The sequence below is a fragment of the Wolbachia endosymbiont (group B) of Melanostoma mellinum genome (genome assembly GCF_947251465.1).
GTDB lineage: Bacteria > Pseudomonadota > Alphaproteobacteria > Rickettsiales > Anaplasmataceae > Wolbachia.
Map to the genome: position 1 here is coordinate 749,338 of NZ_OX366366.1, position 57,671 is coordinate 807,008.

The 57,671-nt window shown below is 34.0% G+C and carries 54 protein-coding genes, 2 tRNA genes and 7 pseudogenes (2 of these 63 only partly in view); 38 read left to right on the plus strand and 25 right to left on the minus strand.

From position 1 onward, the window contains the following. Window positions 1-230: the 5' end (the start) of a pyruvate dehydrogenase complex dihydrolipoamide acetyltransferase gene (locus tag OPR42_RS03395; protein ID WP_265041818.1), read on the minus strand. The gene continues 1,033 nt to the left of window position 1, outside the view; 230 of the gene's 1,263 nt are visible here — the first part of the coding sequence; it begins with the start codon at window positions 228-230; its stop codon lies beyond the left edge, outside the window. A gap of 284 nt (window positions 231-514) precedes the next feature. Further along, window positions 515-1,009, minus strand: a complete 495-nt coding sequence (locus tag OPR42_RS03400; protein WP_010403296.1) for a WBM0748 family T4SS-associated protein — start codon at window positions 1,007-1,009, stop codon at window positions 515-517. A 236-nt stretch (window positions 1,010-1,245) separates the two neighbouring features. Here OPR42_RS03400 and OPR42_RS03405 point away from each other — a divergent pair, with 236 nt between their 5' ends. After that, window positions 1,246-2,115, plus strand: coding sequence for a hypothetical protein (locus OPR42_RS03405; protein WP_265041820.1), 870 nt, complete (start codon window positions 1,246-1,248; stop codon window positions 2,113-2,115). A gap of 151 nt (window positions 2,116-2,266) precedes the next feature. Here OPR42_RS03405 and ftsH read toward each other — a convergent pair. The 5 genes and pseudogenes from ftsH to OPR42_RS03430 form a co-directional block, all read right to left on the minus strand. After that, window positions 2,267-4,069: pseudogene (ftsH, locus tag OPR42_RS03410) on the minus strand (ATP-dependent zinc metalloprotease FtsH); the annotation flags it as partial. 12 nt (window positions 4,070-4,081) lie between these two features. Continuing rightward, window positions 4,082-4,231: pseudogene (locus tag OPR42_RS03415) on the minus strand (tRNA lysidine(34) synthetase TilS); the annotation flags it as partial. Window positions 4,232-4,288: 57 nt separating this feature from the next. Beyond that, window positions 4,289-5,302, minus strand: a complete 1,014-nt coding sequence (locus OPR42_RS03420) for an ATP-binding protein (RefSeq protein WP_265041823.1) — start codon at window positions 5,300-5,302, stop codon at window positions 4,289-4,291. Window positions 5,303-5,430: 128 nt separating this feature from the next. Further along, a complete protein-coding gene (gene tilS / locus OPR42_RS03425; protein ID WP_265041825.1) occupies window positions 5,431-6,723 on the minus strand; it encodes a tRNA lysidine(34) synthetase TilS in 1,293 nt (430 codons plus the stop codon). A gap of 142 nt (window positions 6,724-6,865) precedes the next feature. Then, window positions 6,866-7,345, minus strand: a complete 480-nt coding sequence (locus OPR42_RS03430; protein WP_007302208.1) for an OmpA family protein — start codon at window positions 7,343-7,345, stop codon at window positions 6,866-6,868. 274 nt (window positions 7,346-7,619) lie between these two features. On the opposite strand from OPR42_RS03430, the gene OPR42_RS03435 reads away from it, so the two are divergent. From OPR42_RS03435 to OPR42_RS03485, 11 genes and pseudogenes are all read left to right on the plus strand, one after another. Beyond that, window positions 7,620-9,038: a gluzincin family metallopeptidase gene (locus OPR42_RS03435; RefSeq protein WP_010403317.1), complete on the plus strand. Its 1,419-nt coding sequence runs from the start codon at window positions 7,620-7,622 to the stop codon at window positions 9,036-9,038. A 20-nt stretch (window positions 9,039-9,058) separates the two neighbouring features. Further along, window positions 9,059-10,126, plus strand: coding sequence for a rod shape-determining protein (locus OPR42_RS03440; protein ID WP_064085834.1), 1,068 nt, complete (start codon window positions 9,059-9,061; stop codon window positions 10,124-10,126). Between the two features lie 227 nt (window positions 10,127-10,353). Next, complete coding sequence (gene mnmA / locus OPR42_RS03445) at window positions 10,354-11,466, plus strand: tRNA 2-thiouridine(34) synthase MnmA (protein WP_265042363.1); 1,113 nt, start codon at window positions 10,354-10,356, stop codon at window positions 11,464-11,466. Window positions 11,467-11,578: 112 nt separating this feature from the next. Continuing rightward, on the plus strand, window positions 11,579-12,469 hold the full coding sequence (locus OPR42_RS03450) for a WD1261 family protein (RefSeq protein ID WP_265041828.1): 891 nt from the start codon (window positions 11,579-11,581) through the stop codon (window positions 12,467-12,469). Window positions 12,470-12,633: 164 nt separating this feature from the next. Next, window positions 12,634-12,873 carry a hypothetical protein gene (locus OPR42_RS03455; RefSeq protein ID WP_265041830.1) on the plus strand — a complete coding sequence of 80 codons (240 nt, stop codon included), beginning with the start codon at window positions 12,634-12,636 and terminating at the stop codon, window positions 12,871-12,873. A gap of 75 nt (window positions 12,874-12,948) precedes the next feature. Next, window positions 12,949-13,455 carry an inorganic diphosphatase gene (gene ppa / locus OPR42_RS03460; protein ID WP_265041832.1) on the plus strand — a complete coding sequence of 169 codons (507 nt, stop codon included), beginning with the start codon at window positions 12,949-12,951 and terminating at the stop codon, window positions 13,453-13,455. A gap of 108 nt (window positions 13,456-13,563) precedes the next feature. Further along, a tRNA-Ser gene (locus tag OPR42_RS03465) sits at window positions 13,564-13,654 on the plus strand. Between the two features lie 111 nt (window positions 13,655-13,765). Continuing rightward, window positions 13,766-14,893, plus strand: a complete 1,128-nt coding sequence (locus OPR42_RS03470; RefSeq protein WP_264377203.1) for a SurA N-terminal domain-containing protein — start codon at window positions 13,766-13,768, stop codon at window positions 14,891-14,893. A 33-nt stretch (window positions 14,894-14,926) separates the two neighbouring features. Continuing rightward, complete coding sequence (locus tag OPR42_RS03475) at window positions 14,927-15,556, plus strand: ferredoxin reductase domain-containing protein (RefSeq protein WP_265041835.1); 630 nt, start codon at window positions 14,927-14,929, stop codon at window positions 15,554-15,556. Then, complete coding sequence (locus tag OPR42_RS03480; protein WP_010403418.1) at window positions 15,540-16,091, plus strand: 5-formyltetrahydrofolate cyclo-ligase; 552 nt, start codon at window positions 15,540-15,542, stop codon at window positions 16,089-16,091. The genes OPR42_RS03475 and OPR42_RS03480 overlap by 17 nt, the downstream gene beginning before the upstream one ends. Before the next feature lie 87 nt (window positions 16,092-16,178). Next, window positions 16,179-16,779, plus strand: a pseudogene (locus OPR42_RS03485) (IS630 transposase-related protein); the annotation flags it as partial. A gap of 35 nt (window positions 16,780-16,814) precedes the next feature. Here the strand turns inward: OPR42_RS03485 and OPR42_RS03490 are convergent. Beyond that, window positions 16,815-17,932: pseudogene (locus OPR42_RS03490) on the minus strand (IS256 family transposase). A 231-nt stretch (window positions 17,933-18,163) separates the two neighbouring features. Here OPR42_RS03490 and OPR42_RS03495 point away from each other — a divergent pair. The 6 genes and pseudogenes from OPR42_RS03495 to OPR42_RS03520 all read left to right on the plus strand — a co-directional run. After that, window positions 18,164-19,048 (plus strand): annotated as a pseudogene (locus OPR42_RS03495) (IS110 family RNA-guided transposase); the annotation flags it as partial. Window positions 19,049-19,153: 105 nt separating this feature from the next. Next, window positions 19,154-20,431, plus strand: coding sequence for an IS4 family transposase (locus tag OPR42_RS03500; RefSeq protein WP_265041416.1), 1,278 nt, complete (start codon window positions 19,154-19,156; stop codon window positions 20,429-20,431). A gap of 197 nt (window positions 20,432-20,628) precedes the next feature. Further along, a pseudogene (gene terL / locus OPR42_RS03505) lies at window positions 20,629-21,267 on the plus strand (phage terminase large subunit); the annotation flags it as partial. A 100-nt stretch (window positions 21,268-21,367) separates the two neighbouring features. Beyond that, the gene (locus OPR42_RS03510) at window positions 21,368-21,778 is read left to right on the plus strand and encodes an ankyrin repeat domain-containing protein (RefSeq protein ID WP_265041837.1); all 411 of its coding nucleotides are present in this window, start codon (window positions 21,368-21,370) and stop codon (window positions 21,776-21,778) included. Beyond that, on the plus strand, window positions 21,760-22,257 hold the full coding sequence (locus OPR42_RS03515; RefSeq protein WP_265041839.1) for a hypothetical protein: 498 nt from the start codon (window positions 21,760-21,762) through the stop codon (window positions 22,255-22,257). The genes OPR42_RS03510 and OPR42_RS03515 overlap by 19 nt, the downstream gene beginning before the upstream one ends. 172 nt (window positions 22,258-22,429) lie before the next feature. Continuing rightward, the gene (locus OPR42_RS03520; protein ID WP_265041841.1) at window positions 22,430-23,677 is read left to right on the plus strand and encodes an IscS subfamily cysteine desulfurase; all 1,248 of its coding nucleotides are present in this window, start codon (window positions 22,430-22,432) and stop codon (window positions 23,675-23,677) included. 48 nt (window positions 23,678-23,725) lie between these two features. On the opposite strand, the gene rodA is transcribed toward OPR42_RS03520, so the two are convergent. Both rodA and OPR42_RS03530 read right to left on the minus strand, forming a co-directional pair. Then, window positions 23,726-24,829: a rod shape-determining protein RodA gene (rodA, locus tag OPR42_RS03525; RefSeq protein WP_265041842.1), complete on the minus strand. Its 1,104-nt coding sequence runs from the start codon at window positions 24,827-24,829 to the stop codon at window positions 23,726-23,728. Between the two features lie 45 nt (window positions 24,830-24,874). Next, the gene (locus tag OPR42_RS03530; protein ID WP_265041844.1) at window positions 24,875-26,323 is read right to left on the minus strand and encodes a proton-conducting transporter transmembrane domain-containing protein; all 1,449 of its coding nucleotides are present in this window, start codon (window positions 26,321-26,323) and stop codon (window positions 24,875-24,877) included. A 64-nt stretch (window positions 26,324-26,387) separates the two neighbouring features. Here OPR42_RS03530 and OPR42_RS03535 point away from each other — a divergent pair, with 64 nt between their 5' ends. The 3 genes from OPR42_RS03535 (at window position 26,388) to OPR42_RS03545 (ending at window position 27,519) form a co-directional block, all read left to right on the plus strand. Next, a complete protein-coding gene (locus OPR42_RS03535) occupies window positions 26,388-26,693 on the plus strand; it encodes an NADH-ubiquinone oxidoreductase subunit NDUFA12 family protein (RefSeq protein ID WP_265041846.1) in 306 nt (101 codons plus the stop codon). Window positions 26,694-26,695: 2 nt separating this feature from the next. Then, window positions 26,696-27,151 carry an outer membrane lipid asymmetry maintenance protein MlaD gene (gene mlaD, locus OPR42_RS03540; protein WP_010404199.1) on the plus strand — a complete coding sequence of 152 codons (456 nt, stop codon included), beginning with the start codon at window positions 26,696-26,698 and terminating at the stop codon, window positions 27,149-27,151. Between the two features lie 239 nt (window positions 27,152-27,390). Continuing rightward, window positions 27,391-27,519: a hypothetical protein gene (locus OPR42_RS03545; protein WP_265041847.1), complete on the plus strand. Its 129-nt coding sequence runs from the start codon at window positions 27,391-27,393 to the stop codon at window positions 27,517-27,519. Between the two features lie 123 nt (window positions 27,520-27,642). On the opposite strand, the gene OPR42_RS03550 is transcribed toward OPR42_RS03545, so the two are convergent. Together OPR42_RS03550 and OPR42_RS03555 are read right to left on the minus strand one after the other, a co-directional pair. Further along, window positions 27,643-28,665, minus strand: a complete 1,023-nt coding sequence (locus OPR42_RS03550) for an IS110 family RNA-guided transposase (RefSeq protein ID WP_264375440.1) — start codon at window positions 28,663-28,665, stop codon at window positions 27,643-27,645. A gap of 210 nt (window positions 28,666-28,875) precedes the next feature. Next, window positions 28,876-29,646, minus strand: a complete 771-nt coding sequence (locus OPR42_RS03555) for a glycine zipper family protein (protein WP_265041848.1) — start codon at window positions 29,644-29,646, stop codon at window positions 28,876-28,878. A 141-nt stretch (window positions 29,647-29,787) separates the two neighbouring features. On the opposite strand from OPR42_RS03555, the gene elbB reads away from it, so the two are divergent. The 9 genes from elbB to dapA all read left to right on the plus strand — a co-directional run bounded on the left by elbB (window position 29,788) and on the right by dapA (window position 36,559). Then, on the plus strand, window positions 29,788-30,486 hold the full coding sequence (gene elbB / locus OPR42_RS03560; protein WP_265041849.1) for an isoprenoid biosynthesis glyoxalase ElbB: 699 nt from the start codon (window positions 29,788-29,790) through the stop codon (window positions 30,484-30,486). A 137-nt stretch (window positions 30,487-30,623) separates the two neighbouring features. Beyond that, a complete protein-coding gene (locus OPR42_RS08805) occupies window positions 30,624-30,932 on the plus strand; it encodes a hypothetical protein (protein WP_406848677.1) in 309 nt (102 codons plus the stop codon). A gap of 58 nt (window positions 30,933-30,990) precedes the next feature. Continuing rightward, entirely contained in the window at window positions 30,991-31,917 is a 927-nt protein-coding gene (ispH, locus tag OPR42_RS03570) for a 4-hydroxy-3-methylbut-2-enyl diphosphate reductase (protein WP_139686676.1), read from the plus strand. A gap of 249 nt (window positions 31,918-32,166) precedes the next feature. Further along, window positions 32,167-33,627, plus strand: a complete 1,461-nt coding sequence (locus OPR42_RS03575) for a hypothetical protein (RefSeq protein ID WP_265041851.1) — start codon at window positions 32,167-32,169, stop codon at window positions 33,625-33,627. A gap of 4 nt (window positions 33,628-33,631) precedes the next feature. Further along, on the plus strand, window positions 33,632-34,240 hold the full coding sequence (locus OPR42_RS03580) for a hypothetical protein (protein ID WP_010406999.1): 609 nt from the start codon (window positions 33,632-33,634) through the stop codon (window positions 34,238-34,240). Further along, a complete protein-coding gene (locus OPR42_RS03585) occupies window positions 34,237-35,025 on the plus strand; it encodes a hypothetical protein (RefSeq protein ID WP_010407002.1) in 789 nt (262 codons plus the stop codon). The genes OPR42_RS03580 and OPR42_RS03585 overlap by 4 nt, the downstream gene beginning before the upstream one ends. Before the next feature lie 12 nt (window positions 35,026-35,037). Next, window positions 35,038-35,111: transfer RNA gene (locus OPR42_RS03590), tRNA-Arg, on the plus strand. A gap of 68 nt (window positions 35,112-35,179) precedes the next feature. Further along, a complete protein-coding gene (gene ssb / locus OPR42_RS03595; protein ID WP_265041852.1) occupies window positions 35,180-35,662 on the plus strand; it encodes a single-stranded DNA-binding protein in 483 nt (160 codons plus the stop codon). 9 nt (window positions 35,663-35,671) lie between these two features. Beyond that, the gene (gene dapA / locus OPR42_RS03600) at window positions 35,672-36,559 is read left to right on the plus strand and encodes a 4-hydroxy-tetrahydrodipicolinate synthase (RefSeq protein ID WP_026092622.1); all 888 of its coding nucleotides are present in this window, start codon (window positions 35,672-35,674) and stop codon (window positions 36,557-36,559) included. Window positions 36,560-36,638: 79 nt separating this feature from the next. On the opposite strand, the gene OPR42_RS03605 is transcribed toward dapA, so the two are convergent. Then, entirely contained in the window at window positions 36,639-37,286 is a 648-nt protein-coding gene (locus OPR42_RS03605; RefSeq protein WP_230608965.1) for a hypothetical protein, read from the minus strand. A 404-nt stretch (window positions 37,287-37,690) separates the two neighbouring features. Between OPR42_RS03605 and tnpC the strand changes: the two genes are divergently transcribed. After that, window positions 37,691-39,043, plus strand: a complete 1,353-nt coding sequence (tnpC, locus tag OPR42_RS03610) for an IS66 family transposase (protein WP_264330462.1) — start codon at window positions 37,691-37,693, stop codon at window positions 39,041-39,043. Between the two features lie 330 nt (window positions 39,044-39,373). On the opposite strand, the gene OPR42_RS03615 is transcribed toward tnpC, so the two are convergent. Continuing rightward, window positions 39,374-40,351 carry a quinone oxidoreductase family protein gene (locus OPR42_RS03615; protein ID WP_265041853.1) on the minus strand — a complete coding sequence of 326 codons (978 nt, stop codon included), beginning with the start codon at window positions 40,349-40,351 and terminating at the stop codon, window positions 39,374-39,376. Window positions 40,352-40,632: 281 nt separating this feature from the next. On the opposite strand from OPR42_RS03615, the gene OPR42_RS03620 reads away from it, so the two are divergent. After that, a complete protein-coding gene (locus tag OPR42_RS03620) occupies window positions 40,633-41,163 on the plus strand; it encodes an ankyrin repeat domain-containing protein (protein ID WP_010407015.1) in 531 nt (176 codons plus the stop codon). A gap of 44 nt (window positions 41,164-41,207) precedes the next feature. On the opposite strand, the gene OPR42_RS03625 is transcribed toward OPR42_RS03620, so the two are convergent. The 3 genes from OPR42_RS03625 to OPR42_RS03635 all read right to left on the minus strand — a co-directional run bounded on the left by OPR42_RS03625 (window position 41,208) and on the right by OPR42_RS03635 (window position 43,856). Then, window positions 41,208-41,744, minus strand: a complete 537-nt coding sequence (locus OPR42_RS03625) for a cytochrome c oxidase assembly protein (RefSeq protein WP_010407017.1) — start codon at window positions 41,742-41,744, stop codon at window positions 41,208-41,210. Beyond that, entirely contained in the window at window positions 41,745-42,467 is a 723-nt protein-coding gene (locus tag OPR42_RS03630; protein WP_007302228.1) for a Bax inhibitor-1/YccA family protein, read from the minus strand. It abuts the gene before it with no gap. 201 nt (window positions 42,468-42,668) lie between these two features. Continuing rightward, window positions 42,669-43,856, minus strand: coding sequence for a cysteine desulfurase family protein (locus OPR42_RS03635; RefSeq protein WP_265041854.1), 1,188 nt, complete (start codon window positions 43,854-43,856; stop codon window positions 42,669-42,671). A gap of 134 nt (window positions 43,857-43,990) precedes the next feature. On the opposite strand from OPR42_RS03635, the gene OPR42_RS03640 reads away from it, so the two are divergent. Continuing rightward, window positions 43,991-44,689 carry an alpha/beta hydrolase gene (locus OPR42_RS03640; protein ID WP_010407025.1) on the plus strand — a complete coding sequence of 233 codons (699 nt, stop codon included), beginning with the start codon at window positions 43,991-43,993 and terminating at the stop codon, window positions 44,687-44,689. A 246-nt stretch (window positions 44,690-44,935) separates the two neighbouring features. Here the strand turns inward: OPR42_RS03640 and OPR42_RS03645 are convergent, their stop codons facing one another. Further along, window positions 44,936-45,610 (minus strand): ABC transporter ATP-binding protein, encoded by a 675-nt coding sequence (locus OPR42_RS03645; RefSeq protein ID WP_010407030.1) that lies wholly within the window; start codon window positions 45,608-45,610, stop codon window positions 44,936-44,938. 26 nt (window positions 45,611-45,636) lie between these two features. Further along, entirely contained in the window at window positions 45,637-46,083 is a 447-nt protein-coding gene (locus OPR42_RS03650) for a HesB/IscA family protein (protein ID WP_007302232.1), read from the minus strand. A 47-nt stretch (window positions 46,084-46,130) separates the two neighbouring features. On the opposite strand from OPR42_RS03650, the gene OPR42_RS03655 reads away from it, so the two are divergent. Next, a complete protein-coding gene (locus tag OPR42_RS03655; protein WP_064085387.1) occupies window positions 46,131-47,312 on the plus strand; it encodes a deoxyguanosinetriphosphate triphosphohydrolase in 1,182 nt (393 codons plus the stop codon). Continuing rightward, window positions 47,312-48,562 (plus strand): bifunctional diaminohydroxyphosphoribosylaminopyrimidine deaminase/5-amino-6-(5-phosphoribosylamino)uracil reductase RibD, encoded by a 1,251-nt coding sequence (ribD, locus tag OPR42_RS03660; RefSeq protein WP_265041855.1) that lies wholly within the window; start codon window positions 47,312-47,314, stop codon window positions 48,560-48,562. The genes OPR42_RS03655 and ribD overlap by 1 nt, the downstream gene beginning before the upstream one ends. Window positions 48,563-48,616: 54 nt before the next feature. On the opposite strand, the gene OPR42_RS03665 is transcribed toward ribD, so the two are convergent. After that, a complete protein-coding gene (locus tag OPR42_RS03665) occupies window positions 48,617-49,327 on the minus strand; it encodes a hypothetical protein (protein ID WP_265041856.1) in 711 nt (236 codons plus the stop codon). 68 nt (window positions 49,328-49,395) lie between these two features. Next, window positions 49,396-50,347 (minus strand): annotated as a pseudogene (locus tag OPR42_RS08900) (IS5 family transposase). 233 nt (window positions 50,348-50,580) lie between these two features. Between OPR42_RS08900 and truB the strand changes: the two are divergent. The 3 genes from truB to pnp are packed head-to-tail and all read left to right on the plus strand — an operon-like array spanning window position 50,581 to window position 54,195. Next, a complete protein-coding gene (truB, locus tag OPR42_RS03680) occupies window positions 50,581-51,624 on the plus strand; it encodes a tRNA pseudouridine(55) synthase TruB (protein WP_265041857.1) in 1,044 nt (347 codons plus the stop codon). A 7-nt stretch (window positions 51,625-51,631) separates the two neighbouring features. Continuing rightward, the gene (gene rpsO, locus OPR42_RS03685; protein WP_007302237.1) at window positions 51,632-51,904 is read left to right on the plus strand and encodes a 30S ribosomal protein S15; all 273 of its coding nucleotides are present in this window, start codon (window positions 51,632-51,634) and stop codon (window positions 51,902-51,904) included. Between the two features lie 14 nt (window positions 51,905-51,918). Then, entirely contained in the window at window positions 51,919-54,195 is a 2,277-nt protein-coding gene (gene pnp, locus OPR42_RS03690; protein WP_265041858.1) for a polyribonucleotide nucleotidyltransferase, read from the plus strand. Between the two features lie 100 nt (window positions 54,196-54,295). Here pnp and rpe read toward each other — a convergent pair whose 3' ends face one another. From rpe to OPR42_RS03710, 4 genes are all read right to left on the minus strand, one after another. Next, complete coding sequence (rpe, locus tag OPR42_RS03695; protein WP_265014960.1) at window positions 54,296-54,976, minus strand: ribulose-phosphate 3-epimerase; 681 nt, start codon at window positions 54,974-54,976, stop codon at window positions 54,296-54,298. Between the two features lie 154 nt (window positions 54,977-55,130). Further along, window positions 55,131-56,597 (minus strand): N-acetylmuramoyl-L-alanine amidase, encoded by a 1,467-nt coding sequence (locus OPR42_RS03700; protein ID WP_264730306.1) that lies wholly within the window; start codon window positions 56,595-56,597, stop codon window positions 55,131-55,133. A gap of 73 nt (window positions 56,598-56,670) precedes the next feature. Continuing rightward, a complete protein-coding gene (locus OPR42_RS03705; protein WP_264377212.1) occupies window positions 56,671-57,498 on the minus strand; it encodes an EndoU domain-containing protein in 828 nt (275 codons plus the stop codon). Window positions 57,499-57,547: 49 nt separating this feature from the next. Next, window positions 57,548-57,671, minus strand: the 3' portion of a protein-coding gene (locus OPR42_RS03710; RefSeq protein ID WP_265025439.1) for a phosphoglycerate kinase. The gene runs 1,064 nt beyond the window's last position; the window shows 124 of its 1,188 coding nt (coding positions 1,065-1,188); its start codon lies off the right edge, out of view; its stop codon occupies window positions 57,548-57,550.

Below are 57,671 nucleotides of genomic sequence, written 5' to 3' on the forward strand. Positions count from 1 at the left end.
GCTATCAGTTGATTTACAGGCACACCACTTGTTCCTTCCGACACTAAAATTTTTGCTAAAACTCCTTCATCGACAGATTCAAACTCCATTATGGCTTTATCAGTCTCAATTTCAGCGATTACATCACCTATTTCAACTTTATCTTGTTCTTTTTTACACCACTTTACAATTTTCCCTCCAGTTTTACTCATTGTTGGGGAAAGAGCGGGCATCAATATTTCTATAGGCATTTATTCTGCATTAAAAGATCTATTTAATTTTTAATTTACTCTTTACCCTATGTCAATCTAATCGTAAATCATGATACTTATATCATCCTAGTACGTGATGCTGGAATCTTGGTTGACTACTGTTATCCTACTATTTCTATTGCTTAGTCCTAGACAGAGTACAAATAGTAAGATCATCATGAAAATAGACGAATCTGTTATAATGGAAATAGAAAAATGTAGTGCTTACTATCCTCTCACAAACATATAGCTTGGGTACAGAAAAAATTTATATGAGGAGCTGGTTAAATTGATAAAAGATCAGAATTAATAGTAGTTTCCGAATCTTCTGTAGCAGGCTCTTCATGTGAAGCAGAGGACAGACTAACTTCTTTATCCTCTGTTCTCTGTATAGAACTACCACAAAAACTCCTTAACATCTCTTCAGCAGATGAATTTAAAATCTGTATAATAGACTTTTCACTTTGTTCTTTCAGCGATTGATCCATCTTAGAAATCAACTCGGAAAATTCACTACCTTCTTTTCTAGCTTCACTTTCTATCTTATTTTTTATGCTTTCTATATTACTTTGGTTAATTTCTTCTTTCGTTATGTTAAATGAATTAGCAATACCTTGATACTTAATCTCACAATCGCCACAGCCAACTATGCAAAGAGCAATAGAATCGGATATTTCACCTGCAGCCGAATTATGGATAGTGTAAGCTAAGCAATTGTCATGATATTTAATGCCAAGCTGTTGCTCTATCAATTCAGAAATTTCATTTTTTAAAGACATAAAGTACCTCCTTCTTACATTACTGTACCTTCTGATTAAAGTACAACAGCTGCTCCTAAATAGCAATCCATATATGGTTTACTTTAATAAATTATTAAAGTAAGAAGCTTTTACATCCTAAAACATAACTGAGATAAGCCAATGTAAAAAAATTTTTAAACGAGAATTATTGTATATATATTACTTATTTGGTAAAATTATTTTGGCAAAATAGCATATAAAAGTTGAGGCTAATTATGAATATTAAAGAACGAAAGGATTTACAACAGGAGTTATTAGGAATTGTTTTCAATATACTCATAGAAAGTGAAGATAGCGCCATAGAAGCTATGGAAACAAGAGCAGTAGAGATAATTAAAAAACTAAAGGAACACATTAATGATTATATAGAGTATGGTGGTCAAAAAAAGCCAATTTTAGATTGGGTTATTGTTTGTGATTCTCAGAATAATGTCAGACTAAATAACAAGTCGCTATTAAAATTTGAGAAGGCAATTAAGGATATTGGAGGAAGAGCACCGCTAAATGAAATAAAAAGTACAATAAGGTTATTAGTAGAACAAGCACAGCTAAATCATGTTAGAATTAGAGGTGAGAGAGAAGTACCACTAAACCTCTTTGAGGAAAACATAATAATGAGAGAGCGAAGAAGGGCAAGAGAACAACAAATGCGGCCAAATTTTATTAGAGAAAGAGAAGCGTCATTGAATCTCTTTGGAAACAGGGATGAAAATGTAATAATGAGAGGACAAATGAGGTCACGCTATATTAGGCGTATTAGACGTGAAAGAGAAGTACCACTTAGTTCAAAAATAGGAGAATTAATTGGTGTAGTTTCATCCATAATTGTAGGTGCTTTCATTGGTATAATGGTTGGTATGGTCATTGCTGGTTTATGTATTGAGCTTTGTGTAATCACCACTGCAGAACCGATTCTTCTCATCATGGGTGCTACTGCTGTTATAGGAGCTATTGTAGCAGGAACTGCTCCTGTATTAAAGCTAATAGAGATGTTTAAAGGTCAAGAACCTAATCTTTCTCCTAGTAGCGGTCTGGAAAGCTCTAATACTGAACATACTTATTTAAATAGGCAAAGAGTTATTTAGAAAAAAATTGGAAGAATGTTCAAAAAAGTCCATTTATAAAATACATCGGCTTAACTATGATCTTATAACTTAAGCTAATTAATTAAAAATTTTTGTTTTAGCGGTTAAATAAAGCCAGATCTTATTAGAGAGAGGATCTTCTTATCTCTTCTTTACCTTCATTTTCACTTCTAACAATTTTTTTTCCACTTAATATGTCTCTTATTTCATCTCCTGTTAAAGTTTCAAACTCCAGTAGATTTTCAGCAATGAGCTCCAAGTCTTTCCTACGCTTGGTTAAAATGTCTTTTGCTTTTTCATAGCAAGAAAATACGACTTTCTTTACTTCCTCATCTATAAGTCTTAACGTATCTTCAGAAATTGTCTCAGAATCATGTGTGATTTGTTCGCGATTATGATAGATCGGACCTATTTTGTCGCTCATTCCCCACTTTGTCACCATAGAACGTGATAAATCTGATGCTAGTTTTATATCTGAAGATGCACCGCTTGTGACTTTATCATAGCCAAAAATTAGCTCTTCTGCCACACGTCCACCCATTGCAACAGTTATATCTGCTAGCATCTTTTCTCTTGTGAGGGACACTCTATCTGTTTCTGGTAGTCTCATAACTAAACCGAGTGCTCTACCACGTGGAATAATTGTTGCTTTGTGTATAGGATCAGAAGCAGGCATATTAACTGAAACTACTGCATGACCAGCTTCATGGTAAGCAGTAAGCTTTTTTTCTTCTTCTGTAATGACTAAGGACCTTCTTTCCATGCCCATCATCACTTTATCACGTGCATACTCAAAATCATCCATGGTAACAATTTTCTTATTTCTTCTTGCAGCAATAAGCGCAGACTCATTCACTAAATTTGCTAGATCAGCCCCTGAAAAACCTGGCGTTCCCCTCGCAACTGTTTTTACGTTTACATCTGGTGCTATCGATATTTTCTTTATATGCGTATTTAATATTCTCTCACGCCCATTTATATCAGGTAAAGAAATAGTAATCTGTCGGTCAAAACGACCAGGTCTAAGTAGTGCTGGATCTAGGACGTCTGGACGGTTAGTTGCAGCAATTATTATCACACCTTCATTAGACTCGAAACCATCCATCTCAACCAGTAACTGGTTTAATGTTTGTTCCCTTTCGTCGTTACCGCCACCAAGACCGATGCCGCGATGCCTACCTACTGCATCTATTTCGTCTATGAAAATTATACAAGGAGCATTTTTCTTACCTTGATCAAACATATCCCGGACACGGCTTGCACCAACACCGACAAACATTTCAACGAAATCAGATCCAGAAATACTAAAAAACGGTACATTAGCTTCACCTGCAATTGCACGAGCAAGTAGAGTTTTACCAGTTCCAGGGGAACCAATTAAAAGGCATCCTTTTGGTATCTTCCCACCTAACACTTGAAATTTTTGCCTTTGTTTAAGAAAATCAACAATTTCAACCAACTCTTCTTTTGCTTCATCAATCCCAGCAACATCATCAAATGTCACTTTTTTTCCAGTAGTCATAAGCCTAGCTTTTGATTTGCCAAAGCTTATAGTTCTATTACCTCCTGCTTGCGTTTGTTTAAAAAGGAAAAGTAATAAACCGATAAAGATAAGGGTCGGAACCCATTGAATAAGTAATCCACCAATTATACCTATTGCAGAGTCTCCAATTGAAAAGGAGAACTTCACTTTCCTATCATGCAAACTTTTTATTAAGTCACTATATATAACACCACTTGAGTTAAAGGCTGACCCATCCCTAAACTTCCCTTCGATGCTTTGGTTTCTTATTGTAATATTTTCTATATCATTATCTTCTAGTCTAGTTAAAAATTCTGAAAAAGGTATGGTTGTTTTACTCTTACCTATACTTCCGCTAAATTGAATATAAGCAACTGAAATAAGAACAATAATCACTAACCAGATCAATAAGCCTTCTAAAAATTTTTTCATTTACATTTCTAATTAAATACTAATCAAGCTTACCAAATTTTGTTTTATCGTGCTATTAATAATGCATCGAATCTTATCATCACCGTATTTCTCCGTTGTAATTTACATCAGGATAAGCAACCACCTTTCCATTTTTTTCACTGTTGGAAAAGAGTAGTAAACTTTAGAAAAATAATTACAAATTTAAAAAATTGTTTTTCACTGCAATAAGTATATGTGTTATGTACTGGTAAGATGCTGCTGCATATAATTTTCTACAGCAGGTTGTAGTAATGCACTTATTACATTATTACCTGTATTGCTCGCTTTTCTATTCTTGAATTTTTTATGTGTACTATTAAACTCTTCAAGTGCTTTTGTAAAATCACCCATGCTAACAACAGGTTCTTCCATTTTTTGCTCTTGAGTACGCCTTATAGTATTATGCTTGGCCTCATTTACTAAATTAGATAACTCAGCACCTGAATAGCCTTCAGTTTTTTCTGCAATTTCTTTAAGGTTTAGATCTGATCCAACTGGCACATTCTTCATATAAAGATCTAATATCTTTTCTCGTGAGCCCAATTCTGGTAGGCGAATATAGATATGCTTAGAAAAACGGCCAGGCCTAAGAAGCGCTTCATCTAAAACTTCACGACGATTAGTTGCAGCAATTACTATTATACCCTTGCTAACATTAAAACCATCCATTTCAATCAATAATTGGTTTAAAGTTTTGTTATGGTCCTCGTTTATAGCTCTATTAGATTGGCTCCTAGAGTCAATACGTTCTGAACCGATAGAATCTATCTCATCTATAAAAATTACACAAGGAGCCTTTTTTCTTGCTGTTTGAAAAAGTTCTTGTATATTGTGTGCACCTTGATTAACAAATTGACCAGCAATAATAGCTCCGGAAGTGGAAAAAAACGGAAGCTTAGCTTCACCTGCAACAGTGCGAGCAAGAAGTGTTTTACCATTTCCTGGTGGACCGTGTAAAAGGTAACCTTGTGGTGGCTTAAAGCCAACTTTTTCAAACATTATTTTTGTCTCTTGTGATATAATATCACAAATCATTCGTAACTCTTCTTTTACTTCATCTGATACTATAACATCGTTAAACGTTACTTCTTGCTTACTTTGCTCAACTTCTATTACTTTAGATGGTGTCATTAAATAGATAACAAAACCTAATACAGCTGCAGTGCATATTACTGAACATGTCACTACAGCAGATGTTATAATAATAGGCATGAAGGATATAGTGGCTGCAGCAGCTTTAATTAAAAAAAAAGAACATACATAAGATAAATAAAAGCAGCGATTGTTAGACATAATAAAACAAATTTAAAAAACCTTGCCCCACTCATTGTAATCCTTAATTAAACATCAATTAACTTTAGCAAATTTTCCTTTATTATGCTAGTGATAAAATATTTAATCTCATCATCACCAATATGCTTGCTATCATGTTTTATACATGGATAAGCAAGCATCTTTCCATCTTTTTGTACTGTAGGCAAAGAATAGTAAACTTCAGAGCAATAATCATAATTTTTTAGAAATTCAGGGATTTTTTGTGTTTTTTTTAGCGGAGCAATAGTTACTGAACACTCCTGATCTCCAAATATTGTGCAGCTAAACCTGTTATCCCATTCAATAGAACCATTTAATGGTAAGTGTACAGTAATTTCCTGTATATTTGACGATTCTCTCATTATCAAAATACTTTCTCCATATTTTCTTATTTTGCATCCATAGAGTGTGCAATTAACATCACTATTTTGTTGCAATATTCTATTAAATATTGCGATAAGGCTACGGCACCTTGGTTTATAGTGCTTGTTGACAATTGCCATTATAGAATAAAGAAGAAGCCTTAAAGCTATTTCCTCTGGCAGTTTATAAAGTTCATCTAGTTTAATTTCAATATAACCAAGATCATGAATATTAACGCAGTCATTAAGTGCAAGGCGTGTGTAGTGCATCAACGCTTTTGCAGCTCTTTTCATATGAAGGGCTGTGAGGCATATTCGCTCTGTTAAAATCTCTTGATTGTCACTTGCTTTAAGTAAGTTACGGTATAAAGTTCGTCTGTATTTTAAGTCATAATTGCTTCTATCTTCGATCCATTTTAACCGGTGAAGATTAGCGTACTTTTCTATTTCACTACGACTAAAATTTAACAACGGCCTAAATATATAAATACCATTTAAGAAAGATTTGTAATCCATTGATGATAATCCATCTACTCCACTACCTCGCTCCAATCTTAATAAGAACGTTTCTGCTTGATCATCTTTGTGATGAGCAACGAGCAAACATTTAACATTATTGTTTTTACACCACTCTGCTAGTAACTTATATCGTGCTTTTCGTGCCTGTAACTGAATATTACCTTTAATATTTTGCTTCTCCCAATTTAATATGAACGATTCCTTTGCTCCAAGTTCTTTTGCATAACTTATAACAAAATCAGCTTCTTTTTGAGACTCTGAACGTAACCCATGATTTACTGTTAATGCTATAGGAAGTGAAAGCTTGTTTTTTTTTGCCCAGTTAGTCATTAAATGCAGTAAGACTATACTATCTACACCACCTGATACTGCAACTGCGATTTGGTTATGGAAAGCAAAGCTATTAGCTATATTTTGAAATAATAACTCTAATTTCATTATGTTTCTTGATGGCCAGATAGTCTCTACGTCATACAGCGACCTATTTGTGGTATATATAGATCCCGCTAACAAGCAGCGGAATTGCTCTCTTTTGTCATCCCAGTGCTTGACACTGGGATCCAGGTTTTAATGCAAGAAACTACTTCTTTATTCCAGAAAATGAAAATTCCACTCTACGATTTTTAGCATGCTCTTTTTCATATTTGGAATTTCTAGAATCATCTTTTACATTAACCAAAGGCTCAGTTTCACCTTTAGAAGCAGTTTTTATTCTATTTTCTAGATAAGGTGTACAGCTGACCATAAATTTTTTAGCTGCATCTGCTCTTCTAGCTCCTAGTGCAAGATTATACTCGTGAGAACCACGATTGTCAGTATGACCAGTTAAAGTGACCTTTGCGTCAGGATTATTTTGTAACACTTCCATCACGTCAAGTAATGCATCTGCACTCACTTCACTGATACTAGATTCATCATAACCAAAGAAAACTCTTTTATCACCTATCTGCTTAACAACAGCATTCATTTTATTTGTCGTATTTACTCCTTTTTTAGGGCAAGAACTTACACCAGTAAGCAGTAAACAAAAACAACACATTATAATCAGTCTACTCCACATCACTAAACCTCCATAAATTTAAAATATAGTGCGTAATTTTAATTTTAGTACTAATAATCCCTCTATACTAGAATAGAGTCAAGGGAAATAAAATACTAAATGTTTTCTTTACAATCTTATAATTAATTTTCTGATAAGATGCTCAATTCTTAGCAATGAAGTACAATAAAAGAATAAAAATACAATTTTTTATTGTACTTTAAGCAAATATACTTTTAACTTTATTATTAATCTATTACGATATTAAGCAGATGTTTCAAAGCAATGAATAAAAATGAGATCTTATAAGTTTTTAGAGGAAGTATTACATAAGGTAAGGAATATCGAAAACACACTAAAACTACTAAGCAAAAGCCAATTGAATGTAGAGGACAAAGTTGAACAAATGTGTCTTCTAGAGGAAATCAGACATGAAATTATCTCTCATGATGCAATAAAGGAATCATTAGCGAATGCTCTTAGGAATAAAAAGAGTGCTAATATTCAGCAGCTAAAGTTAATAGAGGGGATACACAAAAGCAGCAGTGCTATTCCTGTTGATTTAGTAAAATCTTTGTCCAAAGCTAAGATTGAATGCCAAAACTTATGGAGGCTAACTAATTCTGAAATTAGTAACTTAGAAAAGCTGAAAGAATGCTTTACTAACCTAATTAAGCTTACTCGTGAAGCAGCTTCTATAAAATCGCAGCAATTAAAGCGCTCAAACTATGAGTCATTGCTTGCTGACTATGACTCTAATATCACAGAAAAGAACATAAAGGAAATATTTCCTAAGCTAGGTAAATTTTTTAGTGAAAATGTAGAGAAAGTAACTCAAAAGCAGAAGAAGGATAAGGTTACTAATATACAAAAAGTTACGGTTCAGAGACAGATTGAACTTGGTTCCTTATTCTTACAGCAAATGAGTGTTACACCAAATGAGATTTCCATTTCTTATTACGATCCTATCGATTATGATGAATCTGACCTTTGTTATGGTTTATTTTTACTTTTACGGCATACTGGTTATGCAATTCATCAAAAATGTTTAGCGCAAAATTCTATAAAGAGCTCAATTACGAAACATATTATGTATGAAACTCAAGGGTTATTCATGGAAAGGATCATTGGAACATCTAGAGAATTTATTGAGTTCATTCAACCACACATAAAGGAGAAACTTTCTACAAAAGGCAAAATTAATAGTAGTGTTGAAAATTTGTATTTGATTTTCAATAAAGTAAATCTTTCATCTTTTTTGAAGAATGCGGATGAATTTAGTTTATTGGCTCACATTATGCTAAGAACTAAATTAGAACAAGATCTAATAAATGGTACGTTAGAAGTTAAAGATCTACACGATAAATGGTTGGAAGGTATGAAGCATTACAAGATTTCAGTAAAAGCTAAAAATGAGCTAGACACTTATTTTCAAGATGAGTATTGGATAAGTGGTGTTATAGGCTACTTTCCTATTAAAGTCATAGCGTTAATCGCTGCTGTGCAGTTTTTTTCTTTCATTAAGAAAAATCATTACGAATTTTTAGATTCTATAGTAAAAGGAGATTTCAGTTTACTTATCGATTGGTTCTCTAAAAATGTATATAGTGCAAATTATGGCTTTTTGGAACAGCTAAAAAAGGTAACAGGTAGGGATTTAGATATTGAGTGCTACACTAGTTACTTATCTGAAAAGTATAATTTGTCTCAATAAATGGTTTTCTTGAGTTGTGTATGAGTTTTGTTCAGAATTTAATCAGAAATTTTTTTACTTTCAAAGGTTTATTTGCTAGCGATATTGCTATAGATCTTGGTACTGCAAATACTTTAGTTTATCAGAAAAGTCAGGGGATAGTGCTTGATGAACCCTCAGTTGTAGCAAGAGTAAAAGAAAAAGGAAGTTACGTTCCTTATGCTTTTGGCAAAAAAGCTAAGATGATGCTCGGAAAAACACCTGGAGAAATAGAAGCGATAAGGCCCTTGAAAGACGGAGTTATTGCTGATTTTAAAAGCGCGGAAGAAATGTTAAAATATTTCATACGCAGCGCAAACACAAGATTCACTGTTAATAAGCCTAATATTATCATATGTGTTCCATCTGGATCTACCCCAGTTGAAAGGCGTGCTATACAAGATGCAGCAGAAAGTGCTGGTGCAAATGAAGTATTCTTAATTGAAGAACCAATGGCTGCAGCAATTGGGGCTGGACTTCCAGTTACCGAACCTGAAGGTTCTATGATTGTTGACATAGGAGGTGGTACAACTGAAGTTGCAATTATTTCTTTAGGTGGAATTGTTTATTCACGTTCTGCCAGAGTAGGTGGCGATATTATGGATGAGGCAATAAAGTCATACATTCGTGAAAATCATAAGTTATTGATTGGCGAAACAACTGCTGAAAAAATTAAGAAAAACGTCGGTTCAGCCAGTCTGCCAGTTGAAAACAACAAAGAGGGAATGATAATTAAAGGCAGGGATTTAGTGAGTGGTATGCCAAAAGAAATGCTTTTATCAGAATATCAAGTTGCAGAGAGCCTAATAGAGCCTGTACATCAGATAATTTCTGCTATTAGAACTGCACTGGAGAGTACTCCACCTGAACTTTCTTCTGATATAGTTGATAGAGGAATAATTTTATCTGGTGGAGGTGGGTTATTGCGCAACTTGAGTAAAGTTATTAGTGAAACAACAAAATTACCAGTTCGTGTTGCAGATGATCCACTTTGTTGTGTTGCCCTGGGTAGTGGAAAAGTACTTGAAAACATGGACTATTTTGGCCATGTTTTATTCAAGCAAGATTAAATTGTTTTTGAAGGCAGTTTATCGAATTGTTTTGATGGAATTATGTAATATAAATGAGATCCCAGTGTCACGCACCAAGTAATTTAAAAGCAACTTCCAGCAGGAAGGGGTGTCATCCCAGCGCTTGACACTGGAACTTGACTACAAATAAGTACGCTGTTTCGATGAAATTGTGTAATAGAAACTGGATTCCAGTGCTTGACACCAGGTTTGTGTTTATAAATTATATGCTAAAAGAATTTGAAATTGAACCTTTATTAAAAGATAAAGCTCCGCATCAAACTAAGGCTATTGTTGCAATGTCCGGGGGAGTTGATAGCTCCGTTGCTGCAGCACTGCTGTATAACCTTGGGTACGAAGTGATAGGTGTGACTCTTCAGCTATATGGCACTGATGGCAATGCTAATGCAAGAAAAGGTGCATGCTGCGCTGGACAAGATATTTATGACGCCAAACGCGTAGCTGAAAGTGTTGGCTTTCCTCATTATATTTTAAATTACGAAGAAACATTTAAAAAGGAAGTAATAGAGGATTTTGCAAATACCTATATGCGTGGGGAAACCCCCATACCATGTGTAAGATGTAACCAAACAGTAAAATTCCGTGATCTATTGCAAGTCACAAAAAATCTTGGTGCGAATGTGCTCGTAACAGGACATTACGTAAGAAGATTAGAAGAAAATGGTGAGGTAAAGTTGTGCAGAAGTATTGATAAAAGTAAAGATCAAAGTTATTTTTTGTTTGCTACAACTGAGGAGCAGTTAAAGCTTTTGCGATTTCCACTAGGTGAGTTCTATAAAAGTGATATAAGAAAATTAGCAAAATATTTTAGCTTACAAATCTCTGAAAAGCCGGATAGTCAAGATATATGCTTTGTTTCCGAAAGCTATAGTAAAACAATAGCTAAATTAGCTCCACAATCTGTACAGAAAGGTAAAATAGTAGATATTCATGGAAAAGTGCTAGGTGAGCACAGCGGCATAGTAAATTTTACAGTGGGGCAGAGAAGAGGCCTCTGCATCGCACACAATGAGCCTCTTTACGTGATAAAAATTAATACAGAGAATAATGAGGTTATAGTAGGTCCGATCAACGCATTAATGCAAAAAAAAATATTGATCAAAGAGTTAAATTGGTTAGAACAACCAAAGGAAGGTATGGAAGTAACTGTGAAGCTCAGGTCATCACATGCAGGAAGCTTAGCGACAATATATTCAACTGACGAAAAGAACAAAGCCTGTGTAATTTTAAACGACGATTACTTTGGCATCAGTCCAGGTCAAGCCTGTGTAGCATATAAGGGCGAACAAGTTATCGGTGGAGGTTGGATATGCTCCTAACTTGGTGGTTTAATCTTTTAATGCAGAATGTAAACATACAATAAAATTTATTGCTGTTTTATCCTATATTCTTTATACTATAAAGATAATTATTATACTGTGGGCTAGAGGAATGGTTAAAGAAGTTGAAAAATTAATAAGAATTGTTGGTAAGGGCAATTTATTGGAAGCTGTATTCATTCGTGAAGGCAGTTTTCAACATGCTAACTTACATAACTGCATGGATCACAGAAATCATATAGGCCTATCTAAATTCATTAATAAAGAAGAACAAGAACCATTAGACAAATATTTTAACTTAAAATTTAGTCTACAAGGATTGTTTTTAATTTATGTTCAAGCTTATAGAGTTCTTGCAGAAAATGCTCAGTTCAATACTCAAGAAGTAATTGATAAAATATATGCTGCAGTTGAAAGTAAAAAAATACCTACTCTTTGTGACACTTCGAAGAAACTGCTAAGGGAAATTGTAGATCAAGTAGAATTGACAGAAGATCAAAAAAAACTAAAGCTTTTTAATATTCTAGCAAATCCGAAAGGTGAAGCTCTATTTAACAATAATGATGACTTTGAGAAACAAGTACTCAATAATGTTAAAAAGTTACTCAAAATAAGCTATGCAAATGAATTTGATAAAGAATTCAGCTTATGTAAAGAGGTAATAAATCATTATTATTCCATACATGATATAAAAGTCGATAAAGACATAGCATTACTGTTTTCTAGTTATGGTATATTTTCTACATGTACTGGAAATGGAGATATTTTATCACTCAATCAATATATTAATGAGAAAGCTAGAGTAATCAACACACCACTGTATTACAGTTACATCTTACAGTTAATAAACGTATTAAGAAAAATTGAGTTACCGTATAGAAATGGATTCACCAAGTATACACTTAATTATAGAGGTATAAGTGAATTGAACGGGACATTTACAGCTGCAAGAGAGCAAGACAGTCAAGATTCTCTATACCTAAAAATATCAAACGTACTCTAGAGCAACTACTAAAAAACCAAAATAGTGATGCATTTGAACAATTAGTAACAAACCCTGAGAATACGTATTACTCAGTGCCACAAAGTGAATGCAGACTAAACTCTACTATCAGTAACAAAAAAAACAAAAATCATAAAAACACATTTTGTAAATTAGCTTTAGGTATGTTTATATTGTCTATTGGATTATATACTGCTGATTATTTCTTTATGGAGCAAAAGTTATTCAACTCAATAACAAATATTTTGCCACAAAATAATCTCATCAATTTCATAGTTGCTGCAGTGCTTACTATCGTAATAGTATATGCCTTATCTCAATTGTTGAAACCACCACAGGAACCACCACTTTCAACAGTCGATGATGTGCGGAAGAAAAAATTAGAACCGCTCCATGCAAAATAAGCTCAGAACTACATAAATGTGGCAACTTAAAAGCACATATTGTATAATGCTTATTCTTAAGTTAAGAGGTAATTTATGGATTTAAGTAAAATAACAGCGGGACCAAATGCGGTGAATGTGGTAATTGAAATAGGCGCAAATGCTGAGCCTGTAAAGTATGAATTTAATAAAGAGCTCGGGTTATTACAAGTTGACAGATTTTTGTCTACTTCAATGACTTATCCTTGCAATTATGGATTTGTACCAAACACCTGTGCAGGTGATGGTGATCCTGTAGATGTTTTGGTGATAACTCAATTTCCTTTAGCATCTGGGGTTTTGATATCAGTGCGTCCAGTAGGTGCATTGCTCACTAAAGATGAAAAAGGAGAGGATGAAAAAATATTAGCCGTACCTATCTCCAGTGTTGATAGCTATTATGAGAATATAAAAAACTATTCTGACTTACCTAAAAACTTACTAGATAAAATTTCTCATTTCTTTTCTCATTATAAAGATTTAGAAAAGGGAAAAACGGTGACAGTTGGAGAATGGGCTGATGTAGAAGAAGCAAAAGAAATCATTGAAAAAAGTAGAAATTAGTTTGCATTAGAGCTGCTTAGAAAAATATTGTTGTTTTTAACATTGCGTTTAAAAGCATTAGACAGGCAGTAAAGGTCTTGATATTATATAATCTTAAGTTCTAAACTTGGAAGGGTGGCCGAGCGGCTGAAGGCGGCGGTTTGCTAAACCGTTATACGATTGAAAAGTCGTATCGAGGGTTCGAATCCCTCTCCTTCCGTATATTACTGTTTAGGTATTTATTAGAATTGCTTTATTTTCTCCTTTCGACTATTAGCTAGCATTCTCTCAGCATTTATTATAGAATTAGTTATTAGCTAAATAATTTTATATGCATAAAATACTAATTTTGATATTAATAATGCTGCCGCTTAGGTTACTTGCAACTGAGATTGAAATTGTTGCAGATGTAAATGGTGAGCCAATTTCAAATTTAGATATTGAAAAACGCGTCAATTTTATAAATTCATTGCTTGGCAATCAGAAGATTAATCAAAAAGAGGTAAAATCTCAAATTCTAAGACAGTTAATAGACGAAATTATCATTGTCAGCGAAGCACAGAAGATGAATATAGAATTGAGTAACGAGGAGTTAAATAATGCTGTCACGTTATTCTTAACTCAAAGTTTAAAACTTGAGGCTGATGAAGTTGATCAATACGTAAAAAAGCATAATATAGATCTCAATACCCTAAAAAAACAAGTAAAGTGTCAGCTACTGTGGAACAAGATTATTGAAGTAGGAATTGTGCCACTTGTCAATATCAGCGATAAAGAAGTGGACGATGTAAGAAAACAAAAAGAGAAACCTGACTACCTTATTACATTTCAGGAGTTTGTAATTCCTGATCAGAAGATGGCTGAAGATTTAATAAAACAATTACGTAGCAGTAATAATCCAGAATCTTCAATAAAGATGAGCAAAGCAACCGTTAATTTAAGTCAGCTAAAAGGTAAACTCAAGGACGTTTTGGAAGGATTAGAAATCAGTGATGTAGCAGGTCCGGTTAGTTTAAGCGAAGGTTACTCTGTTATAAAAGTCATAGATAAAGTACAGCTTAATCATACAATGCTGAAAAGTACTTTAAAACTGAAACAGGTTGTAGTTGAAGGTTCAGAAAGTTTACTCTCTAGTTTTAAGGAGCAAAAGGTCAGTTGTTTAAATTTTGACAAGTTAGCAGATGATTTCAAGTTGCCAAGCGTAAAAGAGTTTGAAATAAAAATGCGAAATTTAAATCCTGATTTACAGATTTTATTTAGTAAAACAAATATGAATGAAATAGTAGAATTAAGAGAAAATAGCACTGCAAAGTTGATGATGTTATGTGATATCAAAAATAATGCAATGGATATAGAAGCAATCAAACAGGAAATGTATCAACAAAAGATTATGATACAAAGCAACCTGTTATTGGATAATATGCGTAAAAATGCAGCTGTTAGTTATCAGTTTAATTGAAGTTAGAGAGGTTTTCTACTCCATAAAAAGTTTATGAAGAATATAATGCTCATTGGCGGTGGAGTTGGAAATGCAGTGTTATTTTCGATAGGGAAGGCATGTCTTGAAAACAATCATAAGGTTTTATATTTCGCTGGCTATAAAAAATTAAGTGATGTATTTAAACGAGCACTGATAGAACGTGCATCAAGTGCAGTAATTTGGGTATGTGAAGAAGGATTGATAGAAACAAGCAGAGAACAGGATAAATCCTTTCATGGTAATATAGTTGATGCAATAATCTCATATCAGCAAGGAAAGTTAGGTAAAATTACTATTAGTTTAAACACTATAGATAAAATCATCACTATTGGTTCTGATAAAATGATGAAAGCTATAAATGAAGCTAGAAAAACAATTTTAAAGCCATATCTAAAACCAAAACACATAGCAATATCATCAGTTAACTCTCCTATGCAGTGCATGATGAAAGAAATCTGCGCTCAATGTATTCAGCAACACATAAATAAGGAAACAGGAGAAATAAGTTTTGTTTATAGTTGCAGTAATCAAGACCAGGATATGGAGCTTGTTGACTTTGATTTTTTAAGTGAGCGCTTGAAGCAAAATAGTTTACAAGAAAAGCTCACTGCAAAATGGATAGAACATGTTCAAAGACACTAAACAGCACAAAGAGGAACTAAGGAAGCAATATAGAACCATAAGAAAAGATGTTGATGAAAGTTATTCTAGTTATGCAGCAAATTCTCTTATTAATCTCTTTAACAAAAACTTAAGTTGCGTTAAAGGTAAAACAATAGCAGCGTACATTCCAACAGACGGAGAAATTAATGTTGTGCCTTTGATGCATCATTTACTCGATTTAGGATATAAAGTAGCAATTCCTAATAAAAATAAGTTATTAAAATTTGAGGAATGGAATAAAGCAGATGAAGATATAATTCCCGACACAATCATTACCCCTATTGTTGCTTTTGATGATCATTTTAATAGGTTAGGTTTTGGCGGTGGTTGGTATGATGAAATGATAAAAAAATTACGGCCACTTGGAAAAATATTTATAGGTGTAGCCTATGAGAAGCAATATTGTAAAAATTTACCTGTAGAAAAACATGATCAAAAATTGGATATTATAATCACTGAGATGTGTGTTAGATGTAGAAGTGGATTGCTCAAAAAAGTGGATAGAAAGGAGTAGCATAGTCTCCCTCTTTCTGATAGTATAGCCCTTCTCATAATAATCCAAAAAGAGTAAGATATGGATTGATAGTAGTGGAAGGTAAGGATGCCAGTAGCAAATAGTTATGACTTAAGAAAAAAGGTAATGGAAGCATTGGATGAAGGAGAGAGTGGAGAAACTGTTGCCAAGAGATTTAAGATCGGAAAAACAACTTTATATGAGTGGAAGAAAAGACGTGAGAAAACGGGAGATTTTCAGTCAAAAAAGCCTGGAAGCGTGGCATAAAATTACCGACTGGAATGCATTTGCCGAATTTGCAAATGAGCAAGGTGGCAAAACTCAGTCAGAGATGCTGGGGCAATATTAGTAGACAAACAATTCATCGAGCACTTAAAAATATAGGATTCACAAGAAAAAAAAGACCTACGGATATAAAGAAAGAAATGAAGAAAAGCGAGCTCAATTTTCAAAGGTTATAGCAACAAAAGAACCTAAAGAATTAGTGTATATAGATGAGTCTGGACACTGAACCTATGGGTATTGCCAGAAAGGACAGCGGTTTTATGCCCTAAAATCTGGGAAGAAAACTCAACGAATTAGCATGGTTGCAGCCTTAAGTGGAAGAAAAATAATTGCTCCGTTAACCTTTGAAGGCCACTGCAATATGGATATCTTTAATAAATGGTTTGATCAGTTTCTGACACCGAGGGAGTGTTAAATAAAGTGTGTCAAACCACATTTTCAACTCAACTCAATTTTCAATCTACCAGGAAAGAAAATATCAAGCTGTGACATAGTTAATGCCCAATCACGTACAGGCATCGTCCACTTTTCTTCCACCTTTTTTATAGCACAATATACCTGTTTATACAAGGCATTTGTGCTGGTAAATGAGCCTTTGGTCTTGGTGAATTTTCTAATTTGCCTGTGTAGTCCCTCTATCGGATTAGTGGTGTAAATTACTCTCCTCATTGGATCAGAATACTTGAAATAACTAGACAAATTTTCCCAATTATTCTGCCACGATTTTATAACCATAGGGTACTTTGCACCCCATTTTTCATCCAGTTCTAGTAGATAATTCTCAGCAATTTCCTTGCTTGGTGCTTGATATACCTTCCTCAAATCACTTAAAAAGCTCTTTGTATCTTTGCTAGCCACATACTTCAATGAATTACGTATCTGATGCACTATACATTTCTGTATTAGGAAAGACGCTGTTTATAGCTGTAGGAAAGCTTTTTAACACAGGCTATTAGGATATCTTCTACACCTCTTTCCTTGAGGTCGTTTAGTACACCTAACCAGAAGTTCGCTCCTTCACTTTCAGCTAAATAGAAGCCTAACACCTCTTTTCTGCCATTCTGATCTATACCTAATATATTATACATGCACTTGCTTACACAGCGTCCGTCCTTTTTTACTTTAAAGAACATTCCATCCATAAAAACTATCGGATAAACTGCCTGTAAAGGACGACTGCGCCATTCGTTAATCACTGGCAATAATTTATCAGTAATACTGGATATTTCAGCAACCGATATCTTGTTGTCATAAATTTCTTCGACGTGTGACATTATGTCTCTATATCTCATACCGCTGGCAAACATGCTCAAAATCTTTGTTTCAAGTTCTGTTGTTTGCCTTTTTTTCACTATCTGTGGTTCAAAACTTCCCTCTCTGTCTCTTGGTGTCAATAGTTCAAATGAACCTGCACTTGTTTTCAAAGTTTTTCCATTCCTTCCGTTTCTACGATTGTTTTCTTCGCTTTCAGTAGATAAATGATGTTCTATTTCACCCTCCAAGCTTGCTTCAAGTAGCCTTTTTACAAATGGCGTTAATGCACCATCTTTTCCCATTAATGGTCTTGTATCTTGTAAAAAGCATCTAATGTTTTAAGCTTAAGCATTAGATGGAGAAGAGAAGAACTCTGTCAGTGGTCTTAGATATAAAATCTGTAAGGTAGATAAGAGTTCTCTTCTCAAGAGTACAGGCTGGACGGTATCGTAGAAAAACCTAAATGGTTCTAATTCTGTATTCACAAGACTAGCCTTACTTTTCATTTTTAATGGTAACGCATGGGGTTATATATGATCAACAACTTTTTAGGTATAGATGTATCGAAAGATCGCTTTGATGTTTTTCTCTCGTTCATAAGCAAAAAAGGAAGATGTGAAACTAGAAAAAGGAGTTTTAAAAACGAGGATTCTGGGTTTCAAGGTTTACTTAGCTTTCTACAAAAACATAATGTAGAAGAAGTAAAAGCCTGCATGGAGGCTACTGGTTGTTATAGCGAAGCTTTGGCTGAGTTTCTGCACAACGCTGGACATTCTGTTAGTGTTGTAAATCCTTATTGCATAAAATCTTATGCAAGGAGTAAGCTGATACGACAAAAGAATGATCAGACCGATGCAGAAGTTATTGCTGATTATTGCCAAAGACAGGAACCTTCTAGTTGGACACCACCTTCTCCTGAAATGAAAAAATTAAAACATCTTTATCGTTGCTCAGTTGCGTTAAAAGATGAGTTAACATTAGTAAATAACCACTTAGAAAAAAAAGAGAGACTGCTTAAAGAAGTTGCAAGTGCTTGGGAAGACCTTGCAATGAATATAGCTCAAAAAATAGAAACAATAAAAAACTCCGTACGTGAACTATTAAATCAACATAAAGAATTGTTGGAAAATTTTCAACTTCTATTGACTATTCCAGGAATAGGAGAAGAATCAGCAATAGCTATTTTAGCTGAAGTTCCTGACATAGAGGTTTTTAGAGATGCCAGGCAATTGGCAGCATATACAGGAGTTATACCACGAAATATGACGTCAGGTTCCTCTGTATATGCCAAACCCAGATTAAGTAAATCCGGTTCACAAACATTACGTAAAGCACTTTTCTTTCCTGCTATAGTAGCTAAGAATCACAATCCTATCATTATTAGTTTTTGCCAGAGATTAAAGGAAAAGGGTAAGCATAATACACTGCCATTAAGTTAAGGAAAAGTGATGAACTGTATTATAAAATCAGGTAAGATTCACAAATTAAAAGAAGTAATGACATGAGTAAAAAAAAGAATAATCATGTTTATAAAAAATAAATTGATGAGTTTAAACTTTATAAACGCACACAGAGCATCCTCAAAAGACTTCTCACGAAAAAGAAAGCTGCCCTTCGTTAATGTATTTCTCCTGATTTTTAGAAAGAGTGTAAAGTCATTACAAGTGATGCTTAATGAGTTTGTTCTGCATACAAGAAAAGATTATACAATTACGGCAAGTGCATTTACTCAAGCAAGAAAGAAGCTAAAACATACTGCGTTTTCAGAGTTAAATGATGATATAGTTTCCCTATACTACCAAGATCAGGAATTTAAAACCCACCATGGCTTCAGAGTACTTGCATTTGATGCTTCAATACTGATTCTGCCAAAGAGCGACAAAATAATAGGTGAGTTTGGCTCAAGAGCAGTATGGAATGGAATCCAGAGATTTGAAGACTATACAAGTGCAACCTTTGAAGTTTGCTACGATGTGCTAAATAATATTGCAATAAAATCTGTGCTAAGTAGAGGTGACAGCTATGAGGTTGATTTAGCAATCGGTATGCTTGAATCCATAAAATCAGACGATTTGTTAATCTGTGATAGAGGATACGTATCTTATCGATTTCTTGCTGAGCTTACAGGAAGGAAAATCAATTATATAATTCGCTGTTCAAGTTCGTCTTTCAATGAAATAAACACTATGTTTAAGCCGGAAAGCCCATCTAGTACGGTGGTAGTGTCTACCGCACCTATTAAAGTAGCAAGACAGCTACGAAAGCTAGGATTACCTGATGAGATGAAATTCAGGTTAGTCAAAATAATACTTTCTTCTGGCGAAGTTGAAGTGTTAGTAACATCTCTGTTAGATGAGAAACGTTTTACAGTTGAAGAGTTTGAGAGATTATATTACTTGCGCTGGGGAGTAGAAACATTTTTTTCTAGGCTGAAGGGAAGATTAAATTTAGAGAATTTCACAGGAAAAAGTATTGAAACTATCAAGCAGGATTTTTGGTCAACTATCTTCATCAGTAATCTAGAAAGTATCATGATAGAAGATGATGAAGAGACATTGAGCTCACAGAATAGTAAACTAAAAAAAAGCATCAATAAATCTGTCTCATTTAATGCGATTAAAAACTTAGCCTTTGATATTTTTTCTACAGAGTCAGACATAGACTGCATTATGTATCGACTATCACAGTTATTTTTGATGAACACTTTAGTGGTGAGAAAAGGGAGAAGAGTTGATCGTCATAAGATATCTGATATTCGTTCACTCAACTACCAGAAAAGAGCTAGAAAACATGTGTTTTAAATTCAAGATATCTTTTCAGTATCATTGCATTAGTACATTCTTTGCAAAATAACCTGCAATTATTACTTTTTTAAATAACTTGCACTTTTCAGACTCCCTTTTCTTAAAAATTCACCCTAGTATTTACCATAATTATCAATCACTTCAAATTTTTTGTCCAATCTTAACTTCTCTTTCCCTTAACTTAATGGCAGTGGCTGCTATATCCCCTAGATGTAGGAGAAATTGAAATGATAAAGGCTGAACTTGGGAGTTACGCTTTTGCTGCTCAATATCAACAAAATCCTCTGCCACTTTCAAGTGGTATAATTAAGCAAGAATGGTTGAAACGCTATAGAAATTTTCCTGACAATCTCTTACATATAACTCAGAGCTGGGATACTGCAGTTTCAACAAACGATTCTAGCGGCTTTAGTGTCTGCACCACCTGGACAAAGGTGAATAATAAGTTTTATTTACTCGATGTATACCGTGCGAAGCTTGAGTATCCAAAACTTAAAGAACAAGTTCTATCACTAGCTGCAAGGTGGAAGCCACACGCAATTTTAATCGAAGCAAAAACAAGCGGTCAACAATTGATTCAAGAGCTAAAGACAATACCTGTTATTGAGATAGTGCCGCATAACAGTAAAATCGCTCGATTCCACCAGATTGTTCCGATAATAGAATCCGGCAAGGTTTTTCTGCCGCATCAAGCAATATGGCTCAGCGATTTTGAGTATGAAATTTTAATGTTCCCAGAAACCCGCCACGACGATCAAGTAGACAGCACTGTGCAATACCTTCAGTGGATGAGAGATAGTAGCTTCAGGGTTGCAGCTATACGAACATTGTGATTCAAGAGGCAATAATTTGCTACCCACAATTTCGATTATAAGCTCATTTAAAATAAATATTGATTTCTTATTTTAATTATTTAAGATCAGGGTAAAAATTATGACAATAAATTATCAGCAGTGGCGGGAAGTATTAAGTACGGTTAATAGTGATAATAAATTAGATAAAAGGAACGTAATTGAAAAAGTAAAAGGAGAGCTAAAGGCAAGCAATGAAGAGGTATTTAAACAGTGGGAAGAGAGTAATTTTTATGTAAATTATAAATTTGAAGTTGGAGATAATGAATTCACATTATTACATTTAACTGCTAAGTTAGGCTATACGAGCTTGACAAAGGCTTTAATAGTAACAAAAGGGATAGATGTTAATATAAAAGATAAGAATAAAAAGACACCTTTACATTTAGCTGCTGAAAATGATTATAAAGAGGTAGTAGATGCTCTGTTGGAAAAAGATGAAATCAGGATTAATGAACAAGAAGATAAGGAGGGATGGACACCTTTAATTTAGCTCTTATGAATGGCCATGCAGACGTGGTAGAATCTCTCGTAAGAAACGGTGCGAATGTTAATATAAAAGATGACTATAGAGTGACACCTTCATCTTTGGCTATTCAAAGAGATTATGTATTTACTCCGCCAAAAAAACGTGAAGGCTCCTATGTTAATGTGAAAAATCATGCTAGAACTGCTTCTAGGAATTTAACTAAAGAGGAAAAACAACGTACATCAGCAATTGCGAAAGGTTTTTTTGCCGGTAGTACAACTGCATTATCAGGTGTTTTAATAGCGAAAGCACTTTCTGCAACTGGAATAGTTACAGCTGAGTCAAAACCCTCTACACCAATAGAAGTGGTTGCAGTTATAGCAACAGGACTAGCAGTTGGTGGTGCTACATATATGATGTTAAAGCCCAGTACTAAAGTTGATGGAGTAGCAGTCTTAATGGATGGGCGTCAAGAAGCTGCTAGCACTAGTAGGGTTACCTAGCGCGTATTCGACCTAGCTGCATAAACACTGATCATAGAAAATGACATTACAGGGACACTGGAATAACGTAGGAGAGAGCGCTGACAACTTTCGTTTAGGCAAGATTATACCTTGAAAAAATTAAGCTTTAGTGCTATTAAATAGTTGTAAATTTTGTCTCTTTGGTAGCTTTATGAATGTTGAAAGTAAGAAAATACATGATACTAAAATAAAATTACCAATATTTCTCGATTATCAATCTACTACTAAAGTAGATCCTCGTGTTTTGGAGGTGATGATAGCTTATTTTGGTGAGTTTAGTAATGCACACTCTCGTAGTCATTCATTTGGTTGGACAGCTGAGGAAGCAGTAGAAAAAGCAAGGAAGCACATTGCTGATTTAGTGAATGCAGACAGCAAAGAAATCGTCTTTACCTCGGGTGCAACCGAATCAAATAACATGGCTATCAAAGGTGTTGCTCATTTTTATAAGAATAAGGGAAATCATATAATAACTGTCTGCACGGAGCATAAGTGCGTTTTAGATTCTTGTCGACATCTGGAAAATGAAGGCTTTAAAGTTACATATTTGTCCGTTAAGCAAAACGGAATTATAGATTTGTTGAAACTTGAGAAGGCAATCACTGATAAAACAATTCTGATTTCAGTGATGATGGCAAATAATGAAATCGGAGTAATGCAACCTGTCAAAGAAATTGGTGCAATGTGTAGAAAGCATAATATATTTTTTCATACAGACGCTGCCCAAAGCTTTGGAAAAGTTCCAATAGACGTAAATGAAATGAACATTGATCTTATGAGCCTTTCTAGCCATAAAATTTATGGACCTATGGGAATAGGTGCATTATATGTCCGTAGAAAAAATCCTCGTGTTAGGTTGACGCCACTAATTAGTGGTGGTGGACAGGAGAGAGGCATGCGCTCTGGAACAGTTCCCACTCCCCTTGCAGTTGGTTTTGGTGAAGCGGCACGTATTGCTAAAGAAGAAATGGGAGCAGAAGCAAGTAAATTAGAAGAACTGAGAGATATTTTGTACAACAAAATAAAAGAAGCATTTCCTGATGTTGTTTTAAATGGTGACTATGAAAATAGGATTCCTGGTAACCTCAACTTAAGTTTTCCTTATGTTGAGGGTGAGTCTCTTATCATGGCAATCAAGGATTTAGCAGTAAGCTCTGGTTCTGCATGCACATCTGCATCCCTTGAGCCTTCTTATGTCATAAGATCACTAAACAATGGCCACGATCTTGAGCATTCATCAATTAGATTTGGCCTTGGCCGATTTACAACTAAAGATGAAGTTCTATATGCAGCAGATCTTGTTACTAAAAATGTTGGACGGCTAAGAGAAATGAGCCCACTTTTGGAAATGGTACAAGAGGGAATAGATTTAAGCACCGTAAAATGGGATTCTCATTGAAGAATAAGACGTTAACCATTAGCAGAGTGATGGTTGTCTAAGCTCTTTCTATGGGTGAAATCGGAAACTTAGCTTTAAGTCCTTTATAGATGCCACGGAACTAAGTAGCAATCCTATACATATTAAGCTCGCAGCAGTTGTGCTTCCGCCATAGGATAGAAATGGAAGTGGGTCACCTATTATAGGTAAAAGGCCTATTGTCATTCCAATGTTTATAAAGAAATGAGCACCAAAAAAGGCGAAAACCCCGATAGATATTAACTTAGAAAAATAATTTTTTGACCTGTAAGCGATAGAGAATATTATAGCGAGGAATGTGGTATAGAGTAAAATCAAAGTCATGCTGCCTAAGAACCCCCATTCCTCACTAAGTACCGCAAAAGCAAAATCTGTGCGTTTCTCTGGCAAAAATCCAAGTTGAGTTTGACTCCCATTAACAAATCCCTTACCAAACAAACCTCCTGAACCAATAGCTATTTGAGATTGCTGTGCATTATAACCTATTCCAAGTGGATCTACTGATGAATCCAAAAATGATAATATCCTTTGCTTGTGATAAGGGCGCAAAAAAGGCCAAATAGCTGGTATTGCGAAAATGCCAAGAGTTCCAAAAATTATTAAATGAGATCTTTCCATTATTGCTGTGAATATAATTGATGCTCCTATAAACAATATTATTACAGCTGTTCCTAAATTAGGTTGCTTCAATACAAGGAATACAGGTAAGAAAATAATTATAAGTGGCTTAAATAAGCTTTGAAATTTCATCATTTTATACACACTTTGTTTATTAAAATAACAAGCAAGTGCAAGTATTAAGCCCACTTTTACAAATTCTGATGGTTGTAAACTAATTGACCCAATTCTTATCCATCTTGTTGCACCCATTATATGCGAGCCAAAAAAATTTACTGCTAACAGCGCAATTACTGCTACTATGTAAAAAAAATAAGCGTGCTTCAAATAAAAATCTAGCTCTATAAATGACATAGCTATAGCAAGCAAAAAGAAGAAAGAGAATATGACCAATTGGTGAATTGCAAATGGAGCCCACTTTCCTCCAGAAGAAGAATATTGCACAACAATGCCAACGCAAAACAGAGCTATTACGTTAATGACTAATAATAAGTGAATCTTCTTCAGCTTATCCACAGCAAAAACTTTACAGACTTTGAGATACAATAAAACATAAGAAAATCAAAAAGCAAATTTATTAATTACCAACCGAATTGGACTACTATATATCCCAGTTATTACCGTTAAAATTGCCATAAATAATAGACAAAAGAGCATAAGCAATGGTACCTCATTAAGTGTCATTCCAGCGTTTGATGCTGTACTGTTTTCAAAATATATTTTCTCAACCATTCTCCACATATATATTAGTGCAAGAAAAGAGCCAGCAGCAAAAACTGCAAGGGAAATCCATGCATGAGATTCGATAATTGCTTTCATCATATACCACTTACTTACAAAGCCATTTGTCAAAGGTACACCGATTAATGCGAAACTAAGTAGAGTAAATGCAAGTGTTGTATAGGGCATTGACTTTTTTAGTCCTGATAAATTTTCTATTTTTGTCATACCAAACTTATAAGAAATACACCCTGCAGTCATGAATAAAGACGTTTTTATCATGCTATGATTTACTATGTGAAGAACTGCTGAAAACAAACCTGCTTTTGAATTTAAACCCAGCATTAAAATTATATAGCCAATCTGACTGATACTGGAGTGAGCAAACAGTCTTTTTATATCTTTTTCGATCATTGCAGATATTGATCCAAATACAACAGCACAAAGCGCAAGGATGATCATCACGGTGCTTAGTGGTAAGAAAAATTTTTGCTGAAAAACAGTGTAAAAGATTCTGATAAAAACATATATCATCACTTTGGTTACTGTACCTGAAAAAAATATGCTAATGAAGCTAGGTGCTTCACTATATGCGTTAACCAGCCATCTGCTGAGTGGAAACAGTGCCATTTTGATTGAGAGACCAACAAAAATGAATAATGTACCAAGTCTTATGATGTTATTATCGTATAATGGTACTATTCTTTCAGCCATGTCAGACATATTGAGTGTTCCTGTCATAGAGTACAAAAGCCCAATGCCAAACAAGTAAAATGTTGCTCCCACAGTACCGCTAATTAGATATTCAAATGCTGCAACTAAAGCTTTCTTATCCCTTCCCATTGAAACTAAAACATAAGAAGAAAGAGATGAAATTTCTAAAAAGACATAAAGGTTGAATATATCGTTTGTTACTAAAATTCCGAGTAATCCACTTAGGCACAGTAGAAATAGAGAGTAAAAACCAGAGATTTTGTTTTTGCTAATCTCTTTTTCATTAATATGAAAGCTATAAAGCACACTAATCAGCGCTATAAAATTCACCAAAGTTAGAATCAAGGAGTTCAATATGTCAATTCTCAACTCTATTCCGTATGGAGGAGCCCAATCTCCAAGATAATAAGTTATAATTTCACCATTGTATGTTTTCACTAGCAACATTAATGAAATAAAGAAAGTAGCTGCCGTTGTAAAAAAAGAGATAAACCAGGACACCCTATGTTTCCTGGTAAGAAAGCAGAACATCGATGCAATTATTGGTATAATAACTTGTAGAATTGGTAATTGCATTAAACTGTTGTTAATACATCGTTAAAGTATTAGTATATATAATACTTTTTGTTTTAACACCTTTATGTTGTCTAAAATTTATAATGCAGTAACGAGACTATTGCGGAGAGAAGGTGAACTTATAGGAAGGGACGAAAACGGAAATTCTTACTATGAATCAAGTAAAGGAAAAAGATGGGTAATATATGACAATGTTTCTGAGCCTACAACAATTCCTCCAGCATGGCATATATGGCTGCATTATACTGATAATGCAGTACCAGTGAATAATAACAAAAGAAAAATTCCTAATTTAACAGGTACAAAAGATGCATACTACCCAAACCAAAAGGTGAAAAATTACTATGAAAGCTGGAATCCTAATAACTAAAGATGCGAAGGTCAAATATACTTGAAATAACTGCTGGTTCATTTGTATTAATTTTTACTGTTTTTCTTATCTTCTTCGCTATTGATAAATTATCTTACATAAAGAAAAACTATAAGGATTGTTATAAAATACATGGCCTTTTTACTGATGCTAACGGTGTAGGAGTTGGTGATAGTGTCAAGATCTCTGGTGTGGAAGTCGGAAGCATAACTGGTGTATCACTCGACAAAGCTACCTACATAGCACGAATCGACATGTGTATAAGTAGGGATATAAAACTCCCAGTTGATAGCTCAGCCCTAATCACTAGCAGTGGAGTTGTTGGTAGTAAATTTGTTAATATATCACCTGGCGCAGATCCCAAATTAATTTCACACGGTGGTAAGATAGCACACACTCAAGCTGAAGCAAATATGGGCGGAATAATGGATAAAATTATTGGCATGTTTACAAAGTGAGAATAAGAACACATAAGCCAACTTGGCCTATGTACAATTAAGGGATTTTTCTATCAATAGCTTGAAGTTGTTCAGCGTTTGAATTATCAAGATTTCTGCTAGGTTTTACATTCCTAATAATCTCAACAAATGCTTGTACTTTCAGTATAGGAGTGTTTTTTCTTACGTACTTAGGGAAGTGTTAAATAAACTGTGTCAAACCGAGAAGTAAAAATAAAATAGAAACAAAAAATGGAGGTTTGACAATCAGTCAAGCAAACAGAACTACCGGTTTGGTAGACTATAAAGAATTAGAAACAAATATCTTATCATCTATACGAGAAGGAAGATACCGTCTTGTCAGTCAACAAGAAAATTATAGAAATTGAATCTTAAGCTGTATTACGAAATCAAAAAATACTTTCTATCAACATATACACTAACCAACTACATTAAATAAATTTGTGTAAAATGCTATTTTACATAAGATAGAAAGTACGCATTTTTTGATTTTAAAGTACTAAATTCTCCTCCAACCGCTTTGCCCTGTAATTCTTGATATGGTCAGGATTAAAAGCACTTTTGGATTTTAGAACACCGAAAATGATATGGAGTAGCTTACGCATTGCAGCACCAACGATAGCCATATTATGCTTACCCTTTTCCTTTAATCTCTGGCAAAAACTAATAATGATAGGATTGTGATTCTTAGCTACTATAGCAGGAAAGAAAAGTGCTTTACGTAATGTTTGTGAACCGGATTTACTTAATCTGGGTTTGGCATATACAGAGGAACCTGACGTCATATTTCGTGGTATAACTCCTGTATATGCTGCCAATTGCCTGGCATCTCTAAAAACCTCTATGTCAGGAACTTCAGCTAAAATAGCTATTGCTGATTCTTCTCCTATTCCTGGAATAGTCAATAGAAGTTGAAAATTTTCCAACAATTCTTTATGTTGATTTAATAGTTCACGTACGGAGTTTTTTATTGTTTCTATTTTTTGAGCTATATTCATTGCAAGGTCTTCCCAAGCACTTGCAACTTCTTTAAGCAGTCTCTCTTTTTTTTCTAAGTGGTTATTTACTAATGTTAACTCATCTTTTAACGCAACTGAGCAACGATAAAGATGTTTTAATTTTTTCATTTCAGGAGAAGGTGGTGTCCAACTAGAAGGTTCCTGTCTTTGGCAATAATCAGCAATAACTTCTGCATCGGTCTGATCATTCTTTTGTCGTATCAGCTTACTCCTTGCATAAGATTTTATGCAATAAGGATTTACAACACTAACAGAATGTCCAGCGTTGTGCAGAAACTCAGCCAAAGCTTCGCTATAACAACCAGTAGCCTCCATGCAGGCTTTTACTTCTTCTACATTATGTTTTTGTAGAAAGCTAAGTAAACCTTGAAACCCAGAATCCTCGTTTTTAAAACTCCTTTTTCTAGTTTCACATCTTCCTTTTTTGCTTATGAACGAGAGAAAAACATCAAAGCGATCTTTCGATACATCTATACCTAAAAAGTTGTTGATCATATATAACCCCATGCGTTACCATTAAAAATGAAAAGTAAGGCTAGTCTTGTGAATACAGAATTAGAACCATTTAGGTTTTTCTACGATACCGTCCAGCCTGTACTCTTGAGAAGAGAACTCTTATCTACCTTACAGATTTTATATCTAAGACCACTGACAGAGTTCTTCTCTTCTCCATCTAATGCTTAAGCTTAAAACATTAGATGCTTTTTACAAGATACAAGATTGCTGCTCTTGATTTTGAAGCATTTTTATTATTTTTATTTCATTACTAAGCATTGTTCTTTTTCCTTCATCAGCTTCAAGATTCTTTTCCATTAAATTGCTTATTAACTTTTCAAAATTATTCTCTCTTGCTTGAATCGTAGGTAATTTATCGATCACATTTTTCACAAAACTTTTCACTTCTTTTCCCGATTCAACTATACCCTGGACTGCTTTACTGGTACCCTTACCTACGCTCTCTTTTATCTCACCTCTATGCTGATATATGGCATAACCAATAGCAGCTATAGCAACTAGTGCCATAAATCCTACAAATGCTGCTCCACCAACAATTAATGCACCGGTCACTCCTCCTACTGTTAATAAACCTGCTAGTGCACCCGTCAATGTTGTAAATGCTGCTACACTTATAACTTCTTGAGCTAACAGTTCATTGCCTAAAGTTTCAAGCTCCTTCTCCATGCCTTTTACTTTATTTACTTGTTCAAACAATATTTTGAATTGATTGTCGTCTTTCTCAAGATACTCCTTTACAATATCTATTGCGTTCTTCAAAAGATCTTTATCTTTTATCAGCAATTCAGATACATCCTTGATAGATGATTCGTCAAAAATTTCACCGCTTTTTACAAATTCATTTGCTTGTAATAGAGACTTCAATGCTTCCAACAAATCTTTTCTTTCACTAATGTATTTTACTACATTTTCAATGAACTCGTCCGAATTGGTTGGATTTGTTGTACCACCTTGTACCATATTCAATTCCCATCAATTATAAATATGCCTAATTATATATGCTAATTATTAATTATATTATAATTGACATAAAATAATTACTCCTTTCCAAATATGGAATTTGTATTACAATACCTAGATTATATGAAATCAAGGTATTTTATGGGTGAGAAAAAATTAAGAGCCGCTGTGGTTTTATCAGGATGCGGCCACCTCGACGGCACAGAGGTGAGAGAAGCAGTCTTAACTCTGCTTGTGTTTGATCAGCAGGAAGTTGAAGTCACGTGCTTTGCTCCTGATGTTGATATCACACAAGTTATGAATCACAAAACAAAAGAAGCAGTAAAAGAAAAAAGGAATGTACTTGTAGAATCAGCAAGAATTGCAAGAGGTGAGATAAATGATTTAAGAGAAGCTAAAGCTGAAAATTTTGACATGCTAGTCGTACCTGGTGGATATGGAGTTGCGAAAAATTTATCTGACTTAGCTGAAAATAAAACAGTAATGCCTGAGTTTGAAAGATTAGTCTCAGAGTTCTTTGTTGCAAAAAAGCCAATAGGAACTATATGTATATCTCCAGCCATTATTGTTTTAATTTTAAGTAGCAAGATAGGTAAAGAAGAAAGTAAGATTAAGGTAACTATAGGAAACGACAAAGACCAGTTGATAGAGAAGCTCGGCGGCGAACATATAACATGCGATACAGAGTTATCAATAGAAGATGAAAAACATAATGTATTTTCCTGCTCTGCTTATATGCGTAATGACGAAAGTATATACTCTGTATATCAAGGAATAAAACACATGATTGACAGTATGGTGAAAAAAATTAATAAAAAAACCAAACAACCATTTCTCTAAAGTGTAGTTTCTTATACAATTAATTATGTTATACTTCCAGTTGCATTATTGTTGTAGCCAAAGTAATCTATAGTTGCTTATTAATGATGAATTGTATTTAGTATATAAATTTAGTTCTTTTTTTTATAGATTTAAATATGTTAGATCTTTTTTATATTAAAAGTGAGTGTTGTATAGATGGTCAGTGTGATACTTATGCAGGAGAAGTGAGTATTAATGATGTCATGTTGGGCAAGTTTAGTCTAAATTCATACAGTGGGAAAAAAGCCATGGTAAATCTAGACATCGTTACATTCGATATCCATATTGCTATGGATGGCCGAGATGGAAGGACAATAACAAGAGACCTCAAGGGTCCTGAATTTGTAATTAAAGATGACGGTTCCTGGTATATTAACAAAAATCTTGGTAATGATAAATTTGAAATTATAGTAAAGCAGTCATGATATGAAACATAGTGAGCGGAGCTTGCTTTTTAGCAATGTTTACATACTTACTTAAAAAATGGAGATTATCTTAGCTGAACCACGCGGTTTCTGTGCAGGGGTTAAAAGAGCTGTAGACATATTAGCAATCACTTTAGAGAAATACAAAAATGAACGCCAAGTTTATGTACTACACGAAATCGTTCATAATAAGTATATAGTAGAGGACTTCAAGAAACAAGGAGTGGTTTTTGTAAGCAGCATAGAAGACATTAAAGACAATAGAGGAATATTGATCTTTAGCGCACATGGAGTGTCGAAAAGTATAGAGGATGAGGCAAAAAGAAAGGGTGTTCAAGTGATTGATGCAACATGTCCATTAGTTAGCAAAGTACATAAAGAGGCAAAAAGGTATGAGGATAGTGGTAAAGAATTAATTCTAATTGGACATGAAAATCATCCAGAAGTTAAAGGAATTATAGGAAGAGTAAGTAATCCTATATCTCTAGTGCAAACTATGCAAGACGTATACAATTTACAAATCAAAGATCCAGATAATTTATCTTATGTAACACAAACCACGTTAAGTATTGACGATACCAAAGAAATTATTGCTACACTGAAGCTCAGATTTCCAAGCATTACAGGCCCCGACTTAAAAGATATATGCTATGCAACACAAAATAGGCAGAACGCTGTTAAAAAATTGGCTAAAATTACAGACGTAGTGTTAATTGTAGGAAGCAAAAACAGTTCAAATTCAAACCGTTTATTAGACCTGTGCATTTCCACAGGAAAAAGAGCCTATTTGATTGATAATTATAAATGTATGAACAAAAATTGGTTGCAGGGCGCAGAAAAAATAGGAATTACTGCAGGTGCTTCTGCTCCTGATATATTAGTTGATGAGCTAGTAAATTACTTAAAAATAAATATGAATACAAAAGTTTCAGTCATGCCAGATGGATTCACTGAAAATGTTCAGTTCAAGTATACTAAATGGTAATGTGCAACAACGTGCGTCAAATCAAGTCTTTAGCTTAATTCAATTTTCAGTCTGTTGGAGAATAAAATATCAAGCTGAGATATAATTAATCCTCGTTTGTCAGGTTAAGTTGTGTCTAGCACAAATATAAAAAACCTTCATCATACAAAAGGGTTAATATTACTACTAATTTTATCAAAAACTTATAATATAAGTAATATTGTCATCTAATGTTTAATGAATTTCAATAAATTACCTTTTTAATTCTAGATGAGTATACACTTTGTTAATATGTTTGGGTCAAAACCCAAAAGTAAGTTTATGCTTTCTATAGGAAAAGAAGGCACAATGTTACTATATTTTAAAAATGATACTTTAAATAAAAGATATTTTGCTAAGGACAAAAATAATAAAGTTGTTTCTGACTTAATTTCATGTCTCTCATCAGATAAAAAAGCACCCTTATATCTGGTTCTCAATCACACTGATCAGAACTATTTGCTACAGTCTATCCCAAGAGTAAATAGGATTAGTGCTTATCTATCAGCAAAAACAAAAGTAGAGCATTTTGCTCATAATAACGATATAAATTCTATTCTCTTGGTCGAAAAGCCGAATAAATTTAATCAAAACTGGTGGTATCTATTTGTTTCATCAAAAGCAAATCATTTAATAGAATATTGGTTGGACGTGTTTGTTGAAATAGGCTCTAACTTTAAAGGAATATTAATGTTTCCTATAGAACTAGTCAGTATAGCAAAAAAGATTCTACACAAAGATCCTAGTAACTGGAAAATTATAGTTGCTGCAACTAAAACAGGTGGCTATAGACAAGTGGTTCTTAAAGAGAACAAAATGATATTTACACGTTTAATACCATTTACTAATGATAATTTACCAGGAATCATTGCTGGTGAAATATATCAGGAAGTGAAAAATACAATTCAATCTTTAACTAAGTTTGGATTTGAAAAAAATGACCCTATCGACCTTTGCATCATAGTATCAGAAGCTATTAAATCTAGTTTATCAGTTATAAATTTTTCAGAGAATAGTGTGAACATATTGACTCCATATGAGCTAGGTAAACTATTGGGAGCAGAATTAGCTATATGCGAAAAAGATAGCTTTTGTGATACTACAATTTTGTTCCATAGCTTTAAGAATAAGCCAACAGATGTTTTTAATACAAAAGAAACTAAAGAATTTTATCTATTCAATTACCTTTATTTAAACTCTCCTCGGATTTTTCTATACCTCCTTTTGACTTTAATTGTAATTAACACCTTTTGTTTGCGGAATTTGTATTCGAATTTTAATATTGCTGATAATTTATCTGCAAAGCGGAGTGCTTTAAATAACAAACTAATAAAACTTAGCCAAAGCTATAATGTAAAAAAGATAGATGAAGTTTACGATTTTATTAATATCAATAATATTTTATCAAAAATAGAGTACTCTCCTCTCACACAAGTTAAGTATGTAGAAAAGCTAAAAGTACCAGATGTAGAGCTTCAATTATTTGAGTGGAATTATAATGAGGCAAAAAGTTATATTACCACAACTTTAAGGTTTAATTTTCAATCTGGTAAAGACAGTTCTTATCAATACGAGAAACTACAGAAAAATTTAAACGATAATTTCCGTACTCATGATATTAGTATTTCTAGCTTACCTACTACTAAAGAGAAAAATCTATCTATTGATGTTGAAATAGGAGAGGCAATGTAGATTGATGACTATCTCTCAACTAAAAAGAAAAGCTACAATTCAGTGCATATATTACTTATTGTTATCTATTGTATTAATAGGGTTATCAACGTGTTTTATTATCTATAACAAAAAGGTTTATAATAAAAATCAAACTGCAGCTGAGGAAATACGCTCTATTAATTTACAGATCATTGAAATTCAAAAGAAAGAAGTCGTTCTAAATAAAAACCTAGATTTATGGAAAAGAATTTCTTCTTCAAACTTACATAGTAGCAGATACATTACAAATTTAAATTTTGAGCTTAACAAGCTATATAAAAAACACTACATGTTAGAACCTGAAATATCAATTTCTATACCTGAAGAAGCTGAACTCCACAATAAAAGTGAACATACAAAAGTAATAAGAAGTGAAGTGGTTCTAAGTTTAAGCTCAATTAGCGATAAGCATATTTTTTTATTTCTACAGTCTATTCCAAATCTTCCTGGTTATGTTATGATCAGATCTCTTACCTTGAATAAGCAGAGAAATATAGATGCTAAAGTTATAAACCAGATTTTAAGTGGTAATATGATAGAGATAGTGAGAGCTAGTATAGTTTTTGATTGGTATACCATATTAAGTAGATGAATATAAAGTTGTTTTTTATTTTTACGCTGCTATTTTTTAATTTTAGTGCATATTGCAATTGCGAAGATCTTGTAGAAAATATAGGGATTTGTAAAAAATATTCTTGCCAACAGCATATTAGTAATGAAGATTTTATTGAGCATAAAATATTAGGGTTAAATAGTGAAAATTTATGTGTATATATAGAAAGACAAGGCAATGATGAAATGGTCTGTCATCATTCTAATGATGGAATGATTATAGAAAAGAAGTACTTAAAAAGTATTTTAAAAGTTGGAAATCAAGAAATAAATGACTTCATTGATATAGCAAATTTGCGTGCGAAGGAGTGTTTTTTTATCAACAATTATTATATAGATCGAGACGATATAATAAAAGAGGCAGCAGAGAGTACTTTATCGCAATATGGTAGCATAAAAAGCATTTTTTTTGATGAAGAGCAGGTTAATAGAATAGTTAGTGAGATGGAAAAGTTTAACTTACAGTCTTCAGGAGTTACAGAGGAAGAAAATTTCAATTGTAAAGTAGTCAGTTTAGATTCAATTTTATACTTTTCCCCCGATACATGGAAAATATGGGTAAATGGAAAGTTGTTTATAAATACTAAGGATTTAAAAGTGCACTCAGTAACTGAAAATTATGTAACTTTTTCATGGGCTGTAAACCAAAAGATAACAAAAGAACGGATAAGCAATTCTAAAAATGTACATTTTGGACATGGAGGTATTATGTTTACGCTTTATCCAGAACAAAAATTTGATTTAGATAGTTTATCTATTAAATAATCTAATACATCTGCGCTTGTAGCTCAGTTGGATAGAGCGTTGCCCTCCGGAGGCAAAGGTCGTGGGTTCGAATCCCTCCAAGCGCGTTTTTAATTAAATTTGACAATAATACTCTCACATAAGATAATAAAGAGATTTATTTTAAAGCATAATTATGTCTAGTGGTACTATAAATAAAGTCATATTAGTTGGTAATTTAGGAAAAGATCCTGAAATTAGGACTACACAAAATGGAAAAGAGATGGCAAGTTTTTCGATAGCCACATCTGAAAGTTGGACTGACAAATTTTCTGGTACGCGCTCTGAAAAGACAGAATGGCATAATATTGTAATTTTTAGTGAAGGATTAGTAAAAATTGTTAAGGATTTTGCGCGCAAAGGTAGTAAAGTTTACGTTGAAGGTTCTCTGAGAACTAGAAAATGGACTGACCAAAATGGTAGCGAAAGGTATACGACAGAGGTGGTGCTATATAACTTTAATAGTGCCCTTACCCTTTTAGATTCACGCAACAGTATGTCAAACTCTGATTACAAGCCAAGTGAATACAAACAAAATGAAATAGAACAAAAAGATAAACACGGAAGTTTTGACAACGATATAAAAGACGAACTAATCGATGATGAAATACCATTTTAATAACTTCAATTGAAATCTACATTTTTATGGACTGCTTGTGTTACTCCTTTTAATTGCAGTGGAGATAGTATAGATTACCAAAGCTTGCAGCGTTTACTAACAATGCAAGCTGAAGCTGAAAATGGTGTAGTGTTGCTAGGTAGCACAGGTGAAAGCTTATCACTTACTGATTCTGAAAAGCGCACATTAGTTGAATTTGTATGTGAGCTAAAATTAAATACGAAAATTATAATTGGTGTACCAGGAGTGAATCTATATCAGACTCTTGAATGGCTTGATTTTTGCAAGGGTATGCCTATTCATGGCTATCTAATGACAACTCCCATTTATGCAAAGCCTGGAATCATGGGGCAAACTTTATGGTTTGAAAAGCTGCTTGAAAAAGCACATGTGCCAGCCATGCTTTACAATATTCCATCAAGAGCAGGAGTGAGTCTTCACGCTGAAACTGTACGCAACTTATCCAGCCACGAAAAATTTTGGGCTATCAAAGATTCAAGTGGCACCGTTGATACTTTAACTCAGTATAAGAAAGTTGCACCAAATATTGAGGTGTTTTGTGGGGACGATAATATGATATTTGATATGGCTGCTAAGGGTGCGGCTGGTCTGGTTTCTGTTGCTGCCAATGTTTGGCCAAGTGTAGTACATGAATATGTTAAGCAATGCATGAGCGGCAAGAACCCTCAAGCAGACAGTTGGCAACAAGCTTGCAAAGCTCTATTTACTGCCAGCAATCCAATACCTACTAAAGCACTTTTGCATGACATTGGGCTCATAGAACACAAAACTGTCCGCCTACCACTCAGCACAGAAGATTTGCCTTCTATTGAAACATTGAGGCAAGCTAATAAAATGATTCTTGGATGGGAAAATCAACTAGCTATGCAGGATTAGGAATTAAGCTGATAATTCAATTATACTTAACACAAAAAAATGGGCTAAATCCTCTTCAAAAACTTCTATCTATCGTCTCTTAAAATACTCTCCTGCACACATCCCCATCAACAATTTTCACATCACTATCAACTGAGCTACCTGGCTGTTTATTTCCTTTGTATATCTCCCCATCAACGGAACTACCTGGCTGTCTATTTCCTTCTGGAAAAAAGCACTCAATTGCTTTATCAATTAAGAAACTTAAAGGAATACAAGCAATCACACTCACTACAAAAGTTAAAGCACCTATAGCTGCGGGTGATGTAAAACCAAGAGCAACTAGTCCTGCTCCAACTCCAAAAAAAACACCAATAATACTGATAGTATTTGCATAATTTTTAATTTTATATTCAGCGCTGTTGCTATATTCTCTCAAAATTTGTTCATGTTCTTTGGACATGCCTTCTGGTATATCGTTGAGATTTGTAGTTTTTGAGAAAAAACAAGCCTTGATTAAGCCTACTAATAACATTGCAGAACCAATGATTCCACCTGCAATGAGAGGTGGCAAGTTAACATAACTTAGAGCTAAACCTGCAAGAGCCCCAGTAACAGCGCCCATTCCTAGTGCTATTGTTAGTATCACTATTGTGCCTGCTGCTAGTTCTAGTTTTGATTCAAATTTCTTTTCTAGGTTACTTTTTGCTTGCCTCGCCTCTTTTAACTGTTCTCTTGTATAGCTCATAGTATGTACCTTTACTTAAAATTAATAATATAATACTAGCATTTTTAGTTTATATAGTCAATTTATTAAGTAATTTTAATTGACTTTCAGCAAACTTTAGCCTTATATGTATGGTCCCAGAGTGTAATGGTATATAAAACATGAGAACAAAATGCCATTAAAGGAGAACTTATGATTACTGGATATATCAGAACAACAGAGACAATTCATAAAGCAATGTAAACTTTCTAAGTACTATAACCTCAACTCTAAAACTATTGTAAAACAGAAAAAAGCATTCATTTAAAAGAAAAATAACGTATCCGTTCAGAGGTGTGGCAAGGATAAAAAACAATTGACATAATATATTAAAGTAGTAATAACACAAAATGTTGATAGTAAAGTAAGGCTAGATGCTTCAATTGTTGATCAGTATTGTAGAGTTATGTAAAAACTTAGAGCAGAAAGTAGCAAAGCTTGAAGAAAAAAATAAAATCTTAGAAATAGAGAATGCTGAACTAAGAGAGAGACTCGGCTTAAACTCAAGGAATTCATCTTTACCAAGTTCAAAAGAGCTGTACAAAATAAAAAAAGACACACCAGAAGATAAGTCAGAGGGCGGCAGGAAGATAGGTGGTCAAGTTGGACATAAGGGGAATTGCCGAGCTAAAATGGAAGCAGATGAGGTGGTGAAGGTAGAGTTACCAAATAGATGCGAGTGTGGTGAAGAAATCGCAATATCGGAAAAACCATATGTCTATCAAAAAGTTGATTTACCAGAAATTAAGCCTTACGTAGTTGAGTATCAATTAGAACATGGTCGCTGTCGTAAATGCGGAAAAAGAAGGAGTAGCAAATTACCAGAAGGAGTTACACCGGATACCTTTGGTCCTAGAGTTAAGTCAGTAGTTGCATCACTAAGTGGGTTTTATAAGAATTCAAAGCGAGAAATAGCGAATATTATGAAAGACATCTTTAACATGAGTATAAGTGTTGGTAGTGTGTCCAATAGTGAAGCAAGGGTTTCGTCAAAATGTAAAGAAGCCTATGAACAAATAGAGGAAGAAATAAAAGCAAGCGAAATTTTGCATATTGATGAAACCAGTCACTACAACAAAGGCAAATTGGGATGGTGCTGGATGTTTGCCAACAATAAAGCAAGTCTTATGAAGTTAGCAGATACAAGAGGAATGAAATTTTTAAAGAATAGTGCATTTTGTGATTACAAAAACCTGGTAATTACTGACAGATATGCAGTTTACAACCACTTCAGTGATGAAAAACGACAAATTTGTTGGGCTCACTTATTGAGAAATTTCGAGAGGTTATCTCATAGTTGGAATAGTGAAGTAATGAGACTTGGCCATTGTTTAAAAGACGCAGCTAATGGATTGTTTGTATTAAAAAACGCTTTGTCAGAAAATGAAATTAGTATTTCAAAGTTCACTAAGCAAGCTAAAGAATTACGAAGATACATACAGTACTGCATGATAAAAATATCTTATATACTTGAAGCAAAAGGAGCTTCACGAACGGTAAAGGGTATTATAAAATCCGAGTCAATGATGTGGACATTTTTGGATGACCCAGAGAATATTCCATTAACGAATAACCATGTTGAGCGACAGATACGGCATTATGTTGTCTATCGTAAGAATTCATATTTTGCACAGTCAGAGCGAGGGAATAGATTTCTTGAGCGGATAATTTCGTTGTATCTGACTTGGAAACAAAAGGAATTAAACCCTTTTCAAAACCTGCTAGCTGTTGTTTCTTAAACCACACCTCTGAACGGATACAAAATAACAGCTCCATATACTATTAAAGTGATAATACTTATAATGTTAGATGTGACACCAAATCTAATTTGAAATATAACTTATTTACTCAGCTTCTTTTGAAACTACTGTGAACATAATATCTATAGATAAAACATCGCATTACCACGCCACTAACGAGTAGCAGAATGACAAGTTTTTCAAACTAGTCCGGTAAAAATCTCAGTCAGTTCAGCTGTATGCTTTTAACTTTCCCAAAAAGAGAATTAACCATATGAAATTCTTGTTGATATGACTTAATGAATAATTATTTTAGGTTACTAATTTATTTTAAGAAACTTTGATGATATTTAGCCCACTTATTTTTCTATTTTCCATGTCACGATGAGCCCCTATTATTTCATCAAATTTATATTTTTTATTAATTCGTACGATTAAAAGTTTTTTTCTTATCATCTCGAATATTTCCATTGCAGTAAGCACTAATGTAAATTTATCATGCTTATAGTGATATATCGAAGTTCCAGCTGCAAATAACGAACGCGAACTAAGTAAAGAGAAATTAATAGGAGCATTACCTGATATCTGCCCATAGGAAACATATATGCCAAACTTACCCAAAGATTCAAAAGAGAGCTTGCTTGTAGCGTAACCTATAGGGTCATACACTGCACCTACTCCTCTATTTTTCGTAATCTCCATGATTTTAGAAACGAAATCTTTATCATTGTAGTTTATTGCGTATGTGCAGCCATTTTGTAAAGCTATCTTCATTTTTTCGTCAGAGCTTATAGAACCTATCACTATACCTTTTTTATCCTTTGCCCATTGGCATATTATTTGCCCCAAACCACCATTAGCTCCATGAACTAGTACAAAAGCACCAGGCCTGATTTTATAAGATTGATTAACTAAATAGTGAGCTGTCATACCTTTAAACAATACTGCAGCAGCAACTTCATCAGGTATATCATTCGGAATTTTTATCAAATATTTCTGGTGTACAATGCGCTTTTCACAATATGCCCCTGGAAGAGCTGTGCAATATCCAACTCTATCTCCAACCTTAAGTCCATCACTAATTTTTTTACCAAGCTTTTCAACAACTCCTACTGCCTCTACTCCAAGTACTGATGGCAGATCTTTAATTTTGCGTGTACCTTTTCTGTGTTCTAAATCATAACGATTTAAGCCGATAGTTGTATGACGTATTAAGACTTCCTCATCTTTTGGCTCACCTATGCTCTTATCTACAAATTCTAATACTTCTGGCCCCCCAGTTTTTTTAATTTGTATAGCTCTAACCATGATAAATGTAAGACAAAAACTTTAATTATGTTATCTAGCAATTAATATTTTGCAAAATGTTATTTAGAGTTTATACACTACATAAGCGTATTGTTAATAGTTTTGAGGCACAAATTATGACAAACAGAGAAACTTGGCTTTATGGTGTTTTATTCAATGTGTTGTGTGAAGTGGATGAAGATGACGATTTAGATACCAATAATAAAAATAAAAGAAAGGTTAAAATGTAAAATGCAAAAATCAGATAAAAAAGGAGACTATTGTAAATATTTATATACTTCTTGGGAAAAAAAGGATTTGATATTAATCACAGATTTGACTTGAAAGATTATGATGGCTTTCCAATAGATAGTCTTTTTTCCATCGCCATTAACTATAAACCGTACACTTTAACAAATCTAGCGCAAGTTTTAATAAAAGCAGGAGCTAATGTGCAAAACGAAAAAGGATATTTACATACCTGTGTTTTGACCCATTCTCCGGACATATTAAAGGCTCTCATAAAAGCGGGAGTGAATGATAGCCCAGATGAAAACTACAATGGAAACACTGCTTTAGAGTGTGTTGCTGAATTATATTGTAAGGATAAGTCAATTGAACGCAAAAATTGCTGTGAGATTCTAATTAAGCATACATTAGAAAAAAATCCCAACATAGAAATACCAGATTCTGTAAAAAATAATAAGGAGTTGGCTCAATGTTGGAATGCTTGTGAAGCAAATAATGAAGGATGGGAATTAGCAACAACGAACACTGAAACACAAGTAGTCAGTGTGCAAAAAGCAAATAAGAGCTCCTGCTCAATTCAATAGATGTATCGTACAACCTTGTTCGGATTACAATAGGAAAAGGTTTGTTATTTAAGCTTAAAAAACGTATATGATAGTGTTATTTCACTTAAATCTTTTGTACTATTGTCACGCATTATTTCAGGGTCTACGTAAAAGGATACGGGCATAGCCGCTTTTTGTTTTGGTAGCAGCATTTGCTCTTCAAAACAAAAGCATGCAACTTTATTGAAATATTTACCTGCTTTAAAAGGTGTGACATTATACACTGCCATTCCAAAAGAAGGCTGATCAGATAAATTTTTTGCATAATAAAATACTAAACTTTGTTGCCCTATATTTGTATCGATGTAGTTAGTTTCTGATTTAAATTCCCAAGGCAGACCTGATATTATATCAGCATTAAGGTGAACCCTGATTTTTTGGTCAGTTGCATTTATTGTTGCATTAGTTACTTTTCTCGTTGTGCCACCATATCCAGTAGCTTTACAAAAGATGCTATACAACGGTACTGAAGCATATGCAAGACACAGCATCAATACCACTAAAGATATTAGGAGGAAAACTATAGAACTTTTATTGTTTCCCCTTAAAAAGGAAATCATCTAATCCTTATTGTTGAACAAGTTAAGTAACCTGAGTAAATTGAGGAATATATTGATGAAGTCAAAGTAAAGATTAGTTGCACCAAGTATTGCCAGCTTAGTAGTTGCAACTTCTGAGCCATCATTATATCTATAATAAACATCTTTGATTCTCTGAGCATCGTATGCGGTCATTAAAGTAAACACTATCACTGATACAAACGATATTGCAAAATAGAGAGGACTGCTTCCAAGAAACAGATTAACTATAGATGCAATGATTAACCCCCAGATTCCCATAATCAAAAAAGAACCCATGCTGGTAAGATCTTTTTTTGTAGTATTACCATATAAAGCCATAGAACCAAACATGATCGATGTAATGAAAAATGCTCTCGCTATATTTTCTGCAGTATAAATTATAAAAATATGAGATAAAGAAATTCCCATTAAAACTGAGAATAGAAAAAATACAGTAAGTGTTGACTGAGCACTTAGGTGTTGAAGCCTAAAAGACATATAAAACACCAATGCAACTGGAGATAGCATTACCACAAGCGATAGAACAGGATTGGAATAAATCACCTGGAAAAGACCAGAAAACACTGTTAAAAACGCAACAAGCCCTGTAACACCTAAAGCTAAAGCCATATAATTGTATACTTTAGTTAGGTAACTCCTGAGTCCAGCACTATAATAAACGCCCTGAGAGCGAATATCCTGTTCGTTTTTCATATAAGACATATGTAACTCCTTATTATCTCTTGATGATATATTATAATACAATACAGCGTTTTTATCAAGTATAAAATGACATACTACAATTGAATGGTGTGGTATGCAATTAGAGAATTTCTTCCATAACTATAAGCAAATCGGTTTTCAGCAGCATTTAACTATTATAACAACCTCTGGCAATAGAAATTACTTTCACCATTCCCTCTATCATGATTTAAGGGGAATGGTGAAAGTAGTTTTTGCATTTACTAAAGCATTCTTCTTATAGATACTATACCAACAATCCACTATTTTTTCTATGTCTCGCGGTTTAACCTCCGGACCTATACTGATTCTAATTGAACATTCTGCTTGCTCTTTTGTTGCTCCCATTGCAAGCAAAACATGAGAAGGCCCAACTTTTCCAGAAGAACATGCAGAACCATTGCTGACTGCAATATTATTTAAGTCAAAGCACATGAGCTGCAGATCATTCTTCACTCTCGGCATATAAATGAAACTTGTATTTGGCAATCTTTTAGAATTTCTGCCAAAGATCTTGATATCACTGACAAGACTTAATAACCCATACTCCAATTGATCACGCAGCTTCTCTACTTCATCCATCTTTGATAGAAGATCTGGAATGTTTTGCAATGCAGCAGAAAGACCTACTATTGCAATAATGTTTTCTGTACCACCACGCAATCCTTTTTCTTGCCCACCACCTATTATAGTAGGTTCTATTACAAGCTTTTTGTCAAATATTAAAACTCCACTACCTGCTATACCACCAAATTTGTGAGCAGATAAAGTAAGTAAATCCACTCCTAAATCTTCCATATTTACTTTGATTTTCCCAACACTTTGAGCAGCGTCAGTGTGACAGATTGCCCCGAATTTATGTGCCATTTTAGCTATTTCCTTAACAGGCTGGATAACTCCAGTTTCGTTATTAGCCATCATCACTGAAATTATTACTTTATTCCCTTCAAGTTCGCTTAGAATTTTCTCTAGCTCTAAAAAGTCAACAATACCCTCTTGATTAACGGGTATTATATGTGGATTACATGCAGAATTAAGAATTGAAGGATGCTCTATAGCTGAAATTACATGCAGATAGCCTTTCATTCCTCTCATGACGAGGTTGTTTGCTTCAGTTGCACCAGACGTAAAAACTATTTCTTTATCATCTGGAATGCTAAGAGCATCACGTACGTTATCTCTTACCTCTTTAAGAATCTTCCTCGCTTCTTGTCCTCTTTTATGCAGCGATGATGGATTTAGTGTTTGTTTCGACAAAATCTCAAGTATACTTTTTTTTACATTTTTACTCACTGGAGCAGTTGCATTATAATCAGCATACACGCAACTACTGTCTTCCAGAGAGAATAAACTCACAGGCTTATTTGTCACTTACCATCAACCAATTATGTATGTTAACTTTAACACGATAAAAATTTATTGCAAAAACAGGGAAATTAATACATAATTAATAAACAATTTACATTATCAACACCTGTCAAAACAGGTTTTTATTAGGAGTTATCATGGTAGAAGTCTTTTTAAATAATTCAACAAAAAAGATAGAAGGTAGATACCATCAAAGCAAAGATACCAATGCACCAGTTGTGCTAATTTTACATCATCACCCTCAATATGGTGGTAGTATGGATAGTAAGATTATACATACTATATATGAATCTTTTATCGATAATAACTTTTCTGCATTGACAATTAATTTTCGTGGTGTCGGAAAATCTACCGGAACTTTTGATAAGGGTATAGGAGAATTAACTGATGCTGCAGTAGCTATTGATTGGCTTCAGGAGCATAACTCTAACAATGTTCCAATTTGGATAGTTGGTTTTTCTTTTGGAGCATGGGTAGCTATGCAATTGACAATGCGCCGTCCAGAGATAGTAAGTTTTGTTGCCCTTTCTCTTCCAGCAACTAAGTACGATTTCTCTTTTCTCTCTCCTTGCCCAGTTCCTGGACTTATAATACAAAGTAATAATGATACAATTTCAGAAGAAAGCGATGTAACAGAATTAGCACAAAGGTTAATAAATTCGGTAAAAAATAACCATATGGAATACCATATAGTAGACGATACTAACCACTTTTTAAGGGATAAAGAAGAGGAAGTAGCTCAAATTATAGATAATTATATAAAACTACGCTTAAACAGTGCAGTCACTTCCTCCAAAAAAGTTAAAAAAGAGATAAGGGTAAAAGAATATGCCTAACTTTACAAATGAGAGAAATGAACGTATTAATATAAATAAAAAAAGTCTTGTTATGTTTAGGCAATTATTATTTCTCGTTTTAGCAATGTTTATGCTGTCAGGATGCTTTCTAAGTAAACAGCGTAAGTTAAAGAGTCCGTGTATAAAAAATAATGAAAGCATTTCATGCGAATTACACTCTGTTAATGACCATTGGTTAAATAAGTACAAGTTATAGGTAGCTTTGTATTGTACTGTTTCTTCCATTTACAGCTTTACTAATGATCGGTTTTTTAACTGAAAAATGTGATCTGCTTTTTCTGCAAGGATATAGTTGTGTGTTACTATAAGCATAGAGCTGTTATTTTCCTTTACATATGAATGTAACAGCAAAAATACATTCAAAGAATTTGTTGGGTCTAAATTTCCCGTTGGCTCATCTGCAAGTAAAAGCTTTGGAGAGTTTACAATGCTTCTTGCAATTGCAACCCTCTGCCTTTCTCCACCAGAAATTTCAGATACCATACTACTTGCTTTATTTTCCAGACCAAATTTTTCTAATATTGCTTGCGATTTTTTTTTTGCTTCAGCTTTGCTTCTTCTTGCAATAAGCTGAGGAAGCATAACGTTTTCCAACACTGATAACTCTTGTAATAAATAGTGAAATTGATAAACAAAGCTAAGAAAATTTCTTCTTACATGAGTTTTATATTTATTGCTGGCTTGCGTACAATTTACTCCATCTATTGTCACTACACCTAAAGTTGGCTTATCCAATAGGCCTGCAATTTGCAATATAGTTGTTTTTCCTGATCCTGAACTGCCGATCAATGCAACTACTTGCCCTCTTGTAAGACTCAGATTGATATCTTCTACAATAGCAGGACTTTTTTTGAAGCTCTTACTTACAGAAGCTAGCTCTAGTGTTACACCACCACCCATATTATAAAAAGATCCAGGAGGGAGAATTAGACCGAGAAACTGTTACCACAACCACATCGAGACTTAGCGAGAGCATTCTTGATTTGAAAACCAGAACCACTTAGATCTTCAGTATAATCTATAGTTGAGTTATTTAAAAATTTCGCTGAACAATTATCAACCATTAATACAGGGTTTCCATTCTCATCATTAATTACTATATCTTTACCTTTTTCACTAAAACTGGAGTGGCTTCTATAATCCTCGCTATCTTCGTCATCGTCAAAATCGTCGTCTTCATCATCGTCAAAATCGTCATCCAAAGACATCTTCTTATTTATTTGATCCATAAGAAAATTATACTTGAAGCCAGAGCATCCACCACCTGAAACTGCAACCCGCAAAATAGAACTCTCATCTCCTTCCTGTTCTACAAGGGAGTGGATTTTCCTTAATGCATTGTCAGTTAAGCTAATATTGTAATCTGTTGACATAACAACCACCGTTCATTATTGATAACCTATTATAGTAGAAATTTTACATGTCAAACAATAATTTTCTATTAAGTTACGCGTGCTTTCCAAATAAAACAAAAGGAAGAAATTTCAAAGAGCCAGAAGACAAAAATCGCAGCTGTTTTCAGCGTGATAGGGACCGCATTATTCACTCTAATGCGTTTAGGAAACTAGGATACAAAACACAAGTTTTTATCAATTATGAGCATGATTACTATCGTACTCGGCTAACTCATAGCCTTGAAGTTGCACAAATTGCAAGATCCATCGCACGCAGGCTCAGATTAGATGAGGACATCACCGAATGCATAGCGCTTGCACATGACCTTGGTCATCCTCCATTTGGTCACACAGGTGAGAATGCTCTAGTTCAAGTTGATAAGGAGAAGTATGAGTTTGATCATAATGTTCAAGCTATAAGGATTTTAACTTATCTTGAACAAAAACATGCTGATTTTGATGGTATGAATCTAAGTTGGGAAGTGATTGAAGGCGTTGCAAAGCATAACGGTCCTTTACTCGGTCAAAATGCGGTATCTCAAACAAATAATCAGCTGTTATTAGAATGCAATGAAAAATATGATCTAAAGCTTGAAGAATTTTCAAGCATTGAAGCACAAGTTGCTTCGATTGCTGATGACATCGCTTACAGTGTGCATGATCTTGATGATGCACTCAGGGCAAATTTAGTAACCATCGCAGATTTGCTCGATGTTCCTTTAATTGGCAAAATGTTCAAAGAAGTAAAAAGCGAATATTCAGAATTGGCTCAAAGCAAACTCATACATGAATCACTGAGTAGAACTATAGGAATTATGATAAATGATGTCGTTTTTCAGACCGAAAGAAATATTGAAGATCACAAAATAAAAAGTGTAGAAGATGTAAGGAGCTTGAATAATATGCTAGTCACATTTTCACCAGAAGTTGCAAATGCCACAAAAGAGATGAAAAAATTCAACATGGAAAAAATATACAGAAGTTATAAACTGGCCAGAACAATGAACAAAGCAAAACGTATAGTACAGGAGCTTTTTCAATGTTTTTATGAAAACCCAAGGTTATTACCCACAGAGTGGAACAAGCTTGCCTGTGAATCTCAGCGTTCAGTAATAATATGTGACTACATCTCAGGTATGACAGATAGATTTGCCATACACGAGCACAGAAGAATTTTTGATACCTCATACGAAATGACTTCTTTCTAATGACCGATGATTATTTCATGTCGATCGCATTAAAGCTCGCAGAAAAAAGTCTTGGAGGTGTTGCACCAAACCCTGCTGTTGGGTGTGTCATTGTAAAAGACGGTATGTTAATTGGTGAAGGCTACACAGGAATCGGTGGGCGCCCACATGCAGAAGTAGTTGCTTTGCAAAATGCTAAAGATTTAACTCATGGTGCAACTATGTACGTCACTCTTGAACCATGCTGCCACTTTGGAGTTACAGAACCTTGCACTGCAGAAATCATAAAATCAGGAATAAGAAAGGTAGTAATTGCAACTATTGACCCAGATAGTAGAGTTTCAGGTGGAGGAATTAAAGCTCTGAAAGAAGTAGGAATTGAAGTAAAGCAAGGGATCATGCAGAAAGAAGCAGAGAAACTGAATGTTGGCTTTTTTACCACCAAGAAACTCCATAGACCATTCATAGCTTGCAAAATTGCAACAACTCTTGACGGAAAAATTGCAGCATTTACAGGCGATAGCAAATGGATAACAAGTGAAGATACGAGAAATTGGGTACATGAGCTCAGAGCAAAATATGATGCAATTATGATTGGCAGTAGTACCCTTATCAATGACGATCCTCTCTTAACTTGCAGATTACCAGGACTCGAAGACAGGTCGCCAATAAGGCTAATTATCGATAGCCAAGGGAAATTGAAGGAAGAGCATAATATTGCAAAAACTGCAGACAAAATAACAACTTGGGTGATTACAAACAGAGAAATAGAGAAAAAAATAAAAAACATTAATTATTTGATAGTCAATTCAAATCACAAACCTCCTGTTATTCCAGATGTTACCCCAACACACTCTCCTGTCATTCCAATACCTTCTCCTGTCATCCCAGTGCCCAGACACTGGGATCCAGAAAACTTCAAGCAATTGCATAATGAAAACTGGTCACGCGCTGGAATGACATCGGAGCCTGACATTATCGATAAAGTCTGCCTAAAAGACATGGCATCAAAACTTGTTTCAGAAATTGGCATAACAAGGTTATTAGTTGAAGGTGGAGGAATATTAATTACAGAGCTATTAAAGCATAATTTGATTGATAGATTAATAATCTGTCGCAGTGGTAAAATTCTAGGCAATGATGCCACTCCTTTTATAGGAGATCTAGGGATTCAATCCATAAACAACTGCCATAAATTCAAAAAAGTAAAGATAATAGAGTTCAGTGAGGATGTAGTTGAGGTGTGGGATAGATCTTACGTACCTAAATGATAGAGAAAAGAAGTAGAGATAACTCTACCTCTTTTTTTCTCGATTTAAAACTGCTTACTTCTGAGCAATTTTTGATAGAGCTGCATTTACTGCAACCTCTCCTAATTTAGCTTGAACTTCATTCTTTAAAGCTTCAAGATCTTTATCACCTACCGCAACTGTTAATGACTTAGAATCAGGAGCCATAGCTAACTTTTCTTTCATTTCAGCAAGCTGACCTTCACCATCTACGCTAGTTAATTGTACTTTATGATTATCGTCAGCAACAGCAACGTGTTTAAATTTAACTTCAACTGATTTATTTTTTAGCAACACATTCAGAGTTACTTCATCACCAACATTTTTACCATTTGTTAATGCTTCATAATCATCTTTTGAAAGTTTCAGATGTAATTGCTTAACATCCTGCTGATTTTCGTCTTTAGTTGTTTCTTCAACAACTTCACCACTCTTTACCATATCACCAAGAAGAACAGAGAAATCTGCATCTTTACCATCTTTACCATTCACTCCTATTTCTTCATTCTTATGCATTTGCTGATATGAAGCATAAGCTGCTGCGGCAAAATATACAGCGGCAATAAATAGAGCTGCAATTCCAGCAGGGCTAGCAATAAGTGCTAAAGATGCAGGGCCAGCAATTACTTTAGTAGCAATCAATACTGTTGTTATTGCTGCTGCTAAAGATGCAGTTGCAACTGTACCTTCAATACCCATTTTTGTTATAGGTGCTATGTTTTTTAGTTTCCATATATTTGTAGTCATAATCACTTCCTCCTAATTAAGGTTGGCTTTGTTGCATAGCACTGATAGGCATGTAAATCACAGTGAATTTACGCAGCTAATTTAAATTCAGCCATACCTATATCAGTAAATTTGTTCAATAAGTAGCACTTAATTAACAGCTCTTTTTCACGATTTACCTCTGATTTATTTTTCAAGTCAAACCCAAATATTTGCTTCAACCTATAGAAAAAGACTTCAATATAAGACCGTGCTCCATACTTAACTTTTTTCTTCCATTCATTAATACCATCTTCATAATTCTCATATGACCTAATTCTACTAATATACTTGTTTCTTTCTGATAAGTAGTCAGCTAAACAAATTTTAGTATCCTTCCTAGGGCGAATAATAGGCACAATATTGTATTTTCTGCATTCTTTATACACACTTTTTATATCATAAGCCGCATCTGCTCGAATAGAACAAATGTTATATTTATCACTGACTTCTTCTAACATATCGCAGACCGGCAAATAGTCTACAGCAACACCACTAGATGCTTATTGCTTTCTTATCATTTATGTTTAAAACAACATGTAATTTTCTTACTTGACCATAACCACTGTATTTTCTTTTTCGAATATTAAGCTTACTATGCCCACCGTTATTATTGTAGATACTAACTCTAGTGCTATCTACGGCAATTTCAACATTTTCCAGATCATCTTTATTGCTTCTATGGTCATCAATCTTCAAATTAAGCTTTTTAAATCTTCTGGAAGCTTGTGTATAGCTGATAATCTTAAGTTTTTTGCCTATTTGTACCATATAACCTTTTACAAAACCTACAGCTTGTCTCAAGCCAATTCTAAAAAGATGAACTATTATGTGTATTAAAATTACAACTTTATCACTATAAGTGTTATTGCCACCTGCAACTTTTGGACTATTTTCATACCAATTTTCTATGGCTTGATTAACAAAATGAAAAACATTTCCTCTTTTTTTGAGAAACTCGTTATATTCTCTTTGGTTACTTACTCTCATTTTTTGTGGCATAAGTTGTACTTGTTTGAAAAATGCCTATTTTACAACAAAATGCGTTAGTAGCCATATATTAAAAAGCTTTTCTTCTTACAATAACCTCAACCAACACTAGCTATGCAACAAAGCCATTAAGGTTTATAAAAAGTTAATTATATATTGAGAATGTAAACTAATCAAGCATTTTTATTAATAACTTGATGTTTTATCTACTTTTTAAATTGTTACTAATTATGTAAGATTGATACATGGTAAATGGCTGGCTGAATCTTGATAAACCAACAGGAATGAGTTCTGCGCAAGCTGTAACTCAAATTAAAAGGATTTTTGGAATAAAAAAAGCCGGCCATTTGGGAACACTTGACCCTTTGGCTTCAGGTATATTACCGATCGCTCTTGGTGAAGCAACAAAAACTATACCGTATTTATCTTGTGACTTAAAGGCATACAATTTCACAATCAAATGGGGAAAACAAACAACTACGGATGATTTGGGTGGTGATATCATTAGAACTAGCGATATAAAACCCGAATATAACCAAATAAACTATGCGATTAAGGATTTTATTGGTGAGATAACACAAACTCCTCCTCAATTTTCAGCAGTGAAAATCAAGGGAGCAAGAGCATATAAATTAGCAAGAAGTGGGCAAAAGGTAAATATAAAACCCCGGCAAGTCAAAATACATGAACTGAAGCTGATATTCTTGGACACTATAAATAATAGTGCTGATTTTTCTATGATCTGCGGTAGCGGTGTATATGTAAGATCAATTGCAAGAGATCTTGGAATTGAATTAAATTGCTTTGGACATATTACAAAATTAAGAAGAACGATGGTAGGTGACTTTAGAGAAAACGAATCAGTGACAATTGAACAGCTCGCTGAAAGAAACACAACAACCTACTCTCCCCAGTGCTTGACACTGGATACAAATACTTACAAATCATGTAATGGACAAAAGATTCTAGGAGCATATGTCAAAAACAATGTTCGTGATGAAATAGACTGGATCCCAGTGTCAAGCACTGGGATAGCAGAAGATGATGGAGGTAATACAAAAGGCTTCATCATCCCCATTGAATCGGCTTTAAAATCGATGTTCAAAGTTGAAATTTCCTTAGAGGAAGCGGAGAAAATCAGAAAAGGTCAAGAAATTATATTAAATAACTTGCGTAATTTAAAGAATCATGATATTTTTTGTACGATAGTGGGTAATGTACCTATTGCAATTTGCAGTTTTACTCATGGTTATGTGAAGCCTATTCGTGTTTTTAATATTTTGAAATGAGGTTTAGATGTCAATAACATCCCAAAAGAAAAAAAGTTTGATTAGTACATATGCAATTAAAGAAGATGATACAGGTTCATCTTTTGTACAGTGTGCAATTTTAACCGAGAGGATCAGTAATTTAACTGAGCATTTTAAAGCGCATAAGCATGACCATAATTCTAAGCGCGGTTTACTTATATTGATAGGTAGAAGGCGCAAGCACTTAAATTATATAAAACGTAAATTTGGTAATGAAGCCTATCAAGAGTTAATAGAGAAGTTAGGCATTAGAAAATAATCGAGGAATTTTGTATGTTTGAAATTATAAAAAAATCTATAGATTGGGAGGGGCGTACCTTATCTTTAGAAACTGGGAAAATAGCACGTCAAGCTGATGGTTCAGTAGTTGTAAATTATGGAGATACTTCTATCTTAGTCACTGTTGTACGAAAAAAGAAGGAAGAAAGTGTTGATTTTCTCCCTTTAAATGTGCAGTTTATTGCAAAAAGTTATGCCATGGGTAAGATTCCTGGTGGTTTTTTTAAAAGAGAAGGAAAACCATCTGATAGAGAAACTTTAATTTCAAGAGTAATAGACAGAAGTATAAGGCCGTTATTTCCTGAAGGTTTTCATGATGAAATTAGTGTAGTATGTAATCTATTAACTTACGATACAGTCAATTCTCCTGAAGTACCAGCATTGATAGGTACCGTCGCAGCTCTTGCAATTTCTGGTGTTCCTTTCCACTTTACTATAGCTGGAGTTATGGTCGGTTGTGATGAAAATAACAATTATATACTCAATCCTTCCGTTCAAGAGATGAAAGCAAGCAACTTGGATCTGTTTTTGTCTGGTGATGAAAATTCGATCTTAATGGTCGAATCGGAAGTCAAAGAGCTCTCTGAAGAAAATGTTTTGAGTGCAATAAAATTCGGCCATGAACATCTTCAACCTGTTATTAAGCTTATAAAAGAATTTGCTGATACAGTAGGCAATAAACCTGAAAGCTTTGCTCCTATTGATATATCAGATATAACTCAAGAACTTGAAAAATATCGAAAAGACTTTGAAGAAGCATATTCAAAAACAGTAAAACAAGAGCGAGTTCAAGCTCTAGAAGTAGTCAGGAATAATATATTGAATACTCTTAAAGAGGCTGGAAAAGACGAAAAGTTAATTACTTATGCAGTAAAAAGCTTTGAAAGATCTTTAGTGCGTGAAATGATTAGAAGGAAAAGTGTGAGGATAGACAGCCGTAAGTATGATGAAATACGCCAGATAGAAATTGAGGCTGACATTCTACCCAAGACTCACGGTTCTGCGCTATTTACAAGGGGTACCACTCAGGCACTAGTTGTTACTGCTCTTGGTACTACACAAGACGAGCAAATTGTGGATGACATTGAAGGGGATAGACGTGAACATTTTATGTTGCATTATAATTTTCCTCCATTTGCTGTTGGAGAGGCTTCTGCTATACGCGCACCAGGAAGGAGAGAAATTGGTCATGGTAAACTTGCTTGGAAAGCAATTCATCCTGTTTTACCTGATAAATCTGAATTTCCTTATACAATAAGGGTAGTATCTGAGATTATGGAATCTGATGGTTCTTCTTCTATGGCAACAGTTTGTGGAACTTCCATTGCATTAATGGATACAGGTGTGCCAATAAAGGCTCCCGTTGCAGGAATTGCTATGGGTCTCATCAAAGACAAAAATGAGCATATAATACTTTCTGATATACTGGGCGATGAAGACTATCTTGGTGATATGGACTTCAAAGTAGCAGGAACTAGCGAAGGGATTACAGCACTGCAGATGGATATGAAAATTCCTGGTATAAGCTTTGAAATTGTTGAAAAATCTTTAGAACAAGCAAAAGTCGGAAGATTACATATCTTAGAAAAAATGAATGCAGTAATTTCAGAACATCGTAAGGATATAAAAGATCATGTACCAAGAGTGTTATCGTTTTATATAGATAAAGATAAAATTTCTGCAGCTATTGGTGCTAAAGGAAAAAATATACGCAGTGTATGTGAAAGAAGTAATGCAAAAATTGAAATAGGGGATGACGGTAAAGTTTCTGTTTTTGCCATTAGTAGTACTGAAGCTGAAGCTGCAAAGAATATGATGATTGATTCAATAACAGAGCTAGAACAAGGTTCTATAATTGATGCTAAAGTTGTAAAGATAGAGAAGTCTATTGTAGAGCTAGAACTTCTTAATGGAAGAAAAGGAAAAATGCATATAAGCGAGGTAGCTAATCAACATGTAGAGTCCATTGAGGATATACTTAAACAGGGTGATACCTTCAAAGCTTTGATAATTGACTTTGAAAAAGGTGGATGTCCAAAATTATCAAGACGTCGTGTTGATCAAGAAACAGGTGAATTTTTTGAAGGTAAGCTTTACAATGAAGAAAGGAGAGATGGTTTAAATAATAGGGATAATTATTATAACAACTCGTTTAATAAAAAACCTGGAGATAATTATCATAGTAATAGACCTACTCGTCCTCGTTCTGGTTTTAGTAATAGAAACAGACCAAAATTTGGTAATAATGACTCATCATCAGGTTTCTATTGAGGTTGAACTTACTTTCTATTATCTCAGTGTCGAAGCACTGAGATAATAGGAATTTTTAAAACTGACAAGATAACAAAAATGGTTTGTGTTATCTGTAGGGTTATAACGAAAGATTTTTAAGATCGTTTATAGCCTTTTTCATGTCTTCAGCTTTAAATATTGCTGATCCAGCAACTAATATATTTGCACCTGCTTTTATTATATCAGCTGCGTTAGAAAAGTTAACTCCACCATCTACTGAAACTTGTGTTTTAAGATTACGGTCCTGTATCATTTTCCTCACGGTAGATATCTTACTCAACTGCGAATGAATAAACTCCTGTCCTCCAAATCCAGGATTGACTGTCATAATTAGTACAATATCTAGCTCATGTATTATATATTCAAGCACGCTTGGAGAAGTTGAAGGAACAATTGAAACTCCAACTTGTATTGTTTTTTTTGTATGATTTATGTCTTTGTATGATTTTATCTTTCTTACTAGCCTCTCAAGATGTATCTCTGCTTCTGCATGTATAGTGATAATATCAGCACCAGCATTTATAAAACTTTCAATATGGTTACCAGGAGATTTAATCATTAAGTGTACATCAAAAGGAAGATTGCTATATTTACGTATCGCAGAGATAACATTCGGACCTATTGTAATATTTGGAACAAAATTTCCATCCATAACGTCTATGTGTATATAATCTACATTCAAGTCGCTAATTCTTTTTACTTCCTCTCCTAATTTTGCAAAGTCTGCTGAAAGTATAGAAGGTGCAATTTTAATACCCATAGACTACTTTTTACCAAAAATAAAAAAAGTAACTTATTTTTTAAACTCTGTCATCCCAATACTATATTAATCCTCATTTAGAAATTTTTGTATCCTTCCAGATGCATGTGCCTTTATTTTTCTCTGCCCATTCATCTGGCCATCTTAATACTTGTTAGACTTCTTTCTTTGCCTCTTCTAAATATTCCAACACAGTTTCATGCAGCGCAGTCCAAGACATTTGCTTTTCCATATTCGGTATAAACTTTTGTTTCCAAGTGTCCTTAAATTCTTGGAACCATTGTTTTTCAAAATTTTGGAAATCAGGTAAAATTTTCGACCTAAACTCATTAATTAAATTCGAAACTTCTATAGCCTTTTCATGTCTTATAGACTTAAAAGACAATATTTCATTCTTTAAAACATCTAGCTTCTCAAATAAATTAAGCTTAAATGGAATATAAAGCGAGGATCTTATATTATACCTTAGATAAGAGTCGTAATATAGCTTAATCTTGTACATGAGCGTAGCAAATGCACTAGAAGAAATATTATTTTCATATTCTGCAAGAGAAGATAATAAACGCTTGTAATCCTCTTCATTCAAAAATGGTGGTTGTAAACTTGATTCAATTTTATTATTAAAAGATGTGAATCTGTTGAAAATACAATTGCCATATTCACTTAAAAATTCAGGCAAAATATCTTCCTGTTCTAATTTTAGAGGCAAGTCTTTTCTAATCTCTTTCGGCAAATGATGCATTGAAAACTGATTAATAACCCACGCAAAATTCTCATCAAACTCATTTGAGTAATCAGCATTATTGTCAGCGTTACCTTCTTTATCATTCCAAGGCAGTATTTTATAAAAAAAATTGTTCAACCTTTTTTTTAATTTCAAAATACTTTCACTCTTATCGCCTACCTTATATAAAACCTCTTCTACTTTTTGTCTTGCGTCTTGAGAACTGATTCTATCACCTATATGCAGTCCAATGCCATTTCTCTCCAATAACTCCCAATCAAACAACTTATGTGGGTCAGGTTTACGCATTGCGTAGCCTTCAATGGCTGAGTTATATACTATAGTACCTATTTCAGCGTGACTAAATATCATATCTTTTCTAATCTTAAAGCGCTTCATGAGGTACAAAATCAGATCTTTAACAGATTTCATTTGCTCTTCTGGAAAAGGCTCAAGCCCTGTGTTTACAATCTCTATACCTATAGAATAATCATTCAGTTTTCGTAGCTCTTCAATCACATTATCTACTTGAACTTTCGCATAACTTATACCAGCATGCCACGCTCGTTTTTCGAGTGGAACCATCAGAGTAATGCTACCATCCCTATCAACAATAAGCTGTACTGATATACCTGAAGAATTTAATGCGCATTTTGTGCTTTTTAATGTTGGTGATTCGGTATGATGCACCACCACCATCAACACTTTTTTGCCTTCCCTATCATCATAATTTGAATTTGACGCAGGATCTAAAAATATTGGATTTTTTAATGATGTTTTCAAATCTTGAAAATCGTTCTCGATATCAATTAAGCAAGATTGCTGTCCATATACAAGAGGCGCTACAAGCAGCAACAGAAATAAAACAGACAAACATTTTTTTACTATAAGTCTCATGCAGCTTTACAAATTGCCACAATATAACTAAATTAACATAATACGCATAAAATGTTTACTTTTTTTCAGCTAATCAAGGCTTGCTACAGCTACAATTAGTACTTTTATCATTACATTTTGGTGTTAAGTCAGGATAGAACGTAAGTATAGCGTCATTCTTTCTCACAAACACTGATTGATAATTGGCATCTTCCATTTTATACAGACACATTCCATCTTCTCCCAATTCCTTAAACGCCTTAGTTGCAGAAACTAAAATATCATCAGCATGAAGGTTATGTGCATACCCATTTGGGCACTTAACTTTTACTTCTCCACCCTTACCTAAGTATTTCATTCCAAACGTGTAAACAGGTGGCTTAATATCTAATTTATTGCACAGAGATTTATTACCCCAAATTGCACCCGCCCACTTATTTTCTTGAGCTTCAACATATCTACCTACAAAATGCATACCACCAAGTCCCAATCTATCTGGTTCACCACAAAAAATATGTCCAAATCCTATAGTTTCTTTCTCAACTCCGCTATTTGTAAACCAAATCTTAGTCAATTCATCTTTAAATAACCCCAAGCCTGCATTTGGTGTAGCCACTTGATGATCGAGCTTATCGTATATCCTTTTCACCACTTCTTGATGCTGCGGACAATCGAGCAAAATTCTAAAATCTTCTTCATCAGGGTGTGTTCCCCAATCTCCACAAACTCTTAATACTCCTCTATCAAAATCAGTCAGCTCCGGAAGTGGTGGAATATAGTCTGGATCTGAAGAATCTGTTTTGAAAAACGGCTCAAAGCCAATTTGTGAATTTGCATCATTGAGATAATGCTCCTTAATGTAAAAAACAAATCCTATTACTGGTATTATTAAGCACAAGATTAACTTAGCTATTTTCGACATAATCATATTCATAAAGAAGCTAGGGTATAAGCAACAACTTAAAAAAGTTTTAATCTAATGTTGATCGCAGTCCTGGCATCTCATCACCACTTAGCCAACTTAAAAACGCTCCCCCACCAGTTGAAATATATGTAAAATCTTTATCGGCAAGACCTGCAGTATTTATTGCAGAT

Bases quoted from the DNA above. Each gene is read 5' to 3' on its own strand.
- OPR42_RS03400 (WP_010403296.1), bottom strand. From the start codon at position 1,009: ATGTCTTTAAAAAATGAAATTTCTGAATTGATAGAGCAACAGCTTGGC.
- OPR42_RS03405 (WP_265041820.1), top strand. From the start codon at position 1,246: ATGAATATTAAAGAACGAAAGGATTTACAACAGGAGTTATTAGGAATT.
- OPR42_RS03420 (WP_265041823.1), bottom strand. From the start codon at position 5,302: ATGCCTATTATTATAACATCTGCTGTAGTGACATGTTCAGTAATATGC.
- tilS (WP_265041825.1), bottom strand. From the start codon at position 6,723: ATGAAATTAGAGTTATTATTTCAAAATATAGCTAATAGCTTTGCTTTC.
- OPR42_RS03430 (WP_007302208.1), bottom strand. From the start codon at position 7,345: ATGTGGAGTAGACTGATTATAATGTGTTGTTTTTGTTTACTGCTTACT.
- OPR42_RS03435 (WP_010403317.1), top strand. From the start codon at position 7,620: ATGAGATCTTATAAGTTTTTAGAGGAAGTATTACATAAGGTAAGGAAT.
- OPR42_RS03440 (WP_064085834.1), top strand. From the start codon at position 9,059: ATGAGTTTTGTTCAGAATTTAATCAGAAATTTTTTTACTTTCAAAGGT.
- mnmA (WP_265042363.1), top strand. From the start codon at position 10,354: ATGCTAAAAGAATTTGAAATTGAACCTTTATTAAAAGATAAAGCTCCG.
- OPR42_RS03450 (WP_265041828.1), top strand. From the start codon at position 11,579: ATGGTTAAAGAAGTTGAAAAATTAATAAGAATTGTTGGTAAGGGCAAT.
- OPR42_RS03455 (WP_265041830.1), top strand. From the start codon at position 12,634: ATGTTTATATTGTCTATTGGATTATATACTGCTGATTATTTCTTTATG.
- ppa (WP_265041832.1), top strand. From the start codon at position 12,949: ATGGATTTAAGTAAAATAACAGCGGGACCAAATGCGGTGAATGTGGTA.
- OPR42_RS03470 (WP_264377203.1), top strand. From the start codon at position 13,766: ATGCATAAAATACTAATTTTGATATTAATAATGCTGCCGCTTAGGTTA.
- OPR42_RS03475 (WP_265041835.1), top strand. From the start codon at position 14,927: ATGAAGAATATAATGCTCATTGGCGGTGGAGTTGGAAATGCAGTGTTA.
- OPR42_RS03480 (WP_010403418.1), top strand. From the start codon at position 15,540: ATGTTCAAAGACACTAAACAGCACAAAGAGGAACTAAGGAAGCAATAT.
- OPR42_RS03500 (WP_265041416.1), top strand. From the start codon at position 19,154: ATGTTTATAAAAAATAAATTGATGAGTTTAAACTTTATAAACGCACAC.
- OPR42_RS03510 (WP_265041837.1), top strand. From the start codon at position 21,368: ATGACAATAAATTATCAGCAGTGGCGGGAAGTATTAAGTACGGTTAAT.
- OPR42_RS03515 (WP_265041839.1), top strand. From the start codon at position 21,760: ATGGACACCTTTAATTTAGCTCTTATGAATGGCCATGCAGACGTGGTA.
- OPR42_RS03520 (WP_265041841.1), top strand. From the start codon at position 22,430: ATGAATGTTGAAAGTAAGAAAATACATGATACTAAAATAAAATTACCA.
- OPR42_RS03530 (WP_265041844.1), bottom strand. From the start codon at position 26,323: ATGCAATTACCAATTCTACAAGTTATTATACCAATAATTGCATCGATG.
- OPR42_RS03535 (WP_265041846.1), top strand. From the start codon at position 26,388: ATGTTGTCTAAAATTTATAATGCAGTAACGAGACTATTGCGGAGAGAA.
- mlaD (WP_010404199.1), top strand. From the start codon at position 26,696: ATGCGAAGGTCAAATATACTTGAAATAACTGCTGGTTCATTTGTATTA.
- OPR42_RS03550 (WP_264375440.1), bottom strand. From the start codon at position 28,665: ATGATCAACAACTTTTTAGGTATAGATGTATCGAAAGATCGCTTTGAT.
- OPR42_RS03555 (WP_265041848.1), bottom strand. From the start codon at position 29,646: ATGGTACAAGGTGGTACAACAAATCCAACCAATTCGGACGAGTTCATT.
- elbB (WP_265041849.1), top strand. From the start codon at position 29,788: ATGGGTGAGAAAAAATTAAGAGCCGCTGTGGTTTTATCAGGATGCGGC.
- OPR42_RS08805 (WP_406848677.1), top strand. From the start codon at position 30,624: ATGTTAGATCTTTTTTATATTAAAAGTGAGTGTTGTATAGATGGTCAG.
- ispH (WP_139686676.1), top strand. From the start codon at position 30,991: ATGGAGATTATCTTAGCTGAACCACGCGGTTTCTGTGCAGGGGTTAAA.
- OPR42_RS03575 (WP_265041851.1), top strand. From the start codon at position 32,167: ATGAGTATACACTTTGTTAATATGTTTGGGTCAAAACCCAAAAGTAAG.
- OPR42_RS03580 (WP_010406999.1), top strand. From the start codon at position 33,632: ATGACTATCTCTCAACTAAAAAGAAAAGCTACAATTCAGTGCATATAT.
- OPR42_RS03585 (WP_010407002.1), top strand. From the start codon at position 34,237: ATGAATATAAAGTTGTTTTTTATTTTTACGCTGCTATTTTTTAATTTT.
- ssb (WP_265041852.1), top strand. From the start codon at position 35,180: ATGTCTAGTGGTACTATAAATAAAGTCATATTAGTTGGTAATTTAGGA.
- OPR42_RS03605 (WP_230608965.1), bottom strand. From the start codon at position 37,286: ATGAGCTATACAAGAGAACAGTTAAAAGAGGCGAGGCAAGCAAAAAGT.
- OPR42_RS03615 (WP_265041853.1), bottom strand. From the start codon at position 40,351: ATGGTTAGAGCTATACAAATTAAAAAAACTGGGGGGCCAGAAGTATTA.
- OPR42_RS03625 (WP_010407017.1), bottom strand. From the start codon at position 41,744: ATGATTTCCTTTTTAAGGGGAAACAATAAAAGTTCTATAGTTTTCCTC.
- OPR42_RS03630 (WP_007302228.1), bottom strand. From the start codon at position 42,467: ATGTCTTATATGAAAAACGAACAGGATATTCGCTCTCAGGGCGTTTAT.
- OPR42_RS03640 (WP_010407025.1), top strand. From the start codon at position 43,991: ATGGTAGAAGTCTTTTTAAATAATTCAACAAAAAAGATAGAAGGTAGA.
- OPR42_RS03645 (WP_010407030.1), bottom strand. From the start codon at position 45,610: ATGGGTGGTGGTGTAACACTAGAGCTAGCTTCTGTAAGTAAGAGCTTC.
- OPR42_RS03650 (WP_007302232.1), bottom strand. From the start codon at position 46,083: ATGTCAACAGATTACAATATTAGCTTAACTGACAATGCATTAAGGAAA.
- OPR42_RS03655 (WP_064085387.1), top strand. From the start codon at position 46,131: ATGTCAAACAATAATTTTCTATTAAGTTACGCGTGCTTTCCAAATAAA.
- ribD (WP_265041855.1), top strand. From the start codon at position 47,312: ATGACCGATGATTATTTCATGTCGATCGCATTAAAGCTCGCAGAAAAA.
- OPR42_RS03665 (WP_265041856.1), bottom strand. From the start codon at position 49,327: ATGACTACAAATATATGGAAACTAAAAAACATAGCACCTATAACAAAA.
- truB (WP_265041857.1), top strand. From the start codon at position 50,581: ATGGTAAATGGCTGGCTGAATCTTGATAAACCAACAGGAATGAGTTCT.
- rpsO (WP_007302237.1), top strand. From the start codon at position 51,632: ATGTCAATAACATCCCAAAAGAAAAAAAGTTTGATTAGTACATATGCA.
- pnp (WP_265041858.1), top strand. From the start codon at position 51,919: ATGTTTGAAATTATAAAAAAATCTATAGATTGGGAGGGGCGTACCTTA.
- rpe (WP_265014960.1), bottom strand. From the start codon at position 54,976: ATGGGTATTAAAATTGCACCTTCTATACTTTCAGCAGACTTTGCAAAA.
- OPR42_RS03700 (WP_264730306.1), bottom strand. From the start codon at position 56,597: ATGAGACTTATAGTAAAAAAATGTTTGTCTGTTTTATTTCTGTTGCTG.
- OPR42_RS03705 (WP_264377212.1), bottom strand. From the start codon at position 57,498: ATGTCGAAAATAGCTAAGTTAATCTTGTGCTTAATAATACCAGTAATA.